The 49814-nt window shown below is 61.4% G+C and carries 49 protein-coding genes and 2 pseudogenes; 22 read left to right on the top strand and 29 right to left on the bottom strand.

Going from position 1 to position 49814, the window contains the following annotated elements; genetic code table 11:
* A partial coding sequence (locus Q8O80_RS09585; protein ID WP_305579236.1) for a cytochrome c oxidase assembly protein occupies nt 1-243 on the top strand: 243 nt, incomplete at its 5' end.
* Nucleotides 240-752, top strand: coding sequence for a CopD family protein (locus Q8O80_RS09580; RefSeq protein WP_305579235.1), 513 nt, complete (start codon nt 240-242; stop codon nt 750-752). The genes Q8O80_RS09585 and Q8O80_RS09580, both read left to right, overlap by 4 nt.
* Here the strand turns inward: Q8O80_RS09580 and Q8O80_RS09575 are convergent.
* A complete protein-coding gene (locus tag Q8O80_RS09575; RefSeq protein ID WP_305579240.1) occupies nt 733-1200 on the bottom strand; it encodes a DUF2231 domain-containing protein in 468 nt (155 codons plus the stop codon). The genes Q8O80_RS09580 and Q8O80_RS09575 overlap by 20 nt on opposite strands.
* A gap of 141 nt (nt 1201-1341) precedes the next feature.
* Between Q8O80_RS09575 and coxB the strand changes: the two genes are divergently transcribed.
* The 4 genes from coxB (at nt 1342) to Q8O80_RS09555 (ending at nt 5042) form a co-directional block, all read left to right on the top strand.
* Complete coding sequence (coxB, locus tag Q8O80_RS09570; protein WP_305579239.1) at nt 1342-1968, top strand: cytochrome c oxidase subunit II; 627 nt, start codon at nt 1342-1344, stop codon at nt 1966-1968.
* Complete coding sequence (gene ctaD, locus Q8O80_RS09565; protein ID WP_305579234.1) at nt 1965-4454, top strand: cytochrome c oxidase subunit I; 2490 nt, start codon at nt 1965-1967, stop codon at nt 4452-4454. The genes coxB and ctaD overlap by 4 nt, the downstream gene beginning before the upstream one ends.
* Nucleotides 4451-4765, top strand: coding sequence for a hypothetical protein (locus Q8O80_RS09560; protein ID WP_305579233.1), 315 nt, complete (start codon nt 4451-4453; stop codon nt 4763-4765). The genes ctaD and Q8O80_RS09560 overlap by 4 nt, the downstream gene beginning before the upstream one ends.
* Before the next feature lie 73 nt (nt 4766-4838).
* Complete coding sequence (locus Q8O80_RS09555) at nt 4839-5042, top strand: CsbD family protein (RefSeq protein ID WP_305579232.1); 204 nt, start codon at nt 4839-4841, stop codon at nt 5040-5042.
* A 247-nt stretch (nt 5043-5289) separates the two neighbouring features.
* Here Q8O80_RS09555 and Q8O80_RS09550 read toward each other — a convergent pair whose 3' ends face one another.
* The 7 genes and pseudogenes from Q8O80_RS09550 to Q8O80_RS09520 form a co-directional block, all read right to left on the bottom strand.
* Nucleotides 5290-6267 carry a tripartite tricarboxylate transporter substrate binding protein gene (locus tag Q8O80_RS09550; protein WP_305579231.1) on the bottom strand — a complete coding sequence of 326 codons (978 nt, stop codon included), beginning with the start codon at nt 6265-6267 and terminating at the stop codon, nt 5290-5292.
* Nucleotides 6268-6386: 119 nt separating this feature from the next.
* The gene (locus tag Q8O80_RS09545; protein ID WP_305579230.1) at nt 6387-7010 is read right to left on the bottom strand and encodes a nuclear transport factor 2 family protein; all 624 of its coding nucleotides are present in this window, start codon (nt 7008-7010) and stop codon (nt 6387-6389) included.
* A 48-nt stretch (nt 7011-7058) separates the two neighbouring features.
* Nucleotides 7059-8564: a tripartite tricarboxylate transporter permease gene (locus Q8O80_RS09540; RefSeq protein WP_305579229.1), complete on the bottom strand. Its 1506-nt coding sequence runs from the start codon at nt 8562-8564 to the stop codon at nt 7059-7061.
* Nucleotides 8565-8582: 18 nt separating this feature from the next.
* Nucleotides 8583-9047, bottom strand: a complete 465-nt coding sequence (locus Q8O80_RS09535) for a tripartite tricarboxylate transporter TctB family protein (protein ID WP_305579228.1) — start codon at nt 9045-9047, stop codon at nt 8583-8585.
* Between the two features lie 57 nt (nt 9048-9104).
* Nucleotides 9105-10529, bottom strand: a pseudogene (locus Q8O80_RS09530) (aldehyde dehydrogenase family protein).
* A gap of 104 nt (nt 10530-10633) precedes the next feature.
* Complete coding sequence (locus Q8O80_RS09525; RefSeq protein ID WP_305579227.1) at nt 10634-11395, bottom strand: SDR family NAD(P)-dependent oxidoreductase; 762 nt, start codon at nt 11393-11395, stop codon at nt 10634-10636.
* A 33-nt stretch (nt 11396-11428) separates the two neighbouring features.
* Nucleotides 11429-12202 (bottom strand): HpcH/HpaI aldolase/citrate lyase family protein, encoded by a 774-nt coding sequence (locus Q8O80_RS09520; RefSeq protein ID WP_305579226.1) that lies wholly within the window; start codon nt 12200-12202, stop codon nt 11429-11431.
* A gap of 191 nt (nt 12203-12393) precedes the next feature.
* Here Q8O80_RS09520 and Q8O80_RS09515 point away from each other — a divergent pair, with 191 nt between their 5' ends.
* Nucleotides 12394-13287 (top strand): 3-keto-5-aminohexanoate cleavage protein, encoded by an 894-nt coding sequence (locus tag Q8O80_RS09515; protein ID WP_305579225.1) that lies wholly within the window; start codon nt 12394-12396, stop codon nt 13285-13287.
* Nucleotides 13288-13338: 51 nt separating this feature from the next.
* The gene (locus Q8O80_RS09510) at nt 13339-14253 is read left to right on the top strand and encodes a hypothetical protein (protein WP_305579224.1); all 915 of its coding nucleotides are present in this window, start codon (nt 13339-13341) and stop codon (nt 14251-14253) included.
* Nucleotides 14254-14350: 97 nt separating this feature from the next.
* On the opposite strand, the gene Q8O80_RS09505 is transcribed toward Q8O80_RS09510, so the two are convergent.
* The gene (locus tag Q8O80_RS09505; protein WP_305579223.1) at nt 14351-15289 is read right to left on the bottom strand and encodes a DUF6282 family protein; all 939 of its coding nucleotides are present in this window, start codon (nt 15287-15289) and stop codon (nt 14351-14353) included.
* A gap of 76 nt (nt 15290-15365) precedes the next feature.
* Here Q8O80_RS09505 and Q8O80_RS09500 point away from each other — a divergent pair, with 76 nt between their 5' ends.
* The gene (locus Q8O80_RS09500; RefSeq protein WP_371136156.1) at nt 15366-16217 is read left to right on the top strand and encodes a helix-turn-helix domain-containing protein; all 852 of its coding nucleotides are present in this window, start codon (nt 15366-15368) and stop codon (nt 16215-16217) included.
* Nucleotides 16218-16223: 6 nt separating this feature from the next.
* On the opposite strand, the gene Q8O80_RS09495 is transcribed toward Q8O80_RS09500, so the two are convergent.
* A complete protein-coding gene (locus Q8O80_RS09495) occupies nt 16224-17228 on the bottom strand; it encodes an NAD(P)H-quinone oxidoreductase (protein WP_305579221.1) in 1005 nt (334 codons plus the stop codon).
* Between the two features lie 235 nt (nt 17229-17463).
* Between Q8O80_RS09495 and Q8O80_RS09490 the strand changes: the two genes are divergently transcribed.
* Nucleotides 17464-17925, top strand: a complete 462-nt coding sequence (locus Q8O80_RS09490) for a tripartite tricarboxylate transporter TctB family protein (protein ID WP_305579220.1) — start codon at nt 17464-17466, stop codon at nt 17923-17925.
* A 2-nt stretch (nt 17926-17927) separates the two neighbouring features.
* Nucleotides 17928-19424: a tripartite tricarboxylate transporter permease gene (locus tag Q8O80_RS09485; protein ID WP_305579219.1), complete on the top strand. Its 1497-nt coding sequence runs from the start codon at nt 17928-17930 to the stop codon at nt 19422-19424.
* 256 nt (nt 19425-19680) lie between these two features.
* Here Q8O80_RS09485 and Q8O80_RS09480 read toward each other — a convergent pair whose 3' ends face one another.
* From Q8O80_RS09480 to Q8O80_RS09465, 4 genes are all read right to left on the bottom strand, one after another.
* Nucleotides 19681-21063, bottom strand: a complete 1383-nt coding sequence (locus Q8O80_RS09480; RefSeq protein ID WP_305579218.1) for an MmgE/PrpD family protein — start codon at nt 21061-21063, stop codon at nt 19681-19683.
* Nucleotides 21064-21151: 88 nt separating this feature from the next.
* A complete protein-coding gene (locus Q8O80_RS09475; protein WP_305579217.1) occupies nt 21152-22126 on the bottom strand; it encodes a tripartite tricarboxylate transporter substrate binding protein in 975 nt (324 codons plus the stop codon).
* Nucleotides 22127-23151: 1025 nt separating this feature from the next.
* Nucleotides 23152-23367, bottom strand: a complete 216-nt coding sequence (locus tag Q8O80_RS09470) for a hypothetical protein (RefSeq protein ID WP_305579216.1) — start codon at nt 23365-23367, stop codon at nt 23152-23154.
* Between the two features lie 717 nt (nt 23368-24084).
* Entirely contained in the window at nt 24085-24579 is a 495-nt protein-coding gene (locus tag Q8O80_RS09465) for a PAS and helix-turn-helix domain-containing protein (protein WP_305579238.1), read from the bottom strand.
* 185 nt (nt 24580-24764) lie between these two features.
* Here Q8O80_RS09465 and Q8O80_RS09460 point away from each other — a divergent pair, with 185 nt between their 5' ends.
* The 11 genes and pseudogenes from Q8O80_RS09460 to Q8O80_RS09410 form a co-directional block, all read left to right on the top strand.
* On the top strand, nt 24765-25481 hold the full coding sequence (locus Q8O80_RS09460; protein WP_305579215.1) for a CoA transferase subunit A: 717 nt from the start codon (nt 24765-24767) through the stop codon (nt 25479-25481).
* On the top strand, nt 25481-26131 hold the full coding sequence (locus tag Q8O80_RS09455) for a 3-oxoacid CoA-transferase subunit B (protein WP_305579214.1): 651 nt from the start codon (nt 25481-25483) through the stop codon (nt 26129-26131). Before Q8O80_RS09460 ends, Q8O80_RS09455 begins: the two co-directional genes overlap by 1 nt.
* 5 nt (nt 26132-26136) lie before the next feature.
* Nucleotides 26137-27312, top strand: a complete 1176-nt coding sequence (locus Q8O80_RS09450; protein ID WP_371136154.1) for an acetyl-CoA C-acetyltransferase — start codon at nt 26137-26139, stop codon at nt 27310-27312.
* Between the two features lie 69 nt (nt 27313-27381).
* The gene (locus Q8O80_RS09445; protein ID WP_305579212.1) at nt 27382-28806 is read left to right on the top strand and encodes a sigma-54-dependent Fis family transcriptional regulator; all 1425 of its coding nucleotides are present in this window, start codon (nt 27382-27384) and stop codon (nt 28804-28806) included.
* A gap of 159 nt (nt 28807-28965) precedes the next feature.
* On the top strand, nt 28966-29745 hold the full coding sequence (locus tag Q8O80_RS09440; RefSeq protein WP_305579211.1) for a 3-hydroxybutyrate dehydrogenase: 780 nt from the start codon (nt 28966-28968) through the stop codon (nt 29743-29745).
* On the top strand, nt 29742-30533 hold the full coding sequence (locus Q8O80_RS09435; protein WP_305579210.1) for an ABC transporter ATP-binding protein: 792 nt from the start codon (nt 29742-29744) through the stop codon (nt 30531-30533). Before Q8O80_RS09440 ends, Q8O80_RS09435 begins: the two co-directional genes overlap by 4 nt.
* On the top strand, nt 30526-31251 hold the full coding sequence (locus Q8O80_RS09430) for an ABC transporter ATP-binding protein (protein WP_305579209.1): 726 nt from the start codon (nt 30526-30528) through the stop codon (nt 31249-31251). Before Q8O80_RS09435 ends, Q8O80_RS09430 begins: the two co-directional genes overlap by 8 nt.
* Nucleotides 31252-31290: 39 nt before the next feature.
* Nucleotides 31291-32487 carry an ABC transporter substrate-binding protein gene (locus Q8O80_RS09425; RefSeq protein WP_305579208.1) on the top strand — a complete coding sequence of 399 codons (1197 nt, stop codon included), beginning with the start codon at nt 31291-31293 and terminating at the stop codon, nt 32485-32487.
* A gap of 70 nt (nt 32488-32557) precedes the next feature.
* Nucleotides 32558-33445 (top strand): branched-chain amino acid ABC transporter permease, encoded by an 888-nt coding sequence (locus tag Q8O80_RS09420; protein WP_305579207.1) that lies wholly within the window; start codon nt 32558-32560, stop codon nt 33443-33445.
* Nucleotides 33445-34425 (top strand): branched-chain amino acid ABC transporter permease, encoded by a 981-nt coding sequence (locus Q8O80_RS09415; RefSeq protein WP_305579206.1) that lies wholly within the window; start codon nt 33445-33447, stop codon nt 34423-34425. Before Q8O80_RS09420 ends, Q8O80_RS09415 begins: the two co-directional genes overlap by 1 nt.
* 365 nt (nt 34426-34790) lie before the next feature.
* Nucleotides 34791-35596 (top strand): annotated as a pseudogene (locus Q8O80_RS09410) (transposase); the annotation flags it as partial.
* Between the two features lie 382 nt (nt 35597-35978).
* Here Q8O80_RS09410 and Q8O80_RS09405 read toward each other — a convergent pair.
* The 15 genes from Q8O80_RS09405 to Q8O80_RS09335 all read right to left on the bottom strand — a co-directional run bounded on the left by Q8O80_RS09405 (nt 35979) and on the right by Q8O80_RS09335 (nt 49510).
* Nucleotides 35979-36938: an amidohydrolase family protein gene (locus Q8O80_RS09405; protein WP_305579205.1), complete on the bottom strand. Its 960-nt coding sequence runs from the start codon at nt 36936-36938 to the stop codon at nt 35979-35981.
* 66 nt (nt 36939-37004) lie between these two features.
* A complete protein-coding gene (locus Q8O80_RS09400) occupies nt 37005-38306 on the bottom strand; it encodes a TRAP transporter large permease (protein WP_305579204.1) in 1302 nt (433 codons plus the stop codon).
* Nucleotides 38303-38827, bottom strand: a complete 525-nt coding sequence (locus Q8O80_RS09395; protein ID WP_305579203.1) for a TRAP transporter small permease — start codon at nt 38825-38827, stop codon at nt 38303-38305. The genes Q8O80_RS09400 and Q8O80_RS09395 overlap by 4 nt, the downstream gene beginning before the upstream one ends.
* Before the next feature lie 78 nt (nt 38828-38905).
* Complete coding sequence (locus Q8O80_RS09390; protein ID WP_305579202.1) at nt 38906-39907, bottom strand: TRAP transporter substrate-binding protein; 1002 nt, start codon at nt 39905-39907, stop codon at nt 38906-38908.
* A 200-nt stretch (nt 39908-40107) separates the two neighbouring features.
* The gene (locus tag Q8O80_RS09385) at nt 40108-40872 is read right to left on the bottom strand and encodes an IclR family transcriptional regulator (RefSeq protein ID WP_305579201.1); all 765 of its coding nucleotides are present in this window, start codon (nt 40870-40872) and stop codon (nt 40108-40110) included.
* 80 nt (nt 40873-40952) lie between these two features.
* Complete coding sequence (locus Q8O80_RS09380; RefSeq protein ID WP_305579200.1) at nt 40953-41888, bottom strand: 3-keto-5-aminohexanoate cleavage protein; 936 nt, start codon at nt 41886-41888, stop codon at nt 40953-40955.
* A gap of 1 nt (nt 41889) precedes the next feature.
* Nucleotides 41890-42921 carry a branched-chain amino acid ABC transporter permease gene (locus Q8O80_RS09375; protein WP_305579199.1) on the bottom strand — a complete coding sequence of 344 codons (1032 nt, stop codon included), beginning with the start codon at nt 42919-42921 and terminating at the stop codon, nt 41890-41892.
* On the bottom strand, nt 42918-43784 hold the full coding sequence (locus Q8O80_RS09370; protein ID WP_305579198.1) for a branched-chain amino acid ABC transporter permease: 867 nt from the start codon (nt 43782-43784) through the stop codon (nt 42918-42920). Before Q8O80_RS09370 ends, Q8O80_RS09375 begins: the two co-directional genes overlap by 4 nt.
* A gap of 2 nt (nt 43785-43786) precedes the next feature.
* A complete protein-coding gene (locus Q8O80_RS09365; protein WP_305579197.1) occupies nt 43787-44491 on the bottom strand; it encodes an ABC transporter ATP-binding protein in 705 nt (234 codons plus the stop codon).
* A complete protein-coding gene (locus tag Q8O80_RS09360) occupies nt 44484-45224 on the bottom strand; it encodes an ABC transporter ATP-binding protein (RefSeq protein ID WP_305579196.1) in 741 nt (246 codons plus the stop codon). The genes Q8O80_RS09365 and Q8O80_RS09360 overlap by 8 nt, the downstream gene beginning before the upstream one ends.
* A 46-nt stretch (nt 45225-45270) precedes the next feature.
* Entirely contained in the window at nt 45271-46557 is a 1287-nt protein-coding gene (locus tag Q8O80_RS09355; protein WP_305579237.1) for an ABC transporter substrate-binding protein, read from the bottom strand.
* 45 nt (nt 46558-46602) lie between these two features.
* A complete protein-coding gene (locus Q8O80_RS09350) occupies nt 46603-47529 on the bottom strand; it encodes a 3-hydroxyacyl-CoA dehydrogenase family protein (protein WP_305579195.1) in 927 nt (308 codons plus the stop codon).
* Between the two features lie 3 nt (nt 47530-47532).
* A complete protein-coding gene (locus tag Q8O80_RS09345; protein ID WP_305579194.1) occupies nt 47533-48324 on the bottom strand; it encodes an SDR family NAD(P)-dependent oxidoreductase in 792 nt (263 codons plus the stop codon).
* The gene (locus Q8O80_RS09340) at nt 48321-48671 is read right to left on the bottom strand and encodes a cupin domain-containing protein (protein WP_305579193.1); all 351 of its coding nucleotides are present in this window, start codon (nt 48669-48671) and stop codon (nt 48321-48323) included. The genes Q8O80_RS09345 and Q8O80_RS09340 overlap by 4 nt, the downstream gene beginning before the upstream one ends.
* Entirely contained in the window at nt 48671-49510 is an 840-nt protein-coding gene (locus Q8O80_RS09335; RefSeq protein WP_305579192.1) for a cyclase family protein, read from the bottom strand. The genes Q8O80_RS09340 and Q8O80_RS09335 overlap by 1 nt, the downstream gene beginning before the upstream one ends.
* Nucleotides 49511-49814 lie beyond the last annotated feature (304 nt).

The following is a 49814-nucleotide window of genomic DNA, read 5'->3' as shown; positions in this document are numbered from 1 at the left end:
GCGGGCGTAACCGCGCTGGCCAGCGCAACCCAGATGGGGCTGCTTGGCGCCTTGCTGGTTTTTGCGCCGCAGCCGCTCTACCTGCCGCATCTGGCGACGACATTGGCGTTCGGGGTCTCACCGGTCGATGACCAGCAGCTTGGCGGATTGATCATGTGGGTGCCGGCCAACCTGCCGCTGCTGGCCGTGGTGCTGTGGCGGCTGGTTGATGCACTGCAGCCGGACCGATCGGCGGCCCGATGATCCAGGACTTTGCGATTACCTGGCTCAAATTCATCCATGTCGGTGCAATAGCGCTTTGGTCAGGGGGATTGATCGCCCTGCCGTTTCTGTACCGCCAGCGCCGGGGACTACAGGACGAGGCCCTGCATCGCCTTCATGCCTTCACGCGGTTTTTCTACGTGGTGCTGGTTTCGCCGGGGGCATTTGCGGCCATTGCTTCGGGCACGGCGCTGATCCTGCTGCAGGGCACCTACGAGAACTGGTTCTCGGCCAAGCTGGTTGCCGTGGCTGCCATGACCGGTCTGCACATCCTGTCGGGGCTGATGATCCTCAAGATCTTTGAACGCACAGGACGCTACCCCACCGTCCAATTCGCGTTGGTGGTACCGCTGACGCTCGTCGTCGTCAGCGTGATCCTGGCGCTGGTGCTGGGCAAGCCGCGGCTGGACTGGCCCGCAGGGCTGGCAACGTTCTTTGCGCCCGGCGCCCTGCGGGAAATGGCGGAACCCGTTATTGGCGGGTGGATATGATGAGGCCGACGCCATGATCGAATACCAGTTTTCCGCCATGCCAACCGGCAAAGGCAACGGCCATGCTGGCGAGCGTCGACAGCATGAGGCCGTTGGGCAGGACCTGCTCGGGGTGGTAGAGCCGCAGCCCGGCATTTGCCCCGGCGATGGCGACCAGGACCATTGCAGCAATGGCATGGTTCCAGCTGGCGACGCGGACACGAATCCCGGGCACGGCGAGCAATTCGAGCGTCCCTACGATAGAGGCCAGCACGCCGAGCAGGAAGGCGGCGCTGGCAGACCAGATGCCGACCTGCACCCAGAACGGGTCGGCGCTCCACCAGTAGAAGACATCGACGCCCAGGGTTGCGACGACGAAGGCGATTGGAAAATGCACCAACATGGCGTGCAGGGGATGACCGGCGACGGCGATGGCCGAGCTGATATCCTTGTCGGCGACCGAGCGAATATGCGGGTTGGGGTGGGCGGAGTGCGCTTCGGGCGGGGTTTCGTCCTGCTCGTCGGGCTTTTCGTCGGCTTGGCTCGCTTTGTCGCTCACTGGAAGACTCCTCTGATCAAGACGTTGCTGATTGGTGCAACGCCATTGGCGATGGCGGGTTGCAGCGGCGCGTTGTCCGCCCTGGACCCGGCGGGCCCGCGCGCGGCCAATCTGGCGACCTTGTGGTGGGTCATGCTGATCGGCGCGACGCTGTTGTTTGCGCTGGTCATGGTGCTCCTGCTGCTGGCCTACACGCGAAGCGATTGGATCAGCCGCGTGACGCCGGGGCAATGGATTATCGGCGGCGGGCTGATGCTGCCCGTCCCCATTCTCGTGTTGCTGACTGGCACGGCGCTGGTGCTGGGCGAGCAATTGCTGCCGCATGGAGAAGCGCCGGTGCGGGTGGAAGGCGAAGCCCGGCAATGGGCGTGGACGTTCCGCTATCCCGGGACCGCCATGCCGCCGACGGAGACCCTGCATATTCCGGCCGGTCAACCAGTGGACATCGTCGTGACAGCCCGCGACGTGATCCATTCGCTCTGGGTGCCGCGGCTGGGCGGCAAGATCGATGCGATCCCCGGGCATCCCAATGTCATCCGGCTCGAGGCCGACGAGGCCGGAATCTATTGGGGCCAGTGCGCCGAATATTGCGGCGAAGGTCATGACGGCATGCAATTCCGGGTGGAGGCACACGATCCCGCTGCGTTTGCGGCCCTGATGGAGGGCGGCAACCCATGAGCCAGTCCGACCTCTCGCCCATTCGCCTGCACCGGGCGCTGAACGACATATGGGGCACGCCGCCCGGTTTGGGGCGATTGTCCAGCGTCAACCACACGGTGCTGGGGCGCCGCTTCATGGTGGTGGCGCTGATTTTCTTTGCCATTGGCGGCCTGCTGTCGATGCTGATCCGGGCGCAGCTGGCGACGCCCAACAGCGCGTTTGTTGGCCCGGAAATCTACAACCAGATCTTCACCATGCATGGCACGGTGATGATGTTCCTGTTTGCCATTCCCATGTTCGAGGGCTTCGCCATCTATATCCTGCCCAAGATGCTGGGCGCCCGGGATATGGCCTTCCCCCGGCTGACTGCCTACGGGTTCTGGTGCTATCTGTTCGGCGGCTCGATCCTGATCATCGCAATGCTGATGGGGGTGGCGCCCAATGGCGGCTGGTTCATGTACACGCCGCTGTCCTCGCGCCCCTATACGCCGGGCATCAACGCCGACGTATGGCTGCTGGGTATCACCTTTGTTGAAATCTCGGCCGTGACGGCGGCGGTGGAACTGTTCGTTACCATTCTCAAGGTGCGGGCGCCCGGCATGTCGCTGATCCGTATGCCATTGTTCGCCTGGTATATGCTGGTGACCTCGGGGATGATGATCGTTGGCTTTCCGCCGCTGATCCTGGGCTCGATCCTGCTCGAACTGGAGCGGGCGTTCGGGCTGCCGTTCTTTGATCCCACGCGTGGCGGCGATCCCCTGCTGTGGCAACACCTTTTCTGGCTGTTCGGGCATCCTGAGGTCTACATCATCTTTCTGCCTGCAGCCGGTGCGCTGTCGACCATCATCCCGGTCTTTGCACAGCGGCCAATCCTGGGCTTTCGCGCCATTATCGCCGCGATCGTGGCCATGGGGTTCCTCAGCTTTGGGCTTTGGGTGCACCACATGTTCACGGTGGGCATCCCCCACCTGGCGCTGGCGTTCTTTTCGGCGGCCAGCGCGCTGGTGGCGATACCGACGGCGATCCAGATCTTTGCCTGGATCGGCACGCTCGCGTCAGGGCGGCCGCGGTGGGACATTCCCATGCTTTATGTGGCCGGGTTCTTCGTGGTGTTCGTCATTGGGGGACTGACCGGCGTCATGCTGGCCATGGTGCCGTTCAACACCCAGGCACATGACAGCTATTTCGTGGTCGCTCATCTCCACTATGTGCTGGTGGGCGGATTCGTGTTCCCCATGCTCGCGGCCATCTATCACTGGATGCCCCATATTTCGGGGCGACAGAGCCTTTACCGGCTTTCGGTGCCGGCATTCTGGTTCATCATGGTGGGCTTCAATCTCACCTTCTTCCTGATGCATCTGACCGGCCTGATGGGCATGCCGCGGCGCATTTCCACCTATCCGTCCAACTGGGGCTGGGACTGGCTCAACCTGCTTTCGTCGGTGGGCAGCTTCATTCTCACCATGGGGTTTGCGCTGGTTCTGGCCGATATCGTGATGCAATTCCGCTTCGGGCGGCCGTTCCGCCGCGATCCGTGGCACGCCGGGACACTGGAATGGGCGATACCGACGCCGCCGACCAACTATTCCTTTGCCGCCCTGCCGCGCATCGATGCCCCGGGGGATCAGCTGGCGCCGCGCCTCATTGGTCCGCAACTGGCCGGCGGGCGCGGCTATCTCGGTTTTCCGCGCGACGGCCAAATGGAGACGCTGGGCGTCGACATGGTGACAGGCGAGGCCGAGCAGCTGATCGTGTTGCCCCAGTCCAGCTTCCTGCCCCTGTGGACCGGACTGGCCACCGGCAGCATCTTTGTGGCGCTGCTGTTTGGCTTCTATTGGCTCGCGCCATTGGGAGCGCTGCTGACGGTGGTCCTGTTCCTCCTCTGGACCGTCAAGCTTGGGCGAAAACACGATAGCGGACCGGTTGACATCGGGATGGGCGAACAGGCACCGCGCGATGTGGAATGCCCAGGCAACGTTACGGTGCTGGCCAATCGGACGGCCGTGGTGATGGACGCGATACTGTTTTCATCGCTGCTGTTTGGAGGCCTCTTTCTGCTGGTTGTGGCGCCGAACTGGGACGGGCTGGCGCCGCTCGACCTGCCCTTGTGGCTATTGGCACTGGCATTGATGGCCAGCACGGCGGGCGCCGGCTTCAGCTGGCTGGCGCGCCGCGCCAACGCGAGTGGATTGCTGATTGGCTCAGCTGTGGCGCAGGTCCTGGCGGTGGTCGTGCTGGCTGTGTTGATGGCCTGGGTGCCGGAGCCGACAGGCCATGCGCGGCAGGCGACCATGTTCGCGCTTCTGGCCTATGCAACAATCCACACGGCACTTGGCGCACTGATGTCCAGCTACGGTATCTGGCGCGTGCAACAGGGGTTTGTATCGACGCGACGCAATACCGAACTGGTGCTGGCGTGGTTATGGAATGGCTATGCCGCCGCCGCACTGGTGCCCGCACTCGGCCTGGTGCTCATGCTGGCGCTGGCAGGAGACGGCGCATGAGCGCGCAGGAGCGACGGGCGCTGCTGTTGCTGGTGGCAGGGTTCACTGTGTGGTCGGTCGCCTTCGTGGTGCTCTATGGCATGCAGGCACTTGGCTGTGCGTTCGGCTGGGGTGACTGGCATCGGCCCATGCTGATCGGCGCCTACCTGCTTTCGCTGCTGCCGCTTGGCTGGTTGGCGCGGCAGCGACCGTACAGCACCGGGGAGCCGGCAACCACGCTGTCGATCTCGGCGCTCTGGGCCAACCGGGCGGCGCTGGTGGCGGGGATACTGGTGTATTTTCCGGTGACCTTTGCGACAGTCTGCATCTGAGCGGCGGGCTTTTTGCCAGGAACCACACCCGCTCTCATTCGTTGGTCTCTCACACCACACAGGAGATATACCGATGGATTGGAACCGCGTTGAAGGTAACTGGAAACAGATGACCGGCAAGGTCAAAGAGCAGTGGGGCAAACTCACAGACGACGACCTGGCCCAGATCAATGGCAATCGCGAGCAGCTCGAAGGAAAGCTCCAGGAGCGCTACGGCAAGGCCAAGGACGAGGTGAAAAAGGACGTGGACGACTGGTACGGTCGTCAAAGCTGGTAGACCAGCAAAGCAAATCAGCCCCGCCATGGCGCGGGGCTTTTTATTGCCGCTAGACGCGTGCCCGTGCCCCTGGGGATGAAGGCAATCGTGGTGCCCGCTTCCCTATCCCGGGCCGCGCGAACAGCTTTGGGACTGAAAACCTGGAATTTGGATGACGGGGCGACGACCTCGGCAGCCCCTTTGCCAAAGGACACCGCCCCGCAAATTGCGAGGCGGTGTTTCGTTTTTGCAGCTCTTCGAGGTCGGGTTAGCTCGGTTGCACCAGGCCGGCATCCACCAGTGGCTGGATGGCCTGGATTTCCTGGGCCACCGTTGCCCGCATTTCGTCCGGGGTATTGAGGACTGCCGCGACGCCGAAGGATGCGAGCAGAGCCTGCGACTCTGGGAGCGTACTCCAGGCCTTTAGCGTGTCGTTGATCTTGGCGACGATTTCGGCCGGCATGCCCTTCGGGCCCACTATGCCAAACCAGAGCGTCTGGTCGTAGCCCTCGAGGCCCTGCTCGGCAACCGTCGGCACATCCGGCAGTTGAGCCAGGCGCTTGGCTGAGGTTACGGCCAGGGCCTTCAGCTTGCCTGCCTTGATATGCGGTATGTAATTGGCCGGCGCGTCGAGCGAAAACTCGATATGGCCGCCCAGAAGGTCGGCCATCAGCGGGGGCGAACCCTTGTAGGGCACGTGGTTGATTTCAACCCCGGTCGACTGGCCGATGATTGCCGCGCAGATGTGCCCCTTGGTCCCAGCCCCCGGATTGCCGATGTTCAGCTGGCCCGGGTTTTCTCTGGCATAGGTGAGCATTTCCTGCAGGGTGTTGGCCGGTGCGTTCATGCTGGCCGTCAGTAGTGCCGGGCTGGCCGCAAGCACCGTGATCGGCTCGAAGTCGGCTTCGGGATCATAGGCAAGGCTGGTCTGCACGACCTTGTTGGCCGCCAAGGGCGCACTGCCGCTGACAAGAATGGTGTAGCCATCAGGCGCAGAACGGGCGAGCTTGCCCCCAGCCAGGGCGCCGGCGGCACCGGCTACGTTTTCCAGGATGAACTGCTGCTTGAATTCGGCGGTCAGGATATCGGCCACAAGACGGGCCAGGATGTCGCTGGTGCCCCCCGGCGGATAGGCTGAAATCACCGTGACCGGCTTGCTGGGCCAGCTGTCTTGCGCAAAGGAAATCCCCGTCGAGGCCAATAGTCCTGCGGTGCCACCCAGGACGATGAATTCACGTCTTTTCATGTGCTTCCTCCTGCTTGCCCGATTTCAGATGCCCGGGTTTCGCTGTGATCAACCTAGCCCACCAGGGTGCCCGCCCAAATTCATGACGCTGACCGTTTCATCTCTCGAAACGCCCGGCCCTAGCCCTCCCCCGCAAGCCAGCGGTCTTCCCCGGCATGGAAGGCGGCAAGTTCGTCCGGCCGGTCGTCCCCCAGCAGATCCTGGTTGACCTGGATGCCGCGGCTGCGCTGGATATAGGTCAGAAACTTGTAGGAGGGCCTCATGGTATCGAGCAGGGCGCGGTCAATCGGCAATGGATCGGACGAAAAGACCGGCGCCATGGTGTCGCGCTCGAACAGGACGTGGAAGCTGGCCAGCTTCCATTCCCCGGCCTCACGCACGGCCCGGGAGAAAAACCGGCAGAACACCTGAAAGTCGATCTCGGTGCCGTCCAGCGTCGCGCGATTGAAGATCATGGCGGGACTCTCCACGGTCGCCCGATCACCCCGCACCTGGGCGAAGGCCGGGAACACCCAGTGCTTGCTGTTGCCGGTGTTGCTCATCCATTTACGGCTTGCCTCGACATAGGCGTTGCCACCGGTTCCTTCATACCAGCTCGTGCGGACATAGGCGTCACGGTGGAAGCATGCAGCCATGACATCGAAACGGCGCTGGTCTCGCGCAAATCGCTCCCGGCGAACGAGGTCGAACAAAATCTCGCGATCGAGATGGTCTTGCAGGCGTTTGTCGCCGATGGAGGTCATGTCCGTTCCTGATGTTTGTCGCGGGTCGCTCGCCACCCTGCCCCTGTGTCAATCGACTTCCTGCAAGCCTTCCTCCCGCACCCGGCGGAACGAGGGTAGCAGGATCGATACCAGCAGGACCGCAGCGATCAGCAGCGTGCCAATGCTCACCGGACTGGTGAAGAAGACGCTGGCATTGCCATGGGAGATCAGCAGCGCGCGGCGCAGATACTCCTCCGCCATCGGCCCGAGAATCAGCGCCAGGATCAACGGCGCCGGCTCGGCGCCTGCCTTGCGGAACACATAACCCAGCACGCCAAAAAGCGTCATCAGGTAGACGTCGAAGGCGCTGTTTCTGATGCTGTAGACGCCGATGGCCGTGAACACGCAGATCAGCGGGAACAGATAGCGGTAGGGAATGGAGATCAACTTGGCCCAAAGACCGACCAGTGGCAGGTTGAGAATGAGCAGCAGCAAATTGCCGATCCACATCGACACCACCAGCCCCCAGAACAGTGCCGGTTGCTCAACGAGGATATTGGGGCCGGGCTGCACGCCCTGGACGACCAGCGCGCCGATCATCAGGGCCATGGTCGCAGTGCCGGGCAGGCCAAGGGTCAGCATGGGAATGAAGGCGGTCTGCGCTGCGGCATTGTTCGCCGCCTCGGGCGCAGCGACGCCCTCGATAGCCCCTTTGCCGAACTCATCAGGGTGGTTGGAAATCTTCTTTTCGAGGGCATAGGCGGAGAACGAGGACAGCAGCAGGCCCGCCCCCGGCAAAACGCCCAGCAGGACACCGATGCCGGTACCCCGCAGGATCGGGCCGGTCATCCGTCGCCAGTCGTCGCGGGTCGGAAACAGCGAACTGACCTTGGCGATGCTGGCAGCGCGGGTACTCTCGTTTTCGAGGTTTGCAAGCACATCGCCCAATCCGAAAATGCCGGTGGCAATGACCACGAAGTTCAGCCCGTCCATCAGATCGGGCGAACCGAACGTATAGCGGGCCGCGCCTGAATTCACGTCGGTGCCGACCATCCCCAGCAGCATGCCAAGGAGCACCATGCCAAACCCGGTGAGCAAAGAGCCCGACGTCAGGACCATTGAGGTAACGAGGCCCAGCACGATCAGCGAGAAATATTCAGTGGGACCAAAGCTCAGCGCCATGCCTGCCAGAAGGGGCGCGGCAATCACGATGAACAGGGTGCCCACGGTGCCGGCAAAGAAGCTGCCGATAGCGGCGGCGGCCAGGGCGCGGCCCGCCTTGCCCTGCTTGGCCATGGCATGGCCATCGAGCGTGGTCACCACCGAGGAGGCCTCGCCGGGCAGGTTCATCAGGATCGCCGTGGTCGAGCCACCATATTGCGAGCCATAGAAGATACCGGCCAGCATGATCAGGGCCGTGTCGGCGGGCAATCCGAACGTGAATGGCAGCAGCATGGAGATGGTGGCGATCGGCCCCAACCCCGGCAGCACGCCGACGGCGGTGCCGAGCAACACCCCGGCAAAGCAATAGGTGAAATTGGTGAGCGTGCTGGCCGTCTGGAGGCCGAGCAGGAGCCCGCTGAAAATGTCCATGTCGAACTCCGGGAGTTATCAGGGGGCGCCCAAGGCCGGCAGCCAGCTACCGACCAGCGGTATGGGCAGGCCCAGCAGGGTGACGAACAGAATGCCGCAGACGATCGAGAAAACCGCAGCTCCGGCCACTGCCTTCCAGCTCCACTCGAAGCGAACGCTGGCCGTGGCCGCCCCGATGCAGAGCAGCAGCACGGCGAGCGGCAGGCCCAGCTTGTCGAGCAGGAAGCCGAAGGCAATGATCGCGCCCGAGACGATGAAAAGCGGCATCGAGCGCGCCAGGCGGATAAGCTCCGACATGCCGAGGCGCGCGCGCAGCAGAATGCCGATGCCGGTGAGGGCAAGCAAGGCGGAGATCATGATCGGAAAAAAGCCCGGCCCCATCCGCCCCGGCGTGCCAAGCGGATAGTCCAGCGCCATCAGCAGGGCCACCACGCCAATGGCCAGGAACAGGCCTCCCTGAACGACATCCTGAGTTAACTTCACGGGCACTCCTCCTGTGCTGACGCTTCGTTTGCCGGTCTTGCGCCGGCGTGTGCCTGCCTAGCCGGGATAGCCCAGCACGGCCTTGACCTCGAGATATTCCCGGAAGCCATAGATACCGAATTCTCGGCCATTGCCGGACTGCTTGTAGCCGCCGAACGGCAGGCTGCGGTCGAAGGCTGCGCCATTGAGATAGACACGGCCGGCCCGGATGCGTTTGGCCACCCTGAGCGCGCGCTCGGGATTGGTGGACTAGACAAAGCCGGCCAGGCCAAAGGGCGTGTCATTGGCGATCTCGATCGCCTCGTCCTCGGTCTCATAGTTGAGGATGGACAGAACGGGACCGAAAATCTCCTCGCGCGCAATGGTCATCTGCGGCGTGACATTGCCGAATACCGTGGGGTGCACATAGTAGCCGCGGTTCATCTCGGCCGGGCGGCCTGGCCCACCGGCGACCAGCGTCGCCCCTTCGTCGATGCCGGCCTGGATGAGTTTCTGCACCTTGTCGAACTGGCCTTGGCTGACCAGCGGGCCCAGCGTCGTTTCCGGCAGCAGCGGATCGCCCAGACGGATAGCGGCGACAGCCGTCCGCGCAGCGTCGAATGCAGCCTCGCGCTGTGAAACGTGCACCAGCATGCGCGTGGGCGACTGGCAGTTCTGGCCGGCATTGGTGTAGCAGGCATGCACCCCGGCGATCACCGAGGCGCGCATATCGGCATCATCGAGAATGATGTTGGCCGACTTGCCCCCCAGTTCCTGCGCGACGCGCTTGACCGTGGGGGCGGCGAGCGTCGCTACGCGAATGCCGGCCCCAGTGGAACCAGTGAACGATACCAGGTCCACTTCGGGATGGGAGGCGAGCGCTTCGCCGACCGTGGGCCCGTCACCATTGACGAGATTGAACACGCCCGGCGGCAAGCCGGAATCATGGATGATCTCGGCCAGGATCATGGCGCTGAGCGGCGCCATCTCGCTGGGTTTCAGCACCACGGTGCAACCGGTCGAAATGGCGGGCGCGACCTTGGAGGCAACCTGGTTGAGCGGCCAGTTCCATGGCGTGATCAGCCCACAGACGCCGATCGGCTCGTGGCGCACGATGCCGGGCCCCATGCGCTCCTCGAAGGCAAAACTGCCGAGGACGCGGACCGCCTCCTCAAAGTGGAACAGCGCAACTGTCGCCTGGCGCTCGGTGGCAAAAGTGATGGGCGCGCCCATTTCGAGCGTCATGGTGCGGGCCAGTTCGGGAAGGCGGGCGCGGAAACCGTTGATGATGCCGCGAAGCCAGCCAAGACGCTGCTCGACACTGGTTTGGGAATAGCTGGCGAAGGCGCGGCGGGCCGCCTTGGCAGCACGGTCGACATCAGCCGAAGAGCCCAGGCTGATCCTGGCGAAGGTTTCCTCCGTCGCCGGGTTGACCACGCCAAGTATCGCGGGAACGGCGGGATCGACCCACTTGCCGTCAATATAGAATTTCAACCTGTCCATGCTGGCCTGCCTTGTGCCCTTCGGGCAATTACTGCCTCAGTAGTAGATCACCCGCCCCCAGCCGCAACGCGCAAGGCGGCGCGTTCCGTCAGGCGACGGCCCAGTCACAGATGCCGTCCCTCGTCCACCGGCACGACAATGCCAGTCGAACTGGTGAGATCGACGATGCAGGCAATGACGGCGCGCGCCACATCATCGGGTGTGGTGAGGTGGCCAAGCGGCAACCGCTCGGCCGTCTTTTGCAGCTGCTCGCGTGTACGGCCTGGTACGAAGCCGGTATCCACGCCGGCCGGGGAAACCGAAAACACGCGCACCCTGGGCGCCAGCACCTTGGCCAGCGCAATGGTCAGGGCGTCCACGCCCGCCTTCGCGGCTACATAGGCGAGGCTGCTGCCCATGCCCGTGCGCGCTGCAATCGAGGAGACATTGACGATTGCCGCACCATTGCCGCGCTCGAGCAGACCGCGGAACGCGCGCACCATGGCGAATGGCCCACGCAAATTGATCATCACCGTATGGTCGAATATCTCGTCGCTCAGGGCGGCAAGATCGGCGGCGGCAACCGGCGTCGTGGAACCGCCGGAGTTGACCAGCGCGTCGAGGCTCCCGAACCGCTGGTCGATGACCGTGGCGGCTTGGGTGATGGAATCGGCATCGTCCATGGCAATGCGCATGGCCAGGTGGCCACTGCCCGCGAGGCCCGAAACAACCTCGTCAGCCAGGGCCCACCGGCTGTTATAACCAATGATCACGGTTGACCCCAACGCTGCCAGACGCGCCGCCGTGGCCCTGCCAATGCCGCTGCTGCCGCCGGTAATCAGCACCGTTCGCGGCACCGCAAGCGGCGGAATCTCAATCAATGGCATGGCGATCTCCCCTCTCCTCGCAGCGCCCCATTATCAGGCACCATAGTCCTTGAGCGCTGCCGTGGCGGCCGAGCGGATGAAGCCATGGTCGCTTGAAATCACCATGGCCGACGCGCCGATCGATGCGACGAACTCAAAATCGGACTTGCTGGTCGGCAGCATCATGAGCGGCGTATTGGCCGCTTTGGCGGCCGCAGCCACGTGCCGGCTGATCTCGGCGACCTTGGTGGCTGCCTCCGGGTCATCACGGAACGAGGCGGTCAGATCACCCCGCCCGATGAACAGCGCGTCGATACCATCCACCCTGGCGATGTCGCCGGCGATGTCGATGGCGTGCTGGTCCTCGATCATGGGGATCACGGCAATCTGGCTGTCCTGCAGCGCCATATGCTTCACAGGTCCCGCACTGCCCCAGTTGCTGGCCCGCGACAGGCCGACAAAGCCACGGCTGCCGCCCGAATAGTGGCTGGCGCGGACAATGGCCGTCGCTTTCTCCACCGACGCTACATGGGGCACCATGATGCCCATGGCCCCGGAATCGAGCGCGGAGAGCACGTTGGCCTCGGTGAATTCGGCAATGCGAACGACAGGGGCAAGGTTGGAGGCACGCGCCGCAAAAATCATCAGCTCGGTCATGCCCCGGTCGAGGGCGGCATGCTCCTGGTCGATGATGATGAAGTCATAGCCGATCTGCCCCAACATCTCGATCACCTGCGTCGTCGGCAGCTTGACGAAAGTGCCGAACATGCGCTGGCGGTCCAGCAGGCGTTGGCGGAACGAGGAAAAGTGGGGGCGCTGGTCGGACATGTGATCTCCTTGTGCGCCCTTTCTACACAACAGCCGGCATGGCACCGATCTTGAACGGCCGCCGTTTCTCTGTGCGAAATGCATCGGCCCCATCGTTTCTGTAAGCGAAACGCCGGGCGAAACCCGTTGCCGCGGCGACAGGGTGAGTGGGACCAAGGTCGCCAATGCGTTCCGTTGCAAGGACCCAAGACGTGGCCAATCCAACTATCCTCACCTGCGCGGTGACGGGCAATATTACGATGCTCGAACAGACCCCCTACCTGCCGGTAACGCCGGAGCAGATCGCCAATGCCGGCCTCGAGGCCATCCGCGCCGGCGCCGCGATCATCCATATCCATGTGCGCCACGATGATGGCCGGCCCAGCATGGAGCTCAAGCACTACCGCGAAGTGGTCGAACGCCTGCGCGCGGCCGAGGAGGATGTCGTCATCAACCTGACGACAGGGCCCGGGCAGCGCTTTGTTCCCAGCGAGGACAATCCGAGCGTTGCCGCCCCCGGCACGACGCTGATCCGCCCCGAACCCCGAGTCACCCATATCGAGGCCCTCCGGCCCGAGCTGTGCAGCCTCGACTTCAACACCATGTATTCGGGCACCTCGGTGGTGATCAACACGCCGACCAACCTGTCGATCATGGCCGAGCGCATTCAGGCCGCCGGCGTCCGCCCCGAGATCGAGGCCTTCGACAGCGGCGATATCCAGCTTCTCAACGACATGGTCCGCCAGGGCAGGCTGGAAGCGCCGGCGTTTTGCCAGATCGTGCTGGGCATTCGCTATGGCGCGATCGCCACGCCCGAAACGCTCGCCTATCTCAGGAACCTGCTGCCGGCTGGGTCGAACTGGGGCGGCTGTGGGGTGGGCCGCTTTGAATTCCCCATGCTGGCGCAGGCCTGGCTTCTCGGCGGCCATGTGCGCGTCGGACTGGAAGACAACATCTTTCTGGAAAAGGGCGTGCTCGCCAAGAGCAATACCGAGCTGGTCGAGAAGGCGGTGCGCATCGTGCGCGACCTGGGCGGCACCATGGCCACTCCCGGCGAGGCCCGCGAAATCCTCGGACTGAAGAAGCAGGCGCCTCGTCCGGAGTGAGACCGCTGCCGTTTGGCGTCAGCGCACAAGACAATCGAAGGAAGGACCACCATGTATACCGCTAGCGATCCCCGATCCACTCTGGCCGGAAGCGGGCCAAAGCCTGAGGCCAACTGGGTGCACACGAGCTTTTTTGGTTCCCAACTGGCCCTGTTCTACGGAACCGAGCCCCAGGTCAGGGACGCCAGTGGCGAGACCTGGATCAGCCGCGGGCAGAATTTCGTCGTGGCCTATAGCAAGGGCCTGCAGGGCGGTGCCTTTGCGCGCAGCGCGCAGCCCGATGAGTATGCCGTCATCATCCCCGACGCAGAAACGCGGGTCGAGATCACGACTGACGCCGGTACCGAAGTCGTTCCGGGATATTCCGTGGCCTTTATCCCACCGGGTAACAGCACCATCCGCATGTTGACCCCAGGCACGATCATCCGGCTTCTGACGCCAAAATCGGAGGACATGGCCAACGCAGCTTCGAACGCTGAGGCATTTCGGCAGGTGCATCCGAACGTGCCGCCGTTCCAGCCCTGGCCGGAACCGGCTGGCGGCTTGAAGCTGCGGTGGTACACGCTGGATGTGCCGGAGGATCCTTCCCGCTTCGGCCGCATCTACCGGTGCACCACCTTCATGGTGAACTTCCTCACCCCCCGCATCGGTCCGCGGGCCCGTGACAATGTCTCGCCGCACCACCATGATGATTTCGAGCAGTGTTCACTGGCACTCAGCGGCGCCTTCACCCACCATCTGCGCTGGCCGTGGACGACCAACATGAATGTCTGGCGCGAAGACGAGCACCTCTATTGCGAGTCACCGTCGGTCTGCGTGATCCCGCCACCCTCAATCCACACCACGACCGCCGAGGGTCCCGACGTCAACCAGCTTGTCGACATCTTCTCACCACCGCGCCTGGATTTTTCGGCCAAGCCTGGCTGGGTGTTGAACGCCGACGACTATCCCATGCCGACACCCTGAGACGAAGCAGCCTTCTCCCTAGATCTCAAAAAGCCGGGATGCTTGATGCATCCCGGCTCATTTTTTGATTGGTAGGGAGGCGCTGTGTTGGCTGATGTCAGGGTGCCAGGCCAACGAGGCGCGCGGGATTGTCCGCGACCATGGTACGCACATCGGCCTCGCTGAAGCCCAGGGCCAGGCATAGCTTGATGGCCTGCCGCATACCCTCGACCGGCGTTGGATTATCGACCTGGCCGAGATCCGAGCCGATGGATGAATTCGCGACGCCCGCTGCCTCGATATGCTCCTTGAGCTCCTGGGGCGAATACACGTTGAAGCGCGAGTCGACATACATCGCTGCGGACTGTTCGACGATCACCCCCAGTTTGACGAAGTCGGCAATGTCGGCATAGGTGAAGTGCAGTCCATACATCGGATGGTTGATCAGCAGGCGCTTGATGCCACGACTGCGCGCCTCGTCAAACAGCTTCCAGATTTCCCAGACATGCAGGTGCCCTGACGACAGGATCACGTCGAACTCGGCGACCTTGTCGAGTATCTGCTTCACCGAATCCAGAATATTGCCGAGTTCATCGACCACGGTCAGAGCCGGCGAAGCCATCAACTGGACATTGGACACGAGCCGCGACTTGCGATGTGAACTTCTGATGTGATTGGCGGCCTGCGCCGTTGGCATCCAGATCAGCTTGGCGCCCATCTTTAGCTGCGCATCGACCACATAGGGGTTGAAGCCGCCCGTGGAATTGTTGAGCACCAGGCCGCTGAACATCGAGAAGCCGGGATTGGCAATCAGTCGTTCCATCAACGGAATGAACGGCGCTGCGGAATAGTGGTGATCCTTGAACAGCACGCCGCGCATACCGGCCGCGATGGCCTCCTCGGCCGCCTGCAAATGGTCAAGCTGGCGCGGCATGGTGGATGGGCCGGAATGGACATGAAGGTCGACCGCGCCCCTGAGCAACCTCGCAGCAAGGTCCTCATCGACCCCCGCCATGAGGCGTCGCGCTTCTTCCCGGTTCTGCTCGCTCGTCGCCATTATGCTCTCCCGCATTGTACCGGTTCGGCATAGTGGTTGACGCTGGCGCGTCTCAACCTATAGTCCGCCCTGTTTCGTGCTACGAAACGAATTGCAGTCTCTCAGGGAGGGGTGCCGGGTGGGTATCAGATCGATCGAACGCTGTTTGAATGTCCTGCTGGAATTGAACCAACAGCCGATAAACACGATCGCGCAGTTGCATGCCCGAACGGGCCTGCCCAAGCCCACTCTTGTCCGCATCCTCAAGACGCTCGAGGAGGCGGGTTACGTCGAGAACGACTCCCGCCAGGGCGGATATCAGGTCAGCGCCATGGTAACCTCACTCAGCTCGGGATATCACAAGGGGCCTCTCGTCGTGGAGGCAGGTCGCGCCTGGGCCCTCGCCATCACCCGCAAGCACAAGTGGCCCATTGCCATCGCCCTGCCCGCCTATGACAGCATGGTGGTGCGCTTCAGCACGGTGCCCGACAGTCCGGTTTCGCCATTTCACAGCACGGTCAACATGCGCCTGCAAATGCTGACCCGAGGCCTGGGACTGGCCTATGTCGCCTTTATCGAAAGCGAAGAGTTCGACCTGATCCTCGACGTGCTGATGAAATCCAACGACCCCGAGGACGGGTTGAGCCACCATCCCGACCAGATCAGACGATTGCTGGCACATATCCGCAAGGTTGGCTACGCAACCCGTTCCTCGATGGTCGAGCCGCGCAACTCCAACACCATTGCAGTGCCGATCATCAGCCACGAAGGACGCGTTCTGGCAAGCCTTGGCCTGACTTACTTCAAGTCCGCCTTCGCTTCCGAGCTTGAGGCCTGCGAACGGTTCGCGCCCATTCTGCAGTCAGCCGCGATTGCCATATCCGATGACCTCGACCGACTGTCGAAGAACATGTCGGTCGATGTAACGGAGTTCGGCTCCATCGCCTGACGCGCCCTAGGGGCGCTCGGCTGCATGATCCGCACTGACCGCCAGGACGACCTTCCCCAGCTGTTCATTGGCGTCGAGCAGGGCGTGGGCCTGCCGCACCTCTTCGAGCGGGAAAACGGCGTGAATCCGGGTGACCATCCGTCCGTCCGCCAGCAGTGGCCAGGCCGCCTCCACCAAAGCCTTGGCGATCCGGCCCTTATAGGCCGCGGGTCGCGGTCGCAGCGTCGAGCCGGTCAGCGTCAGCCGGCGACGCACGAGATCGCGGATATTGACCTCCGCCGTGGCGCCCTGGTGGCTGGCGATGAAAACCAGCCGGCCATCGGGCGCCATCAAATCCAGTTGCTGCTGCACATAGGGGCCGGCCTGCGCATCGAGAGCCACGTCGAGGCAATGCTCGCCGGCATGCTGCCGGATGGCATCGGCCCAATCCTGCCGATAGTCGAACACGGCGTCAGCGCCTAGCTCAAAACAGGCTGCGCGCTTTTCGGCACTGCCTACAGTGGCGAAGACGCGGGCGCCGCGCAGCAGCTTGGCCATCTGGATGCCGGCCATGCCGACGCCGCTCGTGCCGCCCTGGATCAGCAGCGTCTCCCCCTCGGCCAACCGGCCAAGCCAGATGATATTATTCCACGCCGTAAAGAAGGCCTCAGGGAGGGAAGCCGCCTCAATGAAGCTGAGGCCGGCGGGTATCGGCATGCATTGCACCGCCGGGACGACCACGAAATCCGCGTAGGCGCCGCCATTGGTCAGCGCGCACACGAAATCCCCCACCTTGGGCGAATCGACCCCTTCGCCGATAGCGGCTACCCTTCCCGCGGCGTCGAGCCCGGGGATATCGGTCACACCCGGCGGCGGGGGATAGAGTCCGCGCCGCTGCTGGATATCGGGACGGTTCACGCTGGCGGCATAGACCTCCAGCAGCACCTCGCCCGGACCGGGTACAGGGACCGCCCGCTCGACGATATCGAGGACTTCCGGCCCACCTGGCCGGGTAATTTGAACGACACGCAAACTCGCCCCTCCTTGCTTCTCCAGCCCCGCTAACACTTTGCGACGCGACCGCATATCGGCGCATGTCGCGTTTTCGCAGGATGAAACGCGAGCGCCGAACGGCGCCGGCCATTCCGCCTGCCGAAACTGCGGCTGATCCACCTTGTTCCCCAGCCCTCCTGCCGCGAGGGTTGGGTGTCGACTCGGCGACCAAGTAACGTCAGAAATCGATCACCACCCAACGAACTGCCGAGCCATGACCATACATTCCGACCTCCTCGCCGCCTTGATCTTCCTCGTCTTTGGCACACTCGCCCTGGCCATCGGCTATAGCTATGGCTTTGGCACCCTGGCCGCGCTGGGTTCGGGCGCTATGCCCATGCTGGTTGGCGCGGGCCTGTTCGCCATGGGCCTTGTGCAACTGGTCCAAACCAGCGCCGCTCGCCGCAAGGGGCAGCAGGTCGTCTCGACCTTTTCTCGCCGGGAGACACGGCCGCTGTTGTTCATTCTGAGCGCCATTCTGGCGTTTGGGCTGCTGATCGACCGCGTTGGCCTGCTGCCATCGCTGGCGGCGCTGGTCGGTATCAGTTGGTTCGCCGATGAGAGCGGTCGCAAACGCGAGTTGCTCGGTGTCCTGCTGGCCGTGGCCGCACTCATCGTCGCCATCTTTTACCTTGGCCTGGGCATCCCGTTCCGCCTCGTCGCCTGGAGATTCTGAACATGGACCTCATTTCCTCGCTGGCCATGGGCCTGCAGGTGGCGGTGACGCCGGTCAACCTGATGTACTGCCTGTTGGGCGTCACCCTGGGAACCGCCATTGGCGTCTTGCCAGGTGTTGGCCCCATCATCACGATCTCGCTGCTGTTGCCGCTGACTTTTGGCCTCACGCCCGAAGCATCAATCATCATGCTTGCGGGCATTTTCTACGGCGCTGCCTATGGTGGCTCCACCACCTCCATCCTGGTCAATCTACCCGGCGAGGCATCCTCAGCCGTGACCTGCATCGACGGGCACCAGATGGCGCGGCAGGGACGCGCCGGCGCCGCGCTCGCGGTTGCAGCGCTGGGCTCGTTCTTCGCCGGCACCGTGGGCACACTGCTGATCGCGCTGGCCGGGCCACCCCTTGCCGGCATCGCCATGCGGTTCGGCGCTGCCGAATATGCCGCCCTGGTTTTTGTAGCACTGCTCAGCACCGCAGCGATGACGCGCGGCGGCGTGATCAAGGGGATCGGCGTTGCCTTGCTGGGCATGGTCTTTGGCACCGCGGGCTCGGACGTGTCGACCGGCATGTTCCGCTTTACCTTCGGCATTCCCGAACTGCGCGATGGCGTTGAATTCGCTGTCCTGGCCGTGGGCCTTTTTGCCGTGGCCGAGATCATCGGCAATATCGGCGAACCACAGGGTGAGGCCGTGGCATCAAGCAAGATCGGCCGGCTCTGGCCGACCCGCGACGACTTCCGGCGCTCCTGGCCGGCCGTGCTGCGGGGCACCGGGCTGGGTTCCCTGCTGGGCGTGCTGCCCGGCGCCGGCCTCGCCATGAGCTCCTTCACCGCCTATATGATGGAAAAAAGCGTCTCCAGGCAACCGGAGCGCTTCGGCCTTGGCGCCGTCGAAGGCGTCGCGGCCCCCGAGGCCGCCAACAACGCCGCCTCCCAGACCGCGTTCATTCCGACGCTGCTGCTGGGCGTCCCCGGCAGTCCGACCATGGCGCTGATGCTGGGCGCCTTCATGATCCACGGCGTCCAGCCTGGTCCGCGCATTATGGGCGATCACCCGCAGCTGTTCTGGGGGCTGATTGTCTCGATGTGGGTCGGCAACCTGTTGCTGGTGGTTCTCAACCTGCCGCTGATCGGCCTGTGGGTCCGGCTGCTGCGGGTCCCCTATCACTGGCTCTACGTCTTCGTGCTGGCCTTTGCCTGCGTCGGGGTATTCACCCTCAGTTCGTCGGCGTTCGACATCTATTCCCTCGTCTTCTTCGGCGTACTTGGCTACCTGCTCAAGGCGGCAGGCTGCAATCCGGCGCTGTTCATTCTCGGCTTCATCCTGGGCCCGATGTTCGAGGAGAACTTCCGCCGCGCCATGACCCTGTCGCGTGGTGATCCTCTGGTATTCCTCGAGCGCCCGATCAGCCTGGTGCTGGTGCTCATCGGGGTGGCGGTGCTCCTCGCCACGACCACTTCCTTCGTCCGCCGTGGCCGGGCCGAAGCAACAGACTAACCACCAATGCCAACCGCAAAAAAAGCTACGCCGCGACACTGTCGCGGCGTAGCTTTTTTGCGTGGGCGTTCTTGACAGATTGCGGCGTGTCCAGAGCGCGTCGCGTTTGGTGGAGCTCGGTGAAGGGTCCCGGCAGCCCTGATGGTGAGCCTGTGGAACCACGCGATCGGGCGCGTGGAGACCCGTGTGCCATGACCTTGTCCTTCGACAAGCCCAGGACGAGGTCTGCTCCGTGAATCTGGTCTCTGCGCTGCGCCTAGCGCCGCAGCGGCGCCAGGAGAGCCTCGACGTCGGCAACCTCATCGATGCGCAGCAGGCTGTCGATGAGCTCGTCGGTCAGGTCAGGGGCGATCAGGCCATCGACATTGGAGCGGAACTTTTCGATATAGACTGCCTCGCTGGCCGGATTGCGCGCCGTGCCCAGCATATCTTCCACCGTGTGGGTGAGCACCCGCCCGTCGGCCAGTTCGACCGTCACCACGCCCCGGGAGCGACTGGTGTCGGCTGCGGCGATGGGATCGGGCAGATAGGTGACCTTGTCGGCCAGCAGGTTGATGACCGGATCGCGCAGGCGCGCTTCGGCATAGGCGGACTTGTCGAAGCGCCCCAGGGCCAGCGCCTCGGCCACGGTGTGCTGCAGGCTGATGCGGCCGTGCCAGGAGGTGCGGGGCCGCCGCTTGTCCTGCACCGGTTCGCATACCGTACGGAACGAGCGCGGCATGATCTCGCAGCGGATTTCCTTCACCGCTGCCGGATCCACACCATATTGCTCGCGCAGTGCCAGCGCTGCGGAAATGAATGGCATCAAGGTATAGGCGCAGGGATAGAGCTTGGGGGCGATGTTGAGCACCTCCCAGCGCGAACCCAGTTCCCGGGTCAGCGCCGCGAAATCGAAGCTCTCGGCCGCCTGTACATGGCTGCGATACCAGCCGAAACGGCCTTCGAACACCGTAGCCGGGCCCGAAATACCGTGCTTGGCCAGCGCGACCGCGCGCACGGCGGCGGACGCAGCAAAGCCCACATGCATGGTCTTGGTCGAGGTGCCATCCTCGAACGAGGCGATCGACCCCGCCGACAGGCTGGCGGCCGTGCCCACGGCATCGGCCATCTGCTGGCGCGGCAGCTTGCGCAACCGTGCTACGGCATAGGCGGCGGCAAAGACGCCATAAACGCTGGTGGGGTGAAAGCCCATTTCGTGCATGCGCACCGGGGTGACCATGCCGAGCCGGCAGACGATCTCTGAGCCCACGAGCACCGCCTCCAGCAGCGCCCGCCCGGACAGGGCGCCGGCCTGGGCTATCGGCAGGGCCGCCGCGGCGACGGCGCAGGTGGCATGAATATTGGTGGCAAGGTGAGTATCGTCGAATTCGAGCACCGCCGCGGCGACGCCATTGATGAAGGCGGCGCTGGCAGGCGCGGTTTGTTGCTTGTCCATCATGGCATGGGCGCCCCGCCCGCCGGCATCGGCGTCAGCGACGGCGCGGCGTGCCGAATCCACGCTGGGATGGCTGTCGGAAGCGATCATGACGCCCACCACGTCGAGCAGCCGCAGCCGCGTATTGTGAATGACCTCGACCGGAGCCGTGTCCAGCGAAAAGCCGATTGCCCAATCGGCAAGCTCGGAACTCAGGCCAGCCATTATCTACCTCGATATGCATCTGCAGGACATGGAAAAGCGTCGGCCGGCAGCATGGTTCTGGTGCTGCCGGCCGTCATATGGCGCGTGGTTATTTGGCCAGGCCCAGCCCGGTCAATATCTCGTCGAAGCGCTCAAAGTCCGCCCGCAGTGCGGCGTCGAGTTCGGCACTGCCCATGAACCGCGGTGAAACGCCTGCCTTGGTCAGCTTGTCGATGAACTTGGCATCGGCGCTGGCGTCCTTGAGCGCGGTCTCGACCCGGCTCACGACTTCTGCCGGCATGCCTGCCGGCCCCATGATCATCTGCCAGCCAGTGCCGCTGATGCTGTTGTAACCAACGGAAGCCAGCGCGGGAACATCGGGGAATTCCGGCAGTTGTTCGCCGCCGGGAACGGCCAGTGCAGTGACTGTGTCCTGCCGTGCCTGTGGCACTGCAGCGGCGTCCATCATGAACTGCACGTCGCCGGCAAGCACCGCCTGCACCACGTCCGCAGCACCCTTGTAGGGAATATGGGTCGCCTCAAGGCCCATGGCGCTGAGCATGTCCACCGTCGCCACATGGCCGGTCGAACCGACGCCGACCGAGCCATAGTTCAACTCGCCGGGATGTTCCTTGCCATAGGCGACAAACTCTTCGACGGTCGTGACCGGCAGGGATTTTGACGCTACCAGCATGCGCACCGCCTCGCTGATATTGGCGATCGCGACAAAGTCCTCGAAGGGCTCGAAGCCGACATCGGCAAGATGGGGGGCCGTGGTGAAGATGGCATTGCCCGCCAACAGCAAGGTGCTGCCATCGGCAGGCGCGCGCGACGCCTGCTCTGCGCCGATCGTGCCGCTGGCGCCGCCGATGTTCTCGACGACGACGTTCACCCCGAGGCGTCGGCTGAGTTCATCGGCCACCAGACGCCCGACGATGTCACCAGCGCCACCGGCCGCATAAGGCACGATCATGGTCACCGTATCGGCTGGATAGGCCTGCTGCGACACAGCAGGCGCGCTGCTCGTCGAGATCAGCAAGGCTGCCACCACTGCGGCGCCCACGGCTTTCATTTTGGTCTGCATTATTGTTTTTCCTCCCGTGCATAGGGCACTACCCCAGCATGCCATTTCCGAGGAGATAGCGCACATGGTGCTGCGGCGCATTCCGTTCAGCGAAACATGTGACTGTGGCACCATGGTTGTGGCTGGTCGGTTTCCTCAGGGCCTTCGAGCGTCAAACTTCAGAAGGTCGGGGACCGGACCGATAGGCTTTTGCATCTATTTTACCCAACGCACCATCCACATAGTGTTCAGGACAGGCCTGCCGAAGCTCGGCTGATGACGATCATCAGCCTCGGGTCGGCAGCGGACTATGCCACCGCGCAACGAATGACAGATTTCTGGTTCACCAACCTCCAACGCTCCGCCGGCGTCATCTGCGGGCGGAAATTTGCAGGAGTGGCGGAGAACCATCATAATCCGTCGTCGGTTGGACTTAGGGCAGGTCCGGGAGCTCTCCGTCATTATCGCACAAGCGGCGAAAAACCGGGGTCCAGGAGCTCTGGCGCAGTCGCTCCTGCCAGCCTCATACCCCTGGATAGCCGATCCCGCGCCCCGCCGCCGGGGTCCTGCCCTTTACTGTCGCAGGACTTTGGTTTCCCTCGCCCCCCTCCTCCTGATCAAGGCCTGAACCTGTCGCAGTATTTCGCAACCCGCTCCAATCAAAAGCTCTTTCTCCCCGAACGATTGAACCGCTCGGGAACTCCAGAGGCTGTTGGTTTAAGTCATGCGGCCATGTCCGGTTGTTCCAGTGCGGCATAAAAGTGTCGTGCGCAATGGAATTTGACACCGGCGATTCCAATTTGGCACTGGCTATGGGCACCAAACCTGCTGTTGCGGAGACGTTGCTTGGTTCCCCAGTGAGGAACCGCCCTTTGGCACCGTGCAGCTGGCAATTTTTGTCAATCAAGTGTTGGCAAATATCGCCAATGCGAACGCATGCTCGGGTTGAGGCGATGGTTGATTGTTGCCGGGAACTGACCCGAAGAGGGTGTGGATAAAAACCTGGACCGGTTATGCTGTAAAGCCATGGGACTTCCATGGAGCCTTCAGCCACTCTTATTCGTCAGTTCTTCGGTCCAGGCTGAGCCATCCGCCATCTCAAACGCGTTTTTGAGACGCGAAAGCACTTTTGCCGTCTTGGTCAAGACAATCTCGCGTATACGAGCGGCATCATCACCGGTGTTGGTCACAACCAGAAGTCGCAGGTCGATCACGTGCTCGGCGGGCTGGCCACCGATGACCTCCCCCAAATGCACGCGCACGACAGCATTGGCCCTACCGCTGAGCCGCGCATGGGGACGCACATCGACGATGACGCAACTGAGAACGTCTATGGCAAGTCCCTCCCGAGCAATGACTATTGGTATTCAGTAGCGCGGCACAATTGTGACCTTTCCGGGCTCAGCATTCCCAGTCTCGGCCGATCAAGACCACCTTGTGGTGCCGGTCGCCGCCATAGTGACGTTTACCGCCACCCAAATCTGACAAAATCGAATGCAAGGTCTGGGCTGTCGGCGTGCAAGACAATTCACCGATGCCGCGACTGCATGTCCGCAATGATCTCGGGTAAACCACAAAGACATGGGTGTCGCTTTGTATGTCTGGTGGCAGGCGCAACGAACCATGCCTTGTTTTGACGGATGGGAAACCGCCGATTGCGCCCCCGTGGAAGCGGCGGAAAAGTAATCAATAGTCGACAACAGCTAATGCGTTAGGACTACGCGCAAGGTGGCGCGGATAGGCGCGAAGGTGTGCGAGTATGAGCTCGCGCCCCCGACTGGGCATGCGCCAGTCGATCAAGCGCACCTCCAGATCATCTCCACCAATTTCATGGCAGGCGGTGATGCCACGCGATGGGCGCTCACCCTGTCTCGAGCATCAGTTGGCGGCCCTGACGCGTCAAGGCACACCGATCAGCGGTAGAGGTTAAAGGATCACTACCCGCTGCTTCGGATCAGGACCATGCTTGCCCACCCGCCTCACAATGCCGAGAACCAGGCAATCAGCTCCGCAGTATTGCGCACCCCGGCAGCGCGCGTCAGGCGCAAGCGGTGCGCTTCCACGGTGCGGCGGCTGAGCCCGATTTCGGCGGCAATGACGGCGTTGGTCTTGCCCTGCGCCACCAGGGTGAGAATCTGCCGCTGCCGCCCGGTCATCGCCGCCTGGGTAACAGGGCGGCTCATCGGTTCGAAACAGTAAAGTGCCTCGGAAAAAGGATCGGCGCTGTTGCGCGAGCGGCCATTGACCCGACACCAGAAGCGGCGCTCGTCGGCCCCTACCATGATGCGTTCATCATAGTAGACCTGGCCACCCGGCAAATGGCTGCGCCACATCTGCCCGGTCCGCACAAAATCGGCAAGTTTGGGATAGAGCCGCGAAAAACTCTGATCGACCAGTTCGTCGCGCGCAAAGCCGAACAGGCTGGCGAATTCGGCGTTGCAGTCGCGGATGATGCGATGGGTGGCAAATACCATAGGCACCGGGATGTCGCCCAAGGCAAAAAGGGGCAAAAGAGGATCGGAGCGGCCCGGCAGAGATGCAATCATAGCGTATAAATACGACTAACCGGCCGAGGTCGGCAAGTCTTAGCTTGGCGCCAAGAGCGGCGCTGCGCGCAGTGGCCAACCCGATTTTACAAACACGCGAGGAGGGACGGGCTGTGCACAAAGTTTATACGGATGCGACGCAGGCGCTGGCCGGATTGTTAAGCAACGGGATGGTGGTGATGGCGGGGGGCTTCGGCCTGTGCGGCATTCCTGAAGCCTTGATTGCGGCGATCAAGCTGTCGGGCGTCATGGACCTGACCGTGATCTCCAACAATGCCGGGGTTGATGGCATTGGCCTTGGGACATTGCTCGAAACAAGACAGATCAAGAAAATGATCTCGTCCTATGTCGGGGAGAACAAACTGTTTGCCCAGCAATATCTGGCGGGCGAACTTGAAATCGAATTCACCCCGCAGGGTACCCTGGCCGAACGCATTCGAGCCGGTGGGGCCGGTATCCCGGCCTTTTTCACCAAGACCGGTGTCGGCACGCTGATTGCCGAAGGCAAGGAAGTGCGGACATTCGACGGCGCTGACTATGTGATGGAGCGTGGCCTGGTGGCCGATCTTGCCGTGGTGCATGCCTGGAAGGGTGATGCGGAAGGCAATCTGGTGTACCGCAAGACCGCACGGAATTTCAATCCGATGATGGCGACGGCTGGCAAGGTGACAGTTGTCGAGGTCGAGCATCTGGTGGCAACCGGCGAGATCGAGCCCGATCAGATTCACACCCCAGGGATTTTCGTTTCGCGGCTGATCCACGTTCCCAATCCGCTCAAACATATCGAGCAGCGCACCGTGCGCTCTCGCAATACTGCTGAGGCATACTGATGGCCTGGACACGCGAACAAATGGCGGCCCGCGCCGCGCAAGAGTTGCAGGACGGCTTCTACGTCAATCTGGGCATAGGCATTCCCACCCTTGTCGCCAACTACATTCCCCAGGGCATGGATGTGCGGCTGCAGAGCGAGAACGGCATGCTCGGCATGGGCCCGTTTCCGTTCGAGGGCGATGAAGACGCCGACCTGATCAATGCTGGCAAGCAGACCATTACCGAGCTGCCGATGACCAGCTTCTTTTCCAGCGCCGACAGCTTTGGCATGATCCGCGGTGGCCATATCGATCTGTCCATTCTGGGCGCCATGCAGGTGGCAGAAAATGGTGATCTGGCCAATTGGATGATCCCGGGCAAGATGATCAAGGGTATGGGCGGCGCCATGGATCTGGTGGCCGGCGTCAAGCGCGTGGTGGTGGTGATGGAGCATGAGGCCAAGGGCACGCCCAAGCTGCTCAAGGCCTGTACTCTGCCGCTGACCGGGAAGCGCGTTGCCGATCTGGTGATTACCGATCTGGGTGTGTTCACCGTTGCCCGGACGGGGGAGCCGTCCATGACGCTGATCGAATTGGCTGATGGCGTCACCGTGGACGAAATCACCGCCAAGACCGAAGCGCGCTTCAGCGTGCAACTGACCCGGGAGTGACGGCAATGCGTGACATTGTAATCGTTGGAGCGGCCCGCACCGCTGTTGGGTCGTTCATGGGTAGTCTGGCCACCGTGCCGGCCCACCAACTGGGCGCTGTGGCCATCACGGCGGCGCTGCAGCGGGCCGGGGTGGCGCCTGGCGACGTGGATGAAGTGATCCTGGGGCAGGTATTGAGCGCCGGGGCCGGGCAGAACCCGGCGCGGCAAGCAGCCATTGCCGCGGGCATCAGCCAGTTGGCCACGGCCTGGGGTCTGAATCAGGTTTGCGGCTCGGGCCTGCGCGCCGTCGCGCTGGGCATGCAGCAGATCGCCATGGGCGACGCCGAAATCATCGTGGCGGGCGGCCAGGAATCGATGTCGCTGGCGCCCCACTGCCAGCACTTGCGGGCTCCCGCCAAGATGGGCCCGATCACGCTGGTCGACACCATGATGAGCGACGGGCTGGTCGACGCCTTTGGCGGTTATCACATGGGCGTCACCGCCGAGAATGTGGCGCGCGAATTCGGCATCGATCGGCCCACCCAGGATGCCTTTGCCCTCGCCTCGCAACAAAAGGCCGCTGCTGCGCAACAGGCTGGGCGCTTCGTTGACGAGATCGCGCCAGTGACCATCAGCACTCGAAAGGGTGATGTTATGGTCGAACGGGACGAATATATCCGCCCCGATACCAATGCCGAGACGCTGGCCAAGTTGCGCCCGGCTTTTGACAAGGCCGGCAGTGTTACCGCCGGCAATGCCTCGGGCCTTAATGACGGCGCCGCCGCTCTGGTGTTGATGAGTGCCGATGAAGCCGCAAGACGTGGCCTTATACCCCTTGCCCGCATCGCCTCCTGGGCAACAGCGGGTGTCGCCCCGGCGCTGATGGGCACGGGCCCGATCCCGGCCTCGACCAGGGCGCTGGAAAAGGCCGGCTGGAGCGTCGCCGATCTCGACCTGATCGAGGCCAATGAGGCCTTTGCGGCCCAGGCCTGCGCGGTCAATCAAGCGATGGCCTGGGCGCCTGAAAAAGTCAATGTGAATGGCGGCGCCATTGCCATTGGTCACCCAATCGGCGCCTCGGGCGCGCGGGTACTGGTGACCCTGCTGCACGAAATGGCGCGGCGTGATGCCCACAAAGGTCTGGCGACCCTGTGCATCGGCGGCGGCATGGGTGTCGCGCTGTGTGTCGAGCGCCCGTGATCGCGTTGCGACGACGCCCGGCCAGGCATAGAGTCCGCTTCGGCTCTTTCCAGCAGACGAGACATTATCATGGCCCGCCTACCAACAACTGAACGCTGGTCAGCCGATAACGGCCTGGCCAGTATTGAAGAGGCCGTGGGCGCTTTCAGCCTGCTGCGCGACTTCTTCGAAGGTGCCATTATTGTCGATGCGCAGACCCGCATTACCTGGATGGATGCGCGCTACCGCGACCTGCTCAAGTTGGACCCGGCATTTGATCCGATCGGTCTGCCTGTCGAGGAAGTCATCCCCCACTCGCTGTTGCGTCGGGTGGTGGAGACCGGTCGTCCCATTCTGCTCGACATCATGAATTTCGACGACCGGCAATTTGTCGTCTGCCGCATTCCGCTCAAGGACTCTGCCGGGGCGGTAGACGGGGCGATCGGCTTTGTCTTCTACGACAATGTCGATTATTTGGCGCCGATACTGGAAAAATTCGAGAGCATGCACAAGCAGCTCACCCGCGCTCAGGCGGCACTGACACGGGAACGGCAGACCAAATACTCGCTCTCCAGCTTCGTGGGGCAAAGCGCGTTGGTCAGGGACCTCAAAGCCATGGTGCGCCGGTTTGCCTTACGCGATGGCGCAGCACTGATCCTGGGCGAAACCGGCACCGGCAAGGAGTTGCTGGCCCATGCCATACACCAGCAGTCCGATCGCGCCGATGGTCCTTTTGTGGCCGTCAACATCGCGGCGGTGCCGGAGTCCCTGCTGGAAGCAGAGTTCTTTGGCGTGGCGCCCGGCGCCTATACAGGTGCCGACAAGAAGCCACGACAGGGCAAGTTCGAGCTGGCTCATGGCGGCACCCTGTTTCTCGATGAAATTGGCGATATGCCACTGGCCACCCAGGCGAAATTCTTGCGTGTCCTGCAGGAAGGTGAGGTAGAAGCCCTCGGCTCCAATACTGTCAGGAAAGTCGATGTCCGCATCATCGCCGCTACGTCGCAGGACCTCGAAGCCATGGTCGCTGCAAAGAGCTTTCGCGCCGATCTCTATTACCGCATTGCCGTACTGACCGTGCACGTGCCGCCCCTGCGCCAGCGGCGCGAAGACATTGCCATGCTATGCGAAGTGTTGCTGGAACAGACCATGCGCGCTGCCGACGAGCGCGGCTGGGTGATTACGCCCGAGGCGATCAGGCTGCTACAGGCCCATTCCTGGCCGGGCAATGTGCGCGAACTACGCAATATCCTCGAACGCGCAGCGGCGTTGGCACCGAGCGAGGTGCTTGATGCCGCGGTCATCAATCGTGCCATGCCACCAGGCTCCAACCGCCCGGAGGTCACCAGCGGCGGCGCCCAGGCGCTGGCCCAGACTATCGCCGATACCGAGCGACAGGCGATTGTCGAGGCGTTGGCCGCAACAGGCGGGCAGAAGTCGGCTGCGGCGCTGCGGCTGGGGGTATCGCGCAGCCAGTTTTACGAGAAACTGAAGCGCCACGATATTGCCCCATGATCTGTCCGGTCTTCCGGACGATGTCGCTATTGCCGGACAGTTTGACCGGACACTCTGACCAATAGACCCAACAAAGCCCGGATTTTGCACTTGGCACGAAACTTGAAAGGGTGAGGGCAAAACGAAGCGGGCCATTAAAGGTCCGGATCAGGGTGGGGTATGAACAAAAAACGCGTGGCTTTGGTCACCGGCTCAACGAGTGGCATTGGCCTGTCGATTGCCAGCAAGTTCGCGGCGATGGGCTACGATGTGGCCATCAACAGCTTTGAGCCGGAAGCAGAAATACACGCGGCGCTGCAAACTCTGGAGCATAGCGGTGCCCAGGTGCGTTACTTCCAGTCCGATCTGGCGGCCAGCGGCGGCGGTTACGATCTGGTCGGCGACGTTGTCGACGCTTACGGGAAGCTTGACGTTCTGGTCAACAATGCCGGCATCCAGAAAGTTGCTCCGATTGAGGATTTTCCCCCACAGGACTGGCACCGCATCGTCGCCGTCAGTCTCGACTCTGCCTTTCACACCATTCGCGCGGCCCTGCCTGGCATGAGCGAGCGCGGCTGGGGGCGCATCATCAATATTGCCTCTGCCCATGGCCTGCGGGCCTCTCCGTTCAAATCGGCCTATGTAGCCACCAAGCACGCCGTTGTGGGATTGACCAAGACCGTCGCTCTGGAAACCGCAGAGAGAGGCATCACCGTTAATGCGATCTGCCCCGGCTATGTCTGGACGCCGCTGGTCGCTGCCCAGGTCGCTGATCAGGCCAAGGCGCATGGCATGACCCAGGAACAGGTGATGCGCGAGATCTTTCTGGCCCCGCAACCGTCGCGCCAGTTCGTGCAACCCGAGGAGATCGCCGAGATGGCCGCCTATCTTTGCAGTGACTTGGCTCGTTCCATCACCGGGGCAACCATTTCAATCGATGGGGGCTGGACCGCCAAATGAGCGCAGCACTTGACCCGGCGACCGTGTCACCACCCAAGAGCGACATTATCCTGTCAGCGCGCGGTCTGACCAAGCGCTTTTCAGGATTTGTCGCCGTCCACGAGGTTGATATCGACGTCGAGCGAGGCACTATTCACGCGCTGATCGGCCCCAATGGCGCGGGCAAGACGACGTTTTTCAACCTGCTGACCAAGTTTCTGCTGCCCAGTGCCGGTACCATCACGCTGAATGACCGCGACATCACCCGCCTCTCGGCTGCTGACATCGCGCGCCGCGGGCTTGTCCGCTCATTCCAGATTTCAGCAGTGTTTCCGCAATTGAGTGTGCTGGAGAACGTCCGGATCGCGCTGCAGCGCCGGCGAGGTGACAGCTTTGATTTCTGGCGCCCGCAACACGTATTGGCGGCCTTCGATGAAGAGGCCACCGCCCGCATCGATGAGGTCGGTCTGTCGGTCTATCTGCACGAGCCGGCAGGCGAACTCAGCTATGGCCGCAAGCGGGCGCTGGAGATCGCCACCACGCTGGCACTGGAGCCTGAAATGCTGCTGCTGGACGAACCCATGGCCGGCATGGCGCAAGAGGATGTGACCCGTATTTCGGCGCTGATCCGCAAGATCTCCGCCAACCGCACCATTCTGATGGTGGAGCACAATCTGTCGGTGGTTGCCGATCTGTCAGACCGGATCACCGTGCTGGCCCGCGGCCAGGTGCTGGCTGAAGGCAGTTATGCCGACGTGTCGCAGAACGAACGCGTCATCGAAGCCTATATCGGAGCTGGCAATGAGTGAGGCCACCAAAACCAGCGCCGAACAGTTGCTGGCTGTGCGCGATCTCCAGGGATGGTACGATGAAAGCCACGTTCTGCACGGCATCAATTTTGATGTAAAGCGCGGTGAAGTCGTTACCCTGCTCGGCCGCAACGGCGCGGGCAAGACCACCACGCTGCGCGCCATCATGGGTATATTGGGTAAACGGCAGGGCTCGGTGCTGTTTGAGGGGCGCGAACTGATCGTCCTGCAACCCCGCGACATCGCCCGGCAGGGCATGGCTTTTTGCCCCGAAGAGCGCGGCATATTTGCCAGTCTGTCGGTGGACGAAAACCTGATGCTTCCGCCCGAGGTCAAGCCTGGTGGGCTGAGCCGCGAAGCTGTGCTCGACATGTTCCCCAATCTGCGCGAGCGACTGCGCAGCCAGGGCACCAAGCTTTCTGGTGGCGAACAGCAAATGCTGGCCATTGGCCGCATCCTGCGCACCGGCGCCAAGTTTCTCCTGCTGGACGAACCCACCGAGGGCCTCGCCCCGGTGATCGTGCAGCAGATCGGTCGCACCCTGATCCACCTCAAGCAACAGGGCTTCACCATCATCCTGGTGGAACAGAATTTCCGATTCGCGGCTTCGGTCGCGGATCGGCACTACGTGGTCGAACAGGGGCGGGTGATCGACACCATTCCCAATGCCGACCTCACCGCCAATATCGACAAGCTGCACGCCTATCTGGGTGTGTAGCACCAAGCCGCAAGGCACATCTCGGAGGAGAACCGACCCATGAAACTACCAACACTTATCGTGGCCTCAGTGGCCAGCCTGCTGATGGCAGGTACCGCCATGGCAACCGACATCAAGATCGGTGTTCTCAATGACCGTTCCGGCGTTTATGCGGACTTGTCCGGTGAAGGCTCGGTGCTTGCCGCCCGCATGGCCGTCGAGGATTTCGACGCCGCTGCCAAGGGCATCAATGTCGAGATCATCTCGGCTGATCATCAGAACAAACCCGACATCGCCTCCACCATTGCGCGGCAGTGGTACGATCAGGACGGCGTCGACATGATCGCCGACGTCCCGACTTCGTCGGCCGCCTTCGCTGTGGCCGACGTCACCCGCGACAAGAACAAGATTTTTATGAATTCTGGGGCCGGCTCGGCGGATCTAACCGGCGCGCAGTGCTCGCCCAATACCGTGCACTGGACCTATGACACCTGGGCGCTAGCGCATGGTACCGGCACCGCCATGGTGCAGGAAGGCTTCACGAAGTGGTTCTTCATCACTGCGGACTACGCTTTCGGCCAGGCGCTTGAAGCAGATACCTCTGCTGTGGTCGAGGCCGCTGGTGGTGAAGTGCTCGGTGCGGTGCGCCATCCCTTCCCCGGCGCTGACTTCTCGTCCTATCTACTGCAGGCCCAGGCATCTGGCGCGCAGGTGATTGGTCTGGCCAATGCCGGTGGTGACACCGTCAACACCATCAAGCAGGCCGCCGAATTCGGCATTACCCAGGCCGGCCAGGCGCTTGCCGGGCTGCTGATCTTCATCACCGACGTACATGCGCTCGGTCTTGAGACCGCACAGGGTCTGGTGCTCACCGAAGCCTTCTACTGGGACATCAATGACGAGACGCGCGCCTGGTCGGAACGCTTTGCGGCCGAACATGGCGGCAGCATGCCCACCATGGTCCACGCCGGCGTCTATGCCAGTGTGCTGCATTACCTCAAGGCGGTTGAAGCCACTGGCGGCAAGGAGACCGAAGCCCTGATGGAATCAATGAAGACAACTCCGAGCGAGGACCCGCTGTTTGGCAAGGGCGTGGTGCGTCCCGACGGCCGCCACATCCACGACATGTACCTGTTCCAGGTGAAGTCGCCGGCCGAATCCAAGGGTCCATGGGACTATTACAGCCTGCTTGCCTCCATTCCTGCCAAGGACGCCTTCCGTCCGCTGGCTGATGGCGGTTGTGAACTGGTAAAATAGTCTGATCCGGGCGCTCCGGCCATGCCGGGGCGCCCTCCTTTTCCAAAACGAAGAGAAACCGGAAACATCCATGTTTGAGCTTTTGGGGATACCGCCACAGGCGCTGTTCGGCCAGTTGCTGTTGGGACTGATCAACGGGTCGTTCTACGCGCTGTTGAGCCTGGGGCTCGCCGTCATCTTCGGGTTGCTCAACATCATCAATTTCAGCCACGGCGCACAGTACATGATGGGCGCCTTTGTCGCCTGGATGCTGATGACCTACGCTGGCATCAATTACTGGTGGGCGCTGTTGCTGGTGCCGATCATTGTGGGGACGACGGGCGTGGTCATCGAGCGGGTAATGATCGCCCGACTCTATCATCTCGATCACCTCTATGGCCTATTGTTGACCTTTGGGTTGGCGTTGATAATTCAAGGCCTGTTCCGCAACCAGTATGGCGTTTCGGGCCTACCCTATTCCATTCCCGGCGAACTGTCCGGCGGCACCAATCTGGGCTTCATGTTCCTGCCAAATTACCGTGCCTGGGTGGTGGTTGCTTCTGCCATTGTCTGCTTCGGCACCTGGTTTGCCATCGAAAGAACCCGGTTAGGCGCCTATCTGCGTGCCGCTACCGAAAACCCGGTTCTGGTCGGCGCCTTCGGTATCAATGTGCCGCGCATGATTACCCTGACCTATGGCTTCGGCGTTGGCCTGGCTGCACTGGCTGGCGTGCTGGCCGCGCCGATCTATTCGGTAAATCCCAATATGGGTGCCGACCTGATCATCGTGGTGTTCGCTGTGGTGGTGATTGGCGGCATGGGCTCAATCCTGGGCGCCATCCTGACCGGCTTTGGTCTGGGCATCGTCGAAGGCCTGACCCGCGTATTCTATCCTGAAGCTTCGTCGGTGGTGATCTTCGTCATCATGGCCTTGGTCCTGCTGGTCAAACCGGCCGGCCTGTTTGGAAGGACCGCGTGATGACTACGCCATCGGAAACCGAGATCATTGCGCCTGTAGCGGCACGGCATGTGGGCACACCACGCCACCACATCGCGATCTTTGCCGGCTTGCTGGTACTGCTGCTGATCGCCCCCTTTGTGCTTTACCCCGTCTTCGTGATGAAGGTTCTGTGCTTTGCGCTGTTCGCCAGTGCGCTCAACTTGTTGCTGGGTTTTGGTGGGCTGCTCTCGTTCGGTCACGCGGCGTTTTTCGGCTCAGCCAGCTATGTGGCGGCCCATGCGGCCAAGGTCTGGGGCCTCAATCCAGAGATTGCCATTCTGCTCGGCGTCTTCACCGCAGCGTTGCTGGGGTTGGCCATTGGCGCCTTGGCCATCAAGCGCCAGGGCATCTACTTTGCCATGGTGACGCTGGCCTTTGCCCAAATGGTCTATTTTCTTGCCGTCCAGGCACCCTTTACCGGCGGCGAAGACGGCATCCAGGCAGTTCCACGCGGTCGGCTGTTCGGGCTGATTGATCTGAGCTCTGATTTCACCCTGTATTTCGTCGTGCTGGCCATCGTCTTTGGCGGTATCCTGGGCATCTACCGCATCATCCACTCACCCTTCGGGCAGGTACTTAAAGCCATTCGCGACAATGAACCCCGCTCCATTTCGCTGGGCTACAAGGTCGAGCGCTACAAGCTGGCAGTGTTCGTCATGTCCGCCTCGCTGGCTGGCCTGGCGGGGGCCACCAAGGCCATCGTGTTCCAGCTCTCCTCCCTCACCGACGTGTACTGGTCCATGTCGGGCGAAGTGGTGCTGATGACCCTTCTGGGCGGCATGGGCACGGTGTTCGGTCCCTTGGTCGGTGCCGCGGTCATTGTCACCATGGAAAGCTACCTGGCCGGTTTTGGCGCATGGGTGACGGTCATCCAGGGCGTGATCTTTGTCGCCAGCGTCATGCTCTTCCGCGAGGGCATTGTCGGGGTGATTGCCAAGTGGCTGAAGAAGCCACTCTGATCACGGGTCGAAGCGGCCCCCAAGCGCAAAGCTAACCCGTCCGCATTGATATCCGAACAAGCGGCGCAGCAGGATAAGTGGATTTTGTGCCTGACGGCGGCAGTATGGCCGCGAACAGGAGCGACCATGACTAGATCACCTCGCCGCAAGCATACGGGCGCCCCAACTCGATCTGCTACAGGCACGATTGGTCGGCGCAAACGAGGAGACGGCTTCAGTAAATATGCGTCAGATGAGGTATTCGGCTTGAGCCCATATTGCGGATTGTGGCCGAGGTGCTGCGCTTCGGGCTGATGAGAACGTAGTCTATTCTGAACTGCCACATGCATCAGGAAAGGAAGCCCAGCATGAAGTAACATGCCGGATTGGATGTCTCGGTGAAAGAGACGTTGGTATGTATTTTGGATGAGCTGGGTAAGGTCCGTCGGGAGCTGAAGGTCCCGAGCCATCCCGAAGATCTGGTGGAGGTATTGCAGGATCCAGCCTGGTCGTTGGAACGGATTGGCCTTGAAGCCAGCCCGTTGTAGCAATGGTTGTTCAGCGGGCTGGCGGAAGCCGGATTGCCGGTGATCTGCATCGAGACGCGTCATGCCAAAGCGTTCCTCAAGGCGCAGGTGAGCAAGACCGATCGCAATGATGCACGCGGCATCGCACAGATGATGCGGGACAATCTGTTCCGGCCGGTGCACGCCAAGACGCTGACCAGTCAGAAGCGCCAGATGCTGCTGACGGCCCGCAAGCTGCTGCAGGAAAAGGCCATTGCGATCGAGAACGACATCCGCGGGCTACTGCGCAATTTCGCACTAAGGGTAGGCATCATCGGGACTATTAGTTTTGATGCCCGCATCCAGGATCTCGTCGATGGTTTAGCGTACCTCGCCGCTATCATCGAGCCTCTGCTGGCCGCCCGGCAAAAGCTCCGCGAGCCTTCACGGCGCTGCATCGCCAACTGCTTATAGTGGTCCGCGATGACGCGATGATGCGATCACTGCTCTACCAAGCCGACCACGTTATGCTGACGCGGGTGCAGAAATGGTCCTGGCTGAAAACCTGGGCCATGAACGTAGCCAAGCGGCGCGGCCCACAGAAGGCCGTCGTCGCGCTGGCGCGCAGATTGTCGGTGATCATGCATCGGATATGGAGCGAGTTCCGCTGGACCAGGCAGTATACGCCGATGACCGCCCAATGCTCCCCATCGCCTAGGCCCGTCAGAGAGGCCAAGAGTTCCGCCAGCCGGTGGAGAGGCGTCCTTCGCGGGACGATGGATAGGTAAGTTCGCTTAGGCTCTTGTGCCGTTCGCATTCCTGCGATCAGCACGCGTCAGATTGGGCCGCCTCATTCCCACTGGTCCCATCCTGAGAGGGCCAAGATGGCGATCCCGAAGAGAAGCATGAACCCGCGAAAGACCCAAACCCCGCGAATGCGGATTAGCAAGCCAGAATGCGCTTGACCAAAACACGCCGAATAGAGAAGCGCCAGTTCTTAATAACAGCTTCCGACCTCCGAGGATCAGATATTGTGCCAATCAGCATTTCCCCTTCTGTTTCAAGCAATCAGAGTTTCAGCAGCTTACGGGCATTATCGCTGCAAATGGCAAGCCGCTCGGTATCAGTGAGTGGCGCCACCTCTATCCAGGCCCCTGCATCCTCGGCTCGCTCAAATGGATAGTCCACTGCGAACAGGATCTGCTGAACGCCCATTGCATCAATGGCGCATCGCAGCGGTGCATCTGAGCATACCCCGGCGGTCGTGGCATAGATGTTGTCCCGGAAGTACTCCGATGGCTTGCGCGCCAGCCGCCGCTCGCCCCGGTTGGAGATTTCCCAGCGACTATCAAAGCGCCAGAGCTGGTAAGGTAAGGTCTCCCCCATATGGCCTAGGATCAGCCGCGCTCCCGGGTAACGGTCGAATACGCCTCCGAACAGAATACGCAGGGCATGATTGCCCGTTTCGACCGTCCAGGACCATACCGGTCCGAACATTTCGGGGTGGCCGTGATACATATAGGGGACATCGGCGGGATTGCTGGGGTGGATATAGATTGGCGCCCCCAGATCGGCGGCCCGCTCCCAGAAGACCGAAAAACGATCATCATCGAGATAGGCACCATTGGTTTGACCATTGATCATGGCGCCAACCATGCCCAGTTCACCCACGCAGCGCTCAAGCTCGTTGGCCGCCGCCGCGGGATCCTGCATCGCCAGATGGGCAAAACCGGAGTAACGGTGGGGTCGCCGGGTAATGTGCTGGGCCAGAAAGTCATTGCACTGACGTGCCATTCGAATGGCTACTGCCGTACTACGCTCGGCCTGAACCCCCGGACCCGACAGCGAAAGAACGGCCTTTTCAACTCCGATTCGATCCATGTTTTCTAGACGTCGGTCACCGAAATCGCGCAAGGAACTGAGCGCATTGCCAAAGAGCTCAGCGCTGATGTTGATGGCGGTTGTATTGAAGTAAACTTCAAAGCCTGGAGCCATGAAATGTTCTTCGAGGGCGATTTTTGGTGTCATGAGCCTAGGCGCAGTGCGCACTCCCTATTGGCGATTGGGGAAAGTTTGATAGGCGCTGGCGCCCGATCAATACAGCAGATCTGGCAACCACAACACCAGTTGCGGCATGGCAAACAGCAGGACCAGCAGCAGTACAGGGGCCACCAGAAAAGGTATGATGCCGCGGTATAGCTGACCAATGGCGACATCGCGCGCCTGTGCCTGGATGATGAAGAGGTTCATTCCGACGGGCGGAGTGATCAGCCCCAGTTCAACGACCACCACGACAACAACCCCAAACCAGACCGGGTCGTAGCCATAGCCAATGACGATGGGCAGAAAGACCGGAACCGTGATCAACACCATCCCTATGCCTTCAAGGAAACATCCCATCACCAAATAGACTAGAATGATGGTCAGCATTACTGCCCAAGGGGCCATGCCCGCGGCGGTCGCAGCGTTCAGCAGCAGATCCGGGAGTCGGGTCTGGACAATGAACTGGGCAAAGATGGTTGCCCCGATAATGATCATGAACAGCACACATGACGTGATCACCGAGGCGCGCACCGCCTCGAATAGTCCCAACAGGGTCAGCCGGCGCGACAGGAAGCCCAGTACAATGGCACCAAAGGCGCCGATTGCTGCCGCCTCGTTGGGACTGAACACGCCCGCATAAATACCACCAATGGTGACGGTAAACAGCACGATGAACTGCCACGGCCCGCGTAAGGCTGACAGGCGTTCGATAAAGCTTGCCGCGCTGTCAATGGGCACCTTGCCTGGTGTGCGCGCAGCAATCACCAGGGCCGTGACCGCATAGAGAAGCAACAAGACTATACCCGGGATCATCGACGCTGCGAACAGGCGCGGCACCGACTGTTCGGCGATCGATCCATAGATGACCAAGATAATAGAAGGCGGAATGAGAATTCCCAGAGTCCCGCCAGCCGCCACCGACGCGGCAGAGAATCCGTCTTCATAGCCGGCCTCGCGCATTTCAGGCAGCGCAATCCGCGTCATAGTAGCTGCAGTCGCTACGGAAGATCCGCAAATAGCACCGAAGGCGCCTGACGCCGCTATAGTTGCTACTGACAGGCCTCCACGCACGCCGGACAACACCACGCGCGCCGATTTAAAAAGTTCACTGGATAGACGCGAGCTTGTTGCGACCTCACCCATCAGCACAAATAAGGGGATGACCGACAGACCGTAGCTCGACGCAGTATCAAAGGTGCCGGTACCTGCCACGAAGGCTGCAACATTGATGTTGGACATCACGACATTGCCAGTAATCCCGCACGCAGCCAAGGCCAGCCACACAGGTTGGCGCAACGCCAGCATGCCGAACATGATCAGGATCATGACCAGACCGAGAATGGGCGTACTCATTCAAAACCACTCCCATCGCCATGAACCGGAGACGAGCCGGGGTCCCAGGGCACGAACATTACGCGCAGCGAGGCCAGCATGGCACCCGACAGACCGAGCAATGCCATTACCCAGATCGTCCAGACGGGCAAATTGAGTTCAAGCGACCGATCGCCGTAGGCATAAGCGCTTTTGGCAGGACCAATCATCGCCCAGAAAATGAAGCCGAGCACCACCCCACCGCCAATACCCGCGATCACTGAAAGGCCGCGTGCCACACTGGCGGGCACGAAGCTGTCGACCAGATCGATCACGATTTCAGCACGGTCGGCGATAACCCGTGCAAACCCGAAGCTCACCATGATGACGAGCAGTATCCCCACCATGTCGTATGAACCGCGGATTGGGGCGTTGAATACGTACCGCATGAACACGTCCGCGACCACCACCAGCATCATGGCAAACAGGGCGAGCATGGCGATGGCGAGTTCGATGGCGAACAGGACGTCTAGAAGGCGACCCAATCGGTACCTGGATGACATGAAGAGGGCGTTCCTGAAGCGGGAGGGGGTCTGGCGGGCAATGCCCGGCCGCCGGCATGCCAGCGGCCAGGCCTGTCCCTATTTGGTGTAGGCCTCGATGAAGGCCTTGCCCGGCTTGCCGCTCGCATCCACCGCTGCAACAGCGCTGGTCACGATGGGTGAAACCTTCTCTTCAACTTGAGCGAACTGGGCATCCGATAGGGTAACAATGTCGACCCCGCCATCAAGCATGTACTGTCGACCTTCGGCTTCGCCAGCGTCCCACATCTCGCCGAAGGCCTGCGCGCGATCCGGCCCCGTCGTCTGGTCAATCAGAGCCTGCAGCTCGGGGCTGAAATTGTCATAGACTTGCTGGTTGAGTACGACTGCGAAGGTCGCCGATGCCAGACCTGGCTCCATGGAATAGTCGATCACCGGCGCCAGATCGAACGACTTGGTCGCCTCAAAGGGGAAGCTCGCGCCATCGATGATGCCTTTGGACAGCGCATCCGCTGTTTCGCCTGGCTGCACTGGCAACGGCGAAGCGCCCAATGCCTCAAAAATCTGCTGCCAGACAGTGCCAGCATAGCGCATGCGGCTACCTGAGAGGCTGGCGATATCACTCGGATCGAGCAATTTGGTGTGTATCTTGAGAGCGGGCGTCACGCCCATCCAGAGAATTTTGGTGCCTGCGTGTTCTTCCGCGAGGTACTCAGGCGCCAGTTCAGTCAGCCGACGCGAGGTTATGGCGCTGGTCTGGCCGGCGCTTGGATAGGACAGGGGCAGCCCGGCGAGTTCAGACATGGGAAACCGCCCGGGCGTGGCACCGTGCAGCACGATGGCAATATCCACCGCACCTTGCTGCACCAGCTCAAACTGGCGGGGTGCAGGGCCAAGCTGACCAGCGGGGAATATCTCGAGGTTTACTTCGCCATTGGTCGCCTGGTCCAACTCTTCTGACCACTGCTCAAGCATTTTCTGAAAGGTATGGTTCGGCGGCAGGTAGCTGGAGACCCTCAGCGATTCGGCAAGCGAAGGGGTGATGGATGCGGCGCCCAGCGCAAGCCCAATGGCTAGACTAGCGAAAGTTCGTTGAAGCATAGATTCCTCCTGAGGCATCGGCGGGCTCGCGACTGAAGCTCCTCAACTTCAGTTCGCCCGCTTCGCGATACATGTGTACCGTATGGCAGTCGTTTTTCGATGTCAATTCACCAACGCGCTTGAACGCGATTACCGAGTCCCAAACCCATCAAGCGCACAAAGCAGAGACAGCGCTCAGCTGCCGCCTCTGCGGTGAGCCGTCAGGGGTGAGCAATGACCTCAAGCTTTTCTATTGTGACCAATGTCTGAAGCAGCGCCTTGGAAAGTGCCTCATGATGGAGGGCAAAGCGCGCGCTCGGTGTAGGGATGGAGATGGCATAGACTTCGCCCTGCAGGTCTGAGAAGGCTACGCCGACGGCGGAGATACCCAGATTGTGCTCGTCGCGGTCGAAGGCGACATGGCTCTTTCGTATCTGCAGTATCTCGGCCATGAACCGCTCAACAAAGCTAGGGTCGGAGGCATGGTTGGGCTGCTCGCTCTCCAGCAATTTGAGTAGTTTTTCCTCACTCATAGTGGCTAGGCAAGCCTTGCCATTGGCGGTACCGAACAGGGGAAAGGACTCCCCGACCGCAGACACTGTGCGCAGGCGATGAATGCCGGGGATCTGATCCAGGAAGATCAGCCGCTTGCCGCGTAGAACGGCCAGGTCCACGGTTTCGCCAGTCGTCCGCGCCAGTTCTACCAGATAGGGCCGCAGAATTTCACCGATATCAAACCGTGCGGAATCCGCCAGGGCGGCCAGTTCAGGCCCAAGTCGGATGCCCCGGCCCGGGGCTGCCGCAATAACCAAGCTTTCGGCATGCAGTGCCCCCACGATGCGTTGTACGGTTGAGCGCGGCAACCCGACTCGCTCGGCGATCTGGCCAAGACTGAGACCATCAGACTCATTCTTGAGACTGCGTAAAATGGCGGCGGCCCGTGCAATCACCTGCACGCCGGACCCGTTTTCTTCAGGCTTTGGCACGATCGAACAGCTCCCTTGCTCGCGTAACGCCGCCTTATAGCCCAGTATGGCCTGACGACAACGCATCACTTACGCGGACGCTAGAATTGCGTGCGATCAGCTCCTTTGAGATCAAGCATTTCGCGCGCTTCACCGGGGGTAGCGACTTCGGCGCCGAGTTCTTCAACGATGCGACGGATTTTGGCCACCTGTTCGGCATTGGATTGTGCCAGCTGCCCGCGCCGGATGAACAGACTATCCTCCAGCCCAACGCGCACATTGCCGCCCATCTGGGCCGCGCTGGTCGCCAGCGGCATCTGTGCGCCGCCTGCCCCAAGCACGGACCACTGGTAGTCGTCGCCGAACAGGCGGTCTGCAGTACGTTTCATGAACACCAGATTGTCGAGATCGGGGCCGATACCACCGAGAATACCCAGCACGAACTGGATAAAGATTGGCGCTTTGAACAGGCCGACGTCCATGCAGAATTTCAGATTGTACAAGTGGCCGACGTCATAGCACTCGTGCTCGAACTTGATGTTGTGGGGTGCCAGGGTCTCGGACACCGTTTGAATGTCCCGGAAGGTGTTGCGGAAGATGTAGGTGTCGGAGTTAGCGACATAGTCCTTCTCCCAGTCAAACTTCCAGTCGTCATATTTGCCGACTAGCGGATGGAACGAGAAGTTCATAGAGCCCATGTTGAGCGAGCACATCTCAGGGGAAAAGGTCTGCGCTGGCAGGATGCGGTCCTGGATGGTGGTCTTCAGGCTGCCGCCGGTGGAGATATTGACCACCGCATTGGTCGCCTGCTTGATGATCGGCAGGAACTGCTGGAAGTGGGCAGGATCGAGCGACACCGCTCCTGTCTCCGGGTGGCGGGCATGCAGATGCAGAATGGACGCCCCAGCCTCCGCCGCGTCGATCGCCTGGCGGGCAATGTCCTCGCTGCGATAGGGCAGCGCCTCAGACATCGTCGGGGTATGGATCGCGCCCGTCACGGCACAGCTGATGATTGTCTTGTTGCGTTTCTTGGCCAATTTAGATGTCCTTTTTGCTCTGGCTGTCGATGGCCCGGGGTGTCAGGGGAAACAGCTCAATTCGATAGTGGCTGCGCACAAAGCCCCACAGGCCCTGTGGCGCGCGCAGCATCACGACGATGGCCACCAACCCCAGGATCAACTGATAGCTGGGACCGAGATCAGCGAGCGTCTCGCGCAGGAGAAAGAAGACAATGGTGCCGATGATCGGTCCTTCCAGCGTGCCAATGCCACCAATGACCACGATGAAGATGACGAATGCCGTCCAGTCGTTGACGCTGAATGCGGCATCTGGGGAAATGCGCAGCTTCTGCAGGAAGATCGCCGCGCCCACCATGGCGGTCAGCGTCGAGGCACCAACATAGATGATGAATTTGCTGCGCCAGATGTCGATGCCCAGCGACCGCGCTGCCAGTTCATTGTCACGAATGGCCTTGAGCGCCGGCCCCTGTCGCGACCGCAGCAGCAGAAAGATTGCGGCCAGCACGAGGACGGCAATGCCCAGAGAGCCCCAGTAGATAATCGCTTCGCGGCCATCACGGCCATCGCCAATGGCGGTCACGATACCGGCAGGCAGGCTGGTGCCGGAGCCGCCACCGAGCGCCGATACCTGGGCAAAGGAAAGCCGGAATGTCTCAGCGACGACCCAGGTGCCGATCGCGAAATAGGCGCCGCTGAGCCGGAATATCAGCACGGCCACCAGCATGGACGCGACCCCGCCGATCAGGCCGGCCAACGGAATGGCCACCAACGGATTGATGCCGCCAAACATCGCCAGGGCAAATAGCATATAGCCACCGAGGCCGACATAGGCATGCTGGCCGACCGATACCAGTCCGGCGTAGCCCGCCAGAATATTCCACAGGCAGGCCAGAGCCAGGTAGAGATAGATCTCCGACAACAGCCGCATATCGGCACGACCGGCCCAATACGGCGCAGCAAGCAGAGCCAGTAGCAGGAGCAGGCCCACCAGCCCAGCGATCCATGCGGCCCGCGACGATTGGACAATGCTAATTTCGGAGGCACGGATCATTGCTCAATCCTCGGAAAGAGGCCCCGCGGGCGAATGGCCAGCACGACGAGAAATACGATATGGCCTGCCAGCACTTGCCAGCCGGGGTTGATCTGCGCGCCAATGGCCTGGGCAACGCCAAGAATAACCCCGCCCGCCAGTGTGCCCCAAAGATTGCCCAATCCACCGATGATCACCGCCTCAAAGCCAAAGATCAGTCGACCCGATCCGATCGTGGGATCAAAACTGGTCCGGATACCGAGGAAAACGCCGGCAATACCGACCACGGCCAGCGACAGCGCCATGGCCAGGCCAAAGATATGCGCCTTGTTCAACCCCATAAGTTGAGCAACGTCCTGATTGTCAGAAACCGCGCGGAAAGCGCGCCCCAGGGCGGATCTATAGAACACCCATTGCAGACCCGCGATGACCGCTACGGCGACCGCGAACATGAGAATCGGCAGCACACCCAGGGTAAGATTGGGCGCAATGGTCAGGCTCGCCACTTCAATGGGACCTGCGCTAAGCTTCTGCGGATCGGCCGTATACAGGACCAGCAAGCCATTCTGGATGATGATGGAGAGTCCGAACGTCACCAGCAAAGGTGGCAGGATATCATCGCCCAGGGTCTGATTGAGCACCATCCGTTGCAACCCATAGCCCAGACCAGCCATGACCGGAATGACGATCAGCAGCGCCAGGAACGGGTTTAACCCCAGCGTTGTGGCAATAGTCAGCGCGATATAGGCGGCCAGGACGATCAGATCGCCATGCGCAATATTGACCAGCCGCATGACGCCAAAAATAAGCGAAAGCCCGGCGGCAAAAAGCGCGTACAGGCCGCCCAGTAGAATTCCTTGAATGACTGCATTGACCCATTCCATGGCTAGACTCCGAAATAGGCTTTGCTGATTGCATCGCGGCTGACGTCGCCCGATGCACCTTCGAGCGACACGCGCCCTTCCTGCAGACAGTAGACGCGGTCGGACACCGAAACGGCGCGGGCCACGTCCTGCTCAACAATGATGGCGCTCATCTCGCCGCCCACCAGCGCCGGCAATTGTTCGTAGATGGCATTGATGATGATGGGCGCCAGACCCAGACTGATCTCGTCAAACAAGAGAAGTTCGGGATTGGACATCAGCGCCCGTCCAATGGCGACCATCTGCTGCTGTCCGCCCGAGAGCGCGGTAGCGGGTGTCAGACGCCGCTCCTTGAGCACCGGGAACATCGTATAGATCTTTTCCAGCGTCCACGGGCCCTTGCGACTGGCCTGCGCACCAATCACCAGGTTTTCTTCAACCGATAGCGAGCGAAACAATTGCCGCCCTTCCGGCACCATGGCGATGCCGGACTTGGCAATCATGTCAGGACGCAGTCCGATGATGGGCATCCCGCCAAACTCAGCGCGCGTCGCCTGGCGTTTCACCAGGCCACAAATGGCGCGCATCAGCGTGGTCTTGCCTGCCCCATTCGCCCCGATGATGGCGATGACCTCGCCCTCGTTGACCGTCAGATCAATCCCGAATAGCGCCTGGAAATCGCCATAGCTGGCAGACAGGCCTTCAATGGACAATAATGGCTCATGCATCGACAGCCATCCCTAGATAGATTTCGCGGACCTTTGCGTTATCCATCGTTTCACGCGGATCGCCCTGGGCAACCAGACGCCCGAAATCAATGACAATGAGCCGATCAACCACTGAGAGCAGCGCATGGACAATGTGCTCGATCCAGATGATGCTGATCCCGGTCTTGCGGATTTGCTGAATCGTCTCGACAAGCTGGGCGCATTCGTGGTCGGTCAGTCCGCCAGCGATCTCGTCCAGCAGCAGTAGGCGTGGCCGGGTGCACAGTGAGCGGGCAAGTTCGAGGCGCTTGCGCTCCAGCAGGGTCAAGCTGCCCGCCAGCACGTTGGCCTTGGGCAATAGTCCCGTCTGATCCAGCACCAGCAGCGCCTGTTCCTGCGCCTGCGCACCATGCAAACCGCCGCCCTGGGTGGCCGCAACCAAAAGATTTTCGAGCACGCTCATGGCGCCGAATGGTTGGGGAACCTGAAATGAACGAGAGATACCGCGCCGACAGCGCTGTTGTGCTGACAGCCGTGTTACCATCTCGCCATCAAATCTGACTTCGCCCCGGTCGGGCTGCATGGTGCCGGTAATAAGATTGAACATGGACGTCTTGCCAGCGCCATTGGGACCAATCACCCCAACTGCTTCGCCTTGAGCAACCGCATAGGTCAGTTCATCGGCTACCGTTATCGGGCCGAAGGATTTGGACAAGCCAGTGAGTTCCAATAGGGGCGGCACATATATCTCCATCGACCCCCGTGGCAGAAACTGCCACGGGCCAGTACTTAGATCTGGATCAACCCAGCAGCATGAGTTCACCGGTGACCGGGATGTCCGGCGCCGTGGCATTGGAGGTGACGACAAGGGTAAATTTGCCGGCAGCGTCCTGCTGCCACTGGCCAGCGACGAGTGGTGTCTTGCTGACGTTGGCAACTGGTCCCGTTGACCAGTCGACGGGACCAACCATGCTCGGCATGCGCGTCTGGCGGATGGCTTCCAGGATGGAGTCAGTGTCATCAAGGTCAGCAGCGCGGGTGAGGACATTGTTCACCACTTCAAACAGGGCATGCTTGAAGCCAATCGGCTGCGTCCAGGGACGGCCGGTTGCGGCGGTGTAACCCTCGGCGAGTTCGCGAGCCGACTGTCCGGTCAGGCTTGAGCCAAAGGGATGGTCAGGCGTCCACCAGATTTCCGACGTCAGCCCATTGCCGCGACTGCCCAGTGACTCAATGGCGGAGGGGAACAGCAAGGCCTTGCCGATCGAAACGATTTTGGGTTTGAAGCCCTGCTGCGCGGACTGCGCCCAGAAGGTGCCGAAATCAGGTGGGATCATGTTGCCGGTAACAATCTCGCAACCCGCATCGCGGAATGCCGAAATGTGTGAGGAGAAATCATCTGACAGCGGTTGATAGCGACCAAGATCGACCAGGTCAAAGCCATTGGCCTCGAGCGCGGGAGGAAAGCCCAGTTCGGGATCGCCCCAGGCATTGCCATCGGCATCATTGGGGAACAGGCCACCGACAACCTTGGCGACGCCCTGCTGGCTCCATAGATCAAGAAACGCAGCGATCACATCCTCAAGGCCCCAGAAGAAGTGGTAGGTATATTTGAACGGTTGGGTCGGATTACCGTTGCGACCAAAGAAATAGGGCTGCCAGGGGCAATCGGTGGTGATGCAGGGGACTTCGTTGATCTCAGCCTGATCGGCCACGGGATTGGTGGTGTCAGGGGTCGAAGCGGCAACGATGATGTCGACTTCATCGCCCAGAATGAGGTCCGCGGCCACTTCAGCGGCGCGGTTGGGATTGGACTGGGAGTCGCGTGAGATGATTTCCACCTCGAAGCGTCGCCCATTATTCTCGATGCCGCCGGCAAATGCCGCGCGGATCCCTTCGAGAACATAGTCATCGGCTTCGGCGAAACCGGCCAGCGGCCCAGTGCGCGGCGATACGTGTCCGATCTTGATTGTCGGGCTCTGCGCATAGGCGCGGGTGTGGTGCAGCAACGCCGGCATCGCCAGTGCAGCAGCACCGGTCTTGAGCATCGCCCGGCGTGTAAGCGCGGTCGATTTTGGTTTTGGCATGTAGTTCACGATATCCTCCCAGATAATTGAAAAGCGTCACAGTCGTTAGTGCTTGAGAAGCCCCTCGAGGCGCTTGAGGTGTTGGGCCACCCCCGCCCGTGTCTCGGCCCTTTCTTCTTCGGTCCAGCTGCGAAAACCCTGACCGGACTTCATCCCAAGCCTGCCATCAGCAACCAGTTGGCGAAGATAAGGGGACGGGCCTCGTCGACTCTCGAGGTCGAACAAGACGTTTTCGTGGATGTCCAGGGTCAGGTCGGTACCGATCAGATCAGCATTTTCCAACGGGCCCAATACCGCCAACCGCCGGCCAAAACTGGACTTGACGACCATGTCCACTGCTTCCGCGGAACAGATGCCGCGCTCGACCAGGCTGATCGCCTCGCGCCACAGGGCATGCTGCAACCGATTGCCGATAAAGCCCGGCACGTCCTTTTCGACGCGCACTGGCGACTTGCCGATGTTCGTCAAGATCGCCTCGGTACGATCCATGACGGCATCGTCAACCCACTCGGTCCGGATAATCTCGACCAGGGGAATCATATGGCCGGGATTCCACCAATGGGTTCCCACCACCCGCGAGCGATCCGTGACTGCTTCAGCGATCCTGCTGATCGAGATTACCGAGGTGTTGGACGCCAGAATGCTGTCGGCGGGCGCGTGCCTTTCCAGTGCGGCGAAAATGGTCCACTTGACCTCGAGCTTTTCTGGCCCCGCTTCCGTCACATAGCCAGCGTCCACCACGGCCCCTGCCAAGCTGTCGCTGGTAGTGATCCGCTCCAGGACCGTCTCGATGTCGGACGTGGAATGACCGATATCGCTGAGGCTGGTGCGAACCCGCAACTTCAGGCTAGCCAGACTTTCGGGCGCCGGATCGTGCACTTTGACGCTGTGCCCGGCGCGGGCAAAACTCAGCGCAATGGCATGGCCCATCAAACCAGCACCGATGACACCAATATTGGTTTTTTCAGTCATGGCTCAGCCCGCCGTATAACCACCGTCGGCATAAAGAATATGCCCGGTATAGAAGTCCGATGCCTTGGAGGTCAGAAACAGCAAGGGGCCCGCCAGATCCTCGGGCTCGCCCAGGCGACCCTTCGGGACCCGGGTCAGGAAGCCGTCACGAACCTTTTTGGCCTCTTCCGTGTCGGCAAACATCCAGGCGGTCAACGGTGACCGGAAGACCGTGGGGGCAATGGCGTTGACGGTGATTCCGGTTGGCCCCAATTCGCAACCTAGCGCTCTGGTCATGCCGTCAACGGCCGCCTTTGAGGCACAATAGGCCGTATAACCAGCAGGATGGCCCAGCAGACCACGTGCCGAAGAAACCAGAACGATCTTGCCTTCCTGCTGGGTTTTCATCTGCACCGTTGCCGCACGCGCCATTAGCCAGCTTTGGGTGACATTGGCATCAATGATGGCGTTGAAATCAGCCGGCGCCATCTCGTCAATCTTGGCCACCTTGTTCATGCCTGAGGCAACGACGAGGATATCGAGGCTGCCGAACCCGTCCACGGCCTGCTGCACAATATCGGCGCAGGCGGCTTCGTCGTCGGGACGACGGTTGATGGTCGTGACCGCAGCGCCGAGTTCCAGGCATTCCTTCTTGATCTCGGCCAGGGCCGTCTTGTTGCCGGCAGCAAGCACCAATTTGCAGCCAGCGGCCGCCAATGTGCGGGCAGCGACTGCGCCAAAGGCCCCTGAGGCGCCAGTGATCAGCGCAACCTTATCGCGCACATCAAACATGGACTGCGGATCAAACGGCGTCATGACTTGTGCCCCGCTGGATAAGGAATGACGACGAGCATTGTGCACACGTCATTGCGCTGATTGACCAGTTCACGGATTTCATTGGGGGCGATGGTGCATGAATCGTGTTTTACCAGCACCGTCTCGACCCCGTCCACAATCACCGTCATCTCCCCATCGAGCACGACATAGATCTTCTCGAACGGCGTCGAGTCCGGCCCAGCGCCGCCACCGGGCAGAAACTGGGACAACCCGACCCACTGATTTTCCGGACCACCTGGCTCAAACCCCTGCAGCCGCAACCCAACCACCCCACGGTGGTTGGGCGCATCATAAGGCTGAGCCTGACTGAAGCGTTTTAGGTGCATCAGAAGCTCTCCCCGGCCTCGATGCGATAGGCCTGACCTTTGTCCATCATGGCAACCAGACGGATGATGCAACCGTCACCGCGGTCCCAGTTCCACGGAAAAAACGCGAAGGTGCAGCGCTTGCCGGTGACCGCATCGAGGTCGCCGCCAACGTTTTCAATGCCCAGAATACCGTTGCTGAACAGGATGTTGTGGACGGGCTCCCACGTCGGAAAATCGTCCTTCCAATCGCGGCCGCCCGACCATTCCTTGTACTCTTCGGCCAGATGAGGCAGCAGAGGACCATTGCGCTGCGGACCGATGGCGGTCGCCAGCGGATGGTCATTGGCTTGGGTATCATGGCCGACCACCTTGATGCCCTTTTTGACCATCCACTCACCAGCCGATGGCACAAAGCCGGGGCAATAGGCAAAGTAGTCGCCATCTTCGTACTTCTTGTGCCAACCCGTATTGATGATCAGCACGTCACCCTTGCGGACGGCATGGCCGCAGGCCTTTTCTAGGTCTTCGCCAGTGATGGGCTCCCATTTTTTCTTGGGAATGGACACCACAAGGCCGGAACCAAAAAAGTGCGGCAGTGGCACTTCGTCGATGAAGGGCGTACCCTGAACCACGTGGGCGGGCGCATCAATATGGGTGGTGGCATGCATGGTGGTGGTGATGCGCTGGCTGAGCACACCGGACTTGGCCATGTAATGCATCCGCTCAATCTTCACGTCCTCAAAATAGGGCCAGTTCGGATGCTGGAAACCGAAGCGATGGCTGAGGTTGTAGAATTCGAGCCCCATGCTGTTGTCGAGATTGGCTTCAAATTCGATGCCGCGAATAGTCACGCTCATGGGCGTCCTCCTCTGGTAACTGTGCCCACCTAGTGGGTCGCTATGTCCGCATTACGGTACATGTGCACCGCATCATGGTCAATATGGAAATCCGGCACCTGCATGGAAGTCGTCTGATGGGTAAGCCTCCGGCGGGGACCGCCTTGCTATGATGGTGCTTGGCGCTGATGCTGCGCTCATAAGGACGCACATAAGAGCGCAGCATAATGCACATGACGGTTCTTTCGGGCTCGGAGCGTCGACGTCGCTGGAGCCCGGCGGAGCGTGAAGAGCTCGTGCTGGCGTCGTTCGTGCCAGGTGCGGT

Source organism: Devosia sp. (assembly GCF_030689745.1).
GTDB lineage: Bacteria > Pseudomonadota > Alphaproteobacteria > Rhizobiales > Devosiaceae > Devosia > Devosia alba.
The sequence above is the reverse complement of the archived record's forward strand: the minus strand, read 5'-3'. Positions and strand labels throughout refer to the sequence as shown.

What these genes read in the sequence shown, in the direction of transcription:
- Q8O80_RS09580 (WP_305579235.1), top strand. Translation starts at nt 240, where the DNA reads ATGATCCAGGACTTTGCGATTACCTGGCTCAAATTCATCCATGTCGGT.
- coxB (WP_305579239.1), top strand. Translation starts at nt 1,342, where the DNA reads ATGGCGGGTTGCAGCGGCGCGTTGTCCGCCCTGGACCCGGCGGGCCCG.
- ctaD (WP_305579234.1), top strand. Translation starts at nt 1,965, where the DNA reads ATGAGCCAGTCCGACCTCTCGCCCATTCGCCTGCACCGGGCGCTGAAC.
- Q8O80_RS09560 (WP_305579233.1), top strand. Translation starts at nt 4,451, where the DNA reads ATGAGCGCGCAGGAGCGACGGGCGCTGCTGTTGCTGGTGGCAGGGTTC.
- Q8O80_RS09555 (WP_305579232.1), top strand. Translation starts at nt 4,839, where the DNA reads ATGGATTGGAACCGCGTTGAAGGTAACTGGAAACAGATGACCGGCAAG.
- Q8O80_RS09550 (WP_305579231.1), bottom strand. Translation starts at nt 6,267, where the DNA reads ATGAAAAGACGTGAATTCATCGTCCTGGGTGGCACCGCAGGACTATTG.
- Q8O80_RS09545 (WP_305579230.1), bottom strand. Translation starts at nt 7,010, where the DNA reads ATGACCTCCATCGGCGACAAACGCCTGCAAGACCATCTCGATCGCGAG.
- Q8O80_RS09540 (WP_305579229.1), bottom strand. Translation starts at nt 8,564, where the DNA reads ATGGACATTTTCAGCGGGCTCCTGCTCGGCCTCCAGACGGCCAGCACG.
- Q8O80_RS09525 (WP_305579227.1), bottom strand. Translation starts at nt 11,395, where the DNA reads ATGCCATTGATTGAGATTCCGCCGCTTGCGGTGCCGCGAACGGTGCTG.
- Q8O80_RS09520 (WP_305579226.1), bottom strand. Translation starts at nt 12,202, where the DNA reads ATGTCCGACCAGCGCCCCCACTTTTCCTCGTTCCGCCAACGCCTGCTG.
- Q8O80_RS09510 (WP_305579224.1), top strand. Translation starts at nt 13,339, where the DNA reads ATGTATACCGCTAGCGATCCCCGATCCACTCTGGCCGGAAGCGGGCCA.
- Q8O80_RS09505 (WP_305579223.1), bottom strand. Translation starts at nt 15,289, where the DNA reads ATGGCGACGAGCGAGCAGAACCGGGAAGAAGCGCGACGCCTCATGGCG.
- Q8O80_RS09490 (WP_305579220.1), top strand. Translation starts at nt 17,464, where the DNA reads ATGACCATACATTCCGACCTCCTCGCCGCCTTGATCTTCCTCGTCTTT.
- Q8O80_RS09485 (WP_305579219.1), top strand. Translation starts at nt 17,928, where the DNA reads ATGGACCTCATTTCCTCGCTGGCCATGGGCCTGCAGGTGGCGGTGACG.
- Q8O80_RS09480 (WP_305579218.1), bottom strand. Translation starts at nt 21,063, where the DNA reads ATGGCTGGCCTGAGTTCCGAGCTTGCCGATTGGGCAATCGGCTTTTCG.
- Q8O80_RS09475 (WP_305579217.1), bottom strand. Translation starts at nt 22,126, where the DNA reads ATGCAGACCAAAATGAAAGCCGTGGGCGCCGCAGTGGTGGCAGCCTTG.
- Q8O80_RS09465 (WP_305579238.1), bottom strand. Translation starts at nt 24,579, where the DNA reads ATGGTATTTGCCACCCATCGCATCATCCGCGACTGCAACGCCGAATTC.
- Q8O80_RS09455 (WP_305579214.1), top strand. Translation starts at nt 25,481, where the DNA reads ATGGCCTGGACACGCGAACAAATGGCGGCCCGCGCCGCGCAAGAGTTG.
- Q8O80_RS09450 (WP_371136154.1), top strand. Translation starts at nt 26,137, where the DNA reads ATGCGTGACATTGTAATCGTTGGAGCGGCCCGCACCGCTGTTGGGTCG.
- Q8O80_RS09445 (WP_305579212.1), top strand. Translation starts at nt 27,382, where the DNA reads ATGGCCCGCCTACCAACAACTGAACGCTGGTCAGCCGATAACGGCCTG.
- Q8O80_RS09440 (WP_305579211.1), top strand. Translation starts at nt 28,966, where the DNA reads ATGAACAAAAAACGCGTGGCTTTGGTCACCGGCTCAACGAGTGGCATT.
- Q8O80_RS09435 (WP_305579210.1), top strand. Translation starts at nt 29,742, where the DNA reads ATGAGCGCAGCACTTGACCCGGCGACCGTGTCACCACCCAAGAGCGAC.
- Q8O80_RS09430 (WP_305579209.1), top strand. Translation starts at nt 30,526, where the DNA reads ATGAGTGAGGCCACCAAAACCAGCGCCGAACAGTTGCTGGCTGTGCGC.
- Q8O80_RS09425 (WP_305579208.1), top strand. Translation starts at nt 31,291, where the DNA reads ATGAAACTACCAACACTTATCGTGGCCTCAGTGGCCAGCCTGCTGATG.
- Q8O80_RS09420 (WP_305579207.1), top strand. Translation starts at nt 32,558, where the DNA reads ATGTTTGAGCTTTTGGGGATACCGCCACAGGCGCTGTTCGGCCAGTTG.
- Q8O80_RS09415 (WP_305579206.1), top strand. Translation starts at nt 33,445, where the DNA reads ATGACTACGCCATCGGAAACCGAGATCATTGCGCCTGTAGCGGCACGG.
- Q8O80_RS09405 (WP_305579205.1), bottom strand. Translation starts at nt 36,938, where the DNA reads ATGACACCAAAAATCGCCCTCGAAGAACATTTCATGGCTCCAGGCTTT.
- Q8O80_RS09400 (WP_305579204.1), bottom strand. Translation starts at nt 38,306, where the DNA reads ATGAGTACGCCCATTCTCGGTCTGGTCATGATCCTGATCATGTTCGGC.
- Q8O80_RS09395 (WP_305579203.1), bottom strand. Translation starts at nt 38,827, where the DNA reads ATGTCATCCAGGTACCGATTGGGTCGCCTTCTAGACGTCCTGTTCGCC.
- Q8O80_RS09390 (WP_305579202.1), bottom strand. Translation starts at nt 39,907, where the DNA reads ATGCTTCAACGAACTTTCGCTAGTCTAGCCATTGGGCTTGCGCTGGGC.
- Q8O80_RS09375 (WP_305579199.1), bottom strand. Translation starts at nt 42,921, where the DNA reads ATGATCCGTGCCTCCGAAATTAGCATTGTCCAATCGTCGCGGGCCGCA.
- Q8O80_RS09370 (WP_305579198.1), bottom strand. Translation starts at nt 43,784, where the DNA reads ATGGAATGGGTCAATGCAGTCATTCAAGGAATTCTACTGGGCGGCCTG.
- Q8O80_RS09365 (WP_305579197.1), bottom strand. Translation starts at nt 44,491, where the DNA reads ATGCATGAGCCATTATTGTCCATTGAAGGCCTGTCTGCCAGCTATGGC.
- Q8O80_RS09360 (WP_305579196.1), bottom strand. Translation starts at nt 45,224, where the DNA reads ATGGAGATATATGTGCCGCCCCTATTGGAACTCACTGGCTTGTCCAAA.
- Q8O80_RS09355 (WP_305579237.1), bottom strand. Translation starts at nt 46,557, where the DNA reads ATGCCAAAACCAAAATCGACCGCGCTTACACGCCGGGCGATGCTCAAG.
- Q8O80_RS09350 (WP_305579195.1), bottom strand. Translation starts at nt 47,529, where the DNA reads ATGACTGAAAAAACCAATATTGGTGTCATCGGTGCTGGTTTGATGGGC.
- Q8O80_RS09345 (WP_305579194.1), bottom strand. Translation starts at nt 48,324, where the DNA reads ATGACGCCGTTTGATCCGCAGTCCATGTTTGATGTGCGCGATAAGGTT.
- Q8O80_RS09340 (WP_305579193.1), bottom strand. Translation starts at nt 48,671, where the DNA reads ATGCACCTAAAACGCTTCAGTCAGGCTCAGCCTTATGATGCGCCCAAC.
- Q8O80_RS09335 (WP_305579192.1), bottom strand. Translation starts at nt 49,510, where the DNA reads ATGAGCGTGACTATTCGCGGCATCGAATTTGAAGCCAATCTCGACAAC.